A 57,671-nucleotide genomic window follows, 5' to 3' on the forward strand; every position below is an offset into this window, starting at 1 on the left:
ATTCTGGTTAGAAATAAACGGACTAACAGCTGGTCAAAACTACAGCTATCAATATTGGGTAGTTGATGAAACACCAATAGCAAACTCTCCGTCGTTAGTAAAAACGGCAGATCCGTATTCAACATTAGTATTATCTCCTTTTGATGATCCTTTTATTCCTGCTTCAACTTATCCAAATCTTCCAACATATCCTGCGGGACAAGAACGTGAAGTAACGGTATTACAAACAGGACAAACACCATACAATTGGCAAGTAACCAATTTTGCAAAACCTAAAAAGGAAGACTTAATTGTGTATGAAGTATTAATTCGTGATTTTGATGCAGATAAAAACTATCAAAACTTAATTGATCGTATTGATTACTTTAAAAACTTAAATGTAAACGCAATTCAGTTAATGCCAATCATGGAATTTGAAGGAAACGAAAGTTGGGGATACAACACATCTTTCCACTTAGCATTAGACAAATATTACGGAACTCCAGAAAAATTCAAAGAATTTGTTGATGTATGTCATCAAAATGGAATTGCAGTTATTTTAGATGTCGCTCTAAACCATGCATTTGGAAGAAACCCAATGGTACGTATGTGGATGAATGATGCAGACAATGATGGTTGGGGAGAACCAAGTTCTGAAAACCCTTATTTTAACCAAGTAGCAACACACAGTTACAGTGTAGGTTCTGATTTTAATCATCAACAAGCAAGAACACAATACTATACACAACGTGTTGTAAAACATTGGATTGAAGAATACAATATTGATGGTTTCCGTTGGGATTTAACAAAAGGATTCACGCAAGAATGTACTGCAAGTGATGAAGGATGTACCAACGGATACAGAAATGACCGTGTGGCAGTCTTAAAACAATATGCAGATTATTCATGGAGTATTGACGATGATCATTATGTAATTTTTGAACACTTAGGTCAAGACAATGAGGAAAAAGAATGGGCAGATTACCGCTTAGGTGAAGGAAAAGGAATTATGATGTGGGGAAAAATGACAGATCAATACAACCAACTAACGATGGGATTTGCATCTAATGCAGATATTTCCAGAATGGGACACACTAGTAGAGGGTTTAATGGACCACGTTTAATGGGATATGCAGAAAGTCATGATGAAGAACGATTAATGTATAGAAACCTACAATTTGGAAATACTGCTTTATCATCTCACAATGTACAAGATTTAAATACTGCATTATCAAGAATGTCTGCTTTAGGAGCCGCTTCATTGACGATTCCAGGGCCAAAAATGATTTGGCATTTTGGAGCATTAGGAATGGAAAATTCCATCTTTACATGTAACAACGGTACGGTAAACTTACCAAGTGATCCAACACCTGGCGATTGTAAATTAGATACAAAACCACAACCACAATGGACAAACAATTGGTTAGCCGATGCAAACAGAGCGAAAATTTACAACGATTGGGCACGAATTATCAACTTAAAAGTTAATGAACCTGTTTTTGAAGGAAACTACTCAATCAGTCCGTATATCAATGATATCAGACAACGTATTTACATTTGGGATGATACAATGCCGTCAACATCGTTAAAAAATGTAGTTGTTTTGTGTAATTTTTCTGTAGCAGATTTAACAATTGTTCCCGATTTTCCATACACAGGAACTTGGTACGATTTAATGGACGAAACAGGAACGACAACTCTAAACGTAACAAACACGGCAGATCCAATATCGATTCCTGCGGGACAATTTAGAATTTTCGGGAATCAACAAACAACGTTGAGCACACCAGATTTTTTAAATACAACGAATGAAATTTCACTATATCCAAATCCTGCTTCGGACAGTTTTAAACTAAACAAAAATGTAGAAGAAGTTTTAATTTACGATATCACAGGAAAACAAATTAAATCATTTGAAGGTGGATTTACTGCTGGAAAAACATTTGACGTTTCAGAATTATCAAGAGCGTTATACATGGTAAAAATCATTTCTAACGAAGGAACAGCAACCAAACGCTTACTTATACAATAACATGTTATTTTTCTCTAATAAAGAATCGGCTATATTATTATTTGACTAAACTTGTTCGTAGCTAGTGTTATCATATTTAAAATTTGAAGAAAAATAACTTAAAAAAGTCGCTATGTATGTAGCGACTTTTTGTTTTATGTTTGTGTCCCGTTCTGAAATATCAAATACAGATACATGAAGTTAATTGCGATGAATTAAACACGTTATCGGCAGTAAAATTTATTTTCTTTGATAGTTTGATTTCTTAAGCGTTCCATCAGGATTTTCAAATTCAAACGTATAATTTCCAGTAGTATCCCAGCCGTAATATATTTTATGAATTTCAGAATTCACCTTATAAGTCAAACTGTATTTTTGTGGTGCTGTATTTTCAAAATCAATAATTTCTGCTCCGCGTAATGGTCTCAAATCTGGTCTTACGCCTCTTGTTTTTGCTTGTGGCATTATTTCGTTTTCTGGAGCTTTTGTTCTTGGATTTATCTTAACTTTTCCTTTCATTGCCGCAATTAAGTAAGGATATTTTTTTACGATGTGATATTGATAAGTACTATCCGAAGTAAATCGTCCTAAATTCTCATCGAGTTTCTCGGTGGTTTCACCATACACAGGAAAACCATCCAAAGCATACGCAATTGGCTTGCTTTCTCCAACTTTAGATTGTAAATGTGTAGGCGCTAAATGGTAATGATAATCATCGGCTCGACCGCAATGTCCGCCCCATTTGTCCAATTCTCCAATAGCATTGGCATCTTCACCACGATTGTTTAACGGATTAAAAATAGGAATTCCGTTTGCGGCAATAGCAATGGCACCTTTCATAAAATTTTCTTTTGTAGACAGTGGATTTTCAGCCAATGCAGGTTGCAAAGGAATTGCCCATGCATTATTTCCTGAATAGTCATGGTCAATAGGAACTTGTTGTTGCCAATTGGTGATTCCTACCATCATTTTGTGTGACGGAATACCATTTGATTCTATATAAAAATAACTATCATCGTGATGTGTTTGTACCTCGTCAAAAACACCAAAAACGGATTCTAAAAAAGGAATGTCATTGGCAACCATTTTTGGAGCTTTGAAAGATGTTGTACGTGCACATCCAATAACTATTAATGAAATACCGAACAAGCTATATGCGAATGCAGATTTCTGTTTGAACCTTTTTTTTAAACTGTAAAGAGAAAAAAGAAATACAAGTATTCCTAGACATAATAATAAATTTGAAAAATTGAATATTTTGTACTTCTCACTTTTATTTAATGTATTTAGATCATAAATAAAGTTTGCTTTTTCTGAAATATACTGTTGCTCTTGTGCTTTAAAATCAGAATAATTAAAAGTTAAAACTTCATGATTTTCATTCATTAAATACACTTTTTCTCCATCTTTTTTTATAAAATCGGCTTTTATAGTTTCAGTACTATTGATAAAATTCCAAACTTTTGAAGAAGCACTGTGCCCGTGTTTATGTGCAAACATTTGATTTACGGACATGCACAAGAATAGCAAGAAGATAATTTTTTTCATGATAATTATTTTACAGTGTATCTTACTAAAACTTCATTATCCAACACCACATTTGTTGACCAAATGAACTTCGCATCATTTGCTGCATTGTCAAAAATAGAAGTAAAATTTGTATAAGCGGGTTTATTGTCTACGCCAATAGTTCGGTTCGTATATGTGGTTGCATTTGGCCAGTTTGAATCATCAAAATTGACTTGCATCCAATTTTCAGGTAATGTCCAATGCACTGCATAAAATGCAGTTCCGTCTTGTCCGCCTTCAGTATTACAGTTTTTAGAATATCTATAATTTCCTTCTTCCGAGACACAGCTTAAATTTTCAATTGGAGCCATATAATATGTTTGTGCTTTCCACTGCTCATCTGTTGTAGCAATGATATTATTTTGCGCATCTTTAATTACGGCTACCATACCACCATCTCCAGCATGAAAAGATTTTCCTCTGTTTGGTTCGCAACCTACTCCAAGGTGTTCTTCCCAATCGACCAATTTCATAGCAATGGTAAATGGTTTTTTAACTTTAAATTTTAGTACGCTAGCGTTAAACTCCGTAAACGGAACTTTGTCTTTTCCCACAGGACTGCCATTTACATACATTTCAAAGTAGTTATCAGCAAAAATATAGGTTGTATAAAGGGAACCGTTTTCATCAATTGTTATGATGTCAGAATCGTCATAATTAGATAAAGCTTCTTCTACTGATGCATAGTTGTTACCTTCACAGGAATTAAATAAATCTGGCGCAAACGGAAACTCGTTATTGGTGTAGTTGGTTTCCGCAGGAACTGTCCATTTTTTGCCATCAGTAGATATAATTTCTCCAACATCCGTTTTCCTTCCACGTTTACAAGAATAAATATTTTCAGCTATTGTAGTGGCAATTCCTTGTGTTACGCTTCCAGTTCCTTTATAAGCTGTAACTTCGGAAGTTGTTGCCAAATCATTTGTTGTCTTTTTTGACTTCTCGTCTTTACATCCTGCTGTATATATAATTACCACAAGTAGAAGAAAATAATGCTTCATTCTTTAAGTTTTAATGATTTATAACACCTGTTTTTTAACTATTTTATTGAAATAGCATTAGGCTTTCACGGGACAACCAATGGCTTTGGTAAAGTTTGGATCTGGTTTTGAATCATTTTCTAATGCTTCAATAGCTTTTTCTACATATTTAACCTTAACATCATTTGCTGATTTTGCATTGTCATCAATCGTACCTATGTATTGCACTTTGCGTTCACTGTCTAATAAAAACACATGTGGTGTTCTTACGGCGCCATATTTTGGAAAAACTTCGTGTGTTTCATCAGCTAAATATGGAAAAGGAAAGTTTTTTTCTTTTGCTCTTTCTTGCATTGCAGTAAAGCTTTCCGTTTCATTGTTATTACTTACGTTAGGATTGATGGCAATTACCGGATATCCTTTTGAAGCATATGTATTTTGTAAAGCTATCAAGCGATCTTCATACATTTTTGAGAACGGACATCCGTTACAAGTAAATACGATAATATATCCTTTTGCATTTTCATAATCGGATAATGAAACGAAAGTGTTATCTACATTTTTAAGTTTAAAATCAGTAGCAACTTCTCCAATTTTATAACCGCCGATTTCTTCTAGGGTTTTTGTTTGTTCTGGACTGTGTCCGCCACGAGGTGGACCTTTTCTTTCACCGTCATGTTTCGGAGGATGTTTGTGTTTTTCTTTATTTTGAGTAATAGCTGTTGCTGCTTCTGGTTTGTCTTTACTGTCTTTACAAGATGTGAATGCTCCGAAAACGAACATAACAAGGACTAAAAGTGTACTGATTTTTTTCATTATTGAATTGTGTATAACGTTTTTTAAACAAGTTTATAAAGTGAATAATTTTTATTGATAAAAATAATTGTGAAAGAACAAAGAACATATTGTTCTGGATGAAGTTCTCCTATTTTTTTAGAAAGACTACAATGCCGTTTTATCCTTATAATTGTCAATTTCTCACTAAACCTTTTGACTTCGTTTTATGTAGAAGGTTTAATGAATAATTTTTTTAATACCAAATAACTCTGGATGAAAGCAATACTTTTTTACTTGACAGCTAATAAAGAATCAACTATATTATTATTTGACTAAGCTTGTTCGTGTAGCTAATGTTATAAATAATATTACAAGAAAGATATTAAAAAAAAGGCCATTCACATGTAACGACTTTTTTGTTTATAAAATTTTTATAGTCTAAAAAAAGTAAATTATACTAAAATGACTTTTAAAATCAAGCTCAATTAACTTTGACATTCAATACATTCACATACATTAAAAATATTAATACCATTTAATAACTAAAAATTAATTATGAAAAAACTTTTACAATTGAGTATTCTTTTAAGCTGTTTGAACGTATTTTCACAAGCAGGATCATTAGATACCTCTTTCGGAAACGGTGGTATTGCTACTTTTGATTTACAAATAGGAAGTGATGATAGAGCATTTTCAATTGATATACAATTAGACGGAAAACTTGTTTTAGCAGGATTTTCAGATGACGGAAGTGACAGAGACGGTGCCGTAATACTTTAAGACACTATCTTCATAGCGGCTTTTTTATGTAAAATAGAATCTAAAAAAAATAGTTTTAAAATCTTATGCATCAAACAAACGGAAATCTTCATCAATTTGTACATTAGGAATTCCTTCGTACTTTCCTTCTAAATAATCCTTTTCAAAAGAAGCATCTTTACGTACTTTTTTATCATACAAAGATTCCATTTTGGTAACTCCGTACACATCTTTTTCAGTAATCATAATTTGATCTCTTCTAAAAAGTTTTCTTTTCGGATTGATTAACGATGGATTGTGTGAAGCAAAAATTAATTGTGCGCCATTAGGATTGTTTTCCTTCGAATTGAATAACTCAATAATAGCTTTGCTCAAATGTGGATGCAATTGTGCATCAAACTCATCAATAATTAGTGTTTTTCCGTGTAATAACGTATCAATAATTGGTCCTGAAAGTGCTACATATTTGCATGTTCCTAACGATTCATTTGCAAAAAGGTTGAAATAAATATTATCTACTTCTTCGTTATCTTCATCGTAAACAGTATGTTTTGTGCTTACTACTACATTTTCTTCATCCGACTCAAGAATCATTTTCCGAATCTCCTTCGGAACGTTTCCTTTTTCCAGAATTTCCTCCGTAAGTTTAAAACGTTCTACTTTCGTTTCTGTAAAACCTAAATTAGCACCTGCAATAAAATTATCAATAAATTTTTTCTTTGCAGGATCGTCCATCATATCAATAGTAAAATTTATCGTATACCGATCTTGCATACCCGAAATGTATTGCACATTGCTCATGGCTTTCAAAATGGCAATTCCTGTTGGAATATTAAATTGCGCACAAACAGAAAGAAACAATGCATTTTTACGTGTAATAGATGTCAAATTTGCGCTAGCCGTATCAAACTTTTTAGTTGTTTTGATTTCTTGAAACTCTCTTTCAAATAATAACTGTTCCTTATTTTTAGTAGTAACGTACAACCATTCTTTATGAACTTGTTCGTCATCCACTAAAAAGCCATATCTATATTTAGCGGTATCATGAATAAAAACGAGCTCAAACAAACTTGGTTCTTCAATCGATTCTGTAGACAAACAAAAGGGCTGTACTTCAATAGCTTCGTCTGCTTGTGAATCTTTTGACGAGTTCAAAATAAACTTTCGGGCAAAGCTAATTGCTTTAAACAAATTACTCTTTCCATTTGCGTTAGCACCATAAATAACCATGCTTTTCAACAGCGTTAAGTTTTTTAACGGCGTATCAAAAAGATTGCTACTTCGCAGTTCAGTCAAAGAAGTTGCTGTCAAATCAATAGTGGTTCTATTTTTGAAAGACAAATAATTTTCTACTGTGAAATTTACGAGCATTTAGGCTATTTTTTGTTGTTTAACATGACAAATATATAAATTTGTACGATATTTTCGTGTAAAAAGGTAAATTTATTTTGGTTGTAAAAAATAAAAATATATATTTGTACGTGTTTTTCTCATAAAGGATACATTTTTTAATGATAAAACATAAATAATTGAAGATAATTCGGAAATATCGTGTAAAGTAGATAAAATAATGATTGATTGTTGAAAAACAGCATCTTACTACTTCATCAAACGAATTAACAGTAGAAAAAAATTACGAAAACGAATAAGTTACACTAGAAAAAAAGTTAATGGTAAAAAGAGAATTTCCTTTTTATAGACAGTTAGATCAAATGGATTGTGGACCAACATGCTTGCGCATGGTGGCAAAACACTTTGGTCGCGCATACACAATTGATTTTCTAAGGAAGAAAGCAAACATTACCAGAGAAGGTGTTTCTTTAGGTGGAATTGCCGAAGCGGCGGAAGAAATAGGGTTGCATACATTGGCAGTTAGTGTCGATTTTAAAACCTTAGTAGACGAAGTTCCATATCCTTGTATTGCGCATTGGAGACAACGCCATTTTGTGGTTGTATACAAAATAAGAAGAAACACTGTATATGTTGCAGATCCTGCACACGGTTTGGTAAAGTATTCAAAAGAAGACTTCATTAAAGGTTGGATGGGAAGCAAAGTTGACCAAGAAACAGCTGAAGGATATTTACTGTTACTTGAGCCAACGCCAGAGTTTTATGAACTAGAAAAGGAAGAAAAGAAAGAATACGGATTCAAATTCTTATTCTGGTATTTCAAACCATATAAAAAATATATAGCTCAGTTAATCCTAGGACTGCTGGTCGGGAGTTTACTGCAATTGATATTTCCGTTCTTGACACAATCCGTGGTCGATTACGGTATTAATTATCAGAATAAAAACTTTGTATTCCTGATATTAATTGCGCAGTTAACGCTATTTATATCACAAACGACGGTAGAATTAATTCGAGGTTGGATATTACTCCACATGACAAGCCGGATTAACATCAACCTGATTTCCGATTTCTTAATCAAGTTGATGCGATTGCCAATTGCCTTTTTCGATTCAAAAAATACGGGAGATATTATTCAGCGTATTTACGATCACAACAGAATTCAAAGTTTCTTGTCATCAACAACATTAAACACACTGTTTTCTGCTTTTAACATGATTATTTTTGGAGCCGTATTAGCCTATTACAACATGCAAATATTTGCGGTATTCTTTATCGGTTCAGCTTTATATATTGGTTGGACGTTACTTTTCATGAAAAAGAGAGCCGAACTCGATTATAAACGATTTGACCAATCTTCGGACAACCAAAGTAGTTTATACCAATTAATTTCTGGAATGCAAGAAATTAAATTAAACGGTTCAGAACGTAGAAGACGTTGGGAATGGGAAGCAATTCAAGTTCGATTATTCAAAATATCGATTAAAGGATTGACACTTTCGCAAACACAAAATACAGGTGGTCGATTTATTAACGAATTAAAAAACATCCTAATTACGTTTATTGCGGCAACTGCAGTAATTGACGATCCGTTATTTACCTTAGGTATGATGCTTTCGGTTCAGTATATCATTGGACAATTAAACTTACCAATCAACAACTTTATTACGTTTATTCAATCTGGACAAGATGCAAAAATAAGTTTAGAGCGTTTGTCTGAAATTCATAATAAAGATGATGAAGAAGACAGATTTGAGGAAAACATCAAAGAACTTCCTGAAGACAAAACAATCATATTAAAAGACGCGAGTTTCCGTTATGGAGGAAAAAGTTCACCGTTAATTCTTGACAATTTAAATGTTGATATTCCAGAAGGAAAAGTAACAGCAATTGTTGGAGCCAGTGGAAGTGGAAAAACGACGTTGATTAAATTATTATTGAAATTCTATGAATTTAACGAAGGTTCTTTAAACATTGGACCGCACAAAATAGGAGATATAAGTACCAAAGTTTGGCGTAAATCCTGCGGGTCAGTAATGCAAGATGGTTTCTTATTTGGAGATACAATTGCACGAAATATTACAGAATCTGATTCAGAAGGAATTATAGACAAACAACGACTGATTCATGCTGTAAAAGTGGCAAACATTGAAGAATTTATTGAAGAATTGCCATCAGGATACAACACAAAAATTGGGTCAAGTGGTGTAAATGTTTCTGGAGGACAAAAGCAACGTATTTTAATTGCACGTTCTGTATACAAAGATCCAAAGTATATTTTCTTTGACGAGGCAACAAGTGCTTTAGATGCAAACAACGAGAAGGTAATTATGGAAAATCTACAAGAATTCTACAAAGGAAAAACGGTAGTCGTAGTTGCCCATCGTTTAAGTACGGTAAAAAATGCAGATCAAATTATTGTATTAGACAAAGGAAAGATCATTGAACTCGGAAATCATGAAGAGTTAACCGCAAAACGCGGAGCATATTATACATTAGTAAAAAATCAATTAGAGCTAGGAAACTAATATGGCTAAGAAGAAAGAAGACAAGAAAGAGGAAGAGAAGAAACAGGAAAGACGCAAAAAAATCAATGACCTGGATGAAAGATCAGATCAGGTCAAGGAAATATTGGGTCAGGCACCAAACTGGGTAATCCAATGGGGAATTTCGGTAGTATTCATTATTATAGTGATGTTTTTAGTAGGATCGGCATTATTGAGCTATAACGATATTATTGGAGCGCGTGTGACCATTACTTCGGAAAATCCACCAGCGCATTTAACGGCAAAAGCTTCAGGAAAACTGACAAGTATTTTTGTGGAAGCTGGTCAAAAAGTAGAAGCAGATCAAGTATTAGCGGTTATTGAAAACACAGCTAATTATGATGATGTATTGTTTATCAAAAACAAAATTGAAAACTTTGTGCCTGATTTAACAGACTTTGATTCGTTGAAGTATACATTTCCTTCTAAATTGAAACTTGGGCAAATACAGATGGCTTACAATTCGTTTAGAAGAGAGTATTTGTCGTATTTAAATTATAATATTCAAACACCAGAGAAAAGTCAGGTAATTAACTTGCGTTCACAAATTATTACGGCACAAAACCGATTAAATAATAGAAAAACCGAGCTTTTTATTTATGAAACGGAATTAGAAAATGCAAAAATTGATTTCGAATCGCAAAAACGATTATACGAGAAAGATGTAATTACACGACAAAGATATCAGCAAGAAGAAAATAAATATGCTTCTGCAAAGCGAAGTTATGAAGGTTTACAATCGTCTATAAAAAGCGAAGAAAGTTCCTTATTAGCATTGCGAAACAATTTAAGACAAGCAAGTATTGGCGATAAAACTTCGTTTTTATCAACGGATCAAAACCTAGAACAAGCCAAACAAGATTTAGAAAATCAAATAATTCAATGGGAACAACAGTTTGTATTAAAATCGCCCATAAAAGGAGAAGTTACCGTATTTGATATTTGGTCAAAATACCAAAACGTAACTATTGGACAAGATTTATTCACGGTGATTCCTAATAACATTGACGGAATTATTGGAAGAGTTACGATTCCGGTGCAAAATTCTGGTAAAATAAAAATAGGACAAAGTGTGCTTATCAAGTTAGACAGTTATCCATATCAAGAATGGGGAAGTTTATCAGGGGAAATTATCAATATTTCAGGTGTTCCTCAATTAAGTACACAAGGTGGTCCAGCAATGTATATTGCCTATTTAAAAGTAGAGACACTTAGTAGTTCTTTTGAAAAGCCAATTGATTTTAAACAAGAAATGGAAGGAACCGCAGAAATTGTAGTTGAAGAATTAACAGTAATGCAACGAATTTTCTATCAGTTACGAGAAGTATTTAGCAGAAAATAAATTCATGATTATAAATAAGTTTAGTTAACACTAAGAAGCCTCAAACAGTTTAATGTTTGAGGCTTTTTTATTATTTAGCATGCAAATAAGCATGATAAAATAGCTTGTGTATTACATGTAGGATTTTGTGTGCCACAGTTGAAGCCACTTCCGCCGCCGCCAGTACCTGGACAGTTATTAGCAGTAACATCACATCCATCAATAATTCCTGTAAAAATACATTGAGGATTTGTAGATTCCACTCCACCTTTAGTGTTTAACGAGTTTAATTCTGCAATTCTTGATTTTGTTAAGCTTAATTTGTTTAATCCTAATTTTTGTTTTTTCATGATTTAAATATTTTTTGGTTTATAAAAAATACAATCTGAAAGACTTTTGGGGAAGACTATCATTTTTTAACAATCTTCAAAGCACGAAATAAGTTCAACTCGTGTTTGGCAATTGTTAGTGCCACAATTATTGGTTCCGCATCCGTTAGTGCCACCACCACAATGGTTTGCTGTATTACAATTTTCGGTTACATTACAACCATCATCATAATATCCTGTTGCAAGACAAAATGGATTTGTAGAAGCGGTATTCCAACCACCTTTAGCATTTTGCGTATTCAATTCTGCAATTCTTGATTTTGTTAAGCTTAACTTGTTCAGCTCTAATTTCTGTTTTTTCATGATCTATAATTTTAGTTATTAAAAATACAGTTGAATAAATTTAGGGAAAACTATACTAGATTAGCACGCTTCGTAGCATGAAATAATTTGTCTTGTTTGTGTTGTACCGCAATTACTTGTATCACAATTGTTCGTCCCGCAACCATTTGTCCCACAGTTGTTCGTCCCACAATTGTTTGTTCCGCAATTATCTGTTCCACAGTTATTTGTTGCAACACAACCTGGGTCATAAGGTCCTGTAATGATACAATGTGTGTTTGCAGATTCATTACCTCCAATTACATTTGTAGTATTCAATTCTGCAATTCTTGACTTTGTTAAGCTTAATTTGTTTAATCCTAATTTTTGTTTTTTCATGACTTATAAATTTTTCAGTTAATAAAAAATACAATCTTTAGGCAATTTGAGGAACACAACTTCATAAAGATAACGAACAAACTAAAAAAATCATATGAAACAAATGTTAAATAATATAAAAGCCTTCACGGTGCGTGTGAAGGCTTTTAAAAATATTATATATGTTAAGTTAGTTTAGTTTCCGACTATATCATTACCCTTTATGGCAATTCCTGTTCTACCTGTTCTACCTCCATTTGTACCTGTTTGACATGTGTCATCCAAAAGTGTATCTAACGTATATGTAATAGGAAATGTAACCGGAAGTGTTTGAATATTTGCTCCTTGAGCAGGTAATGCTCCAGCTATGATAGTATGAAGATTTCCTATTTTGGAAATTTTTACTTTCTTAAGTTTTAATGACCGTTTCATAAAATATATGTTTAGTTAACACTATAAATATCAGAAAATTTTAGCGAAATACCGCAATGTTGTAGTGATATTTTATAAAACGTCACTTATGTATCTTTCTGATTTTGAAGGCTTTTTATGTAGTATGATGGGTACATGCCTGTTTGTGCTTTGAAGGCTCTGGAAAAGGTTTCCGAACGTTTAAAGCCAAATTCCTCAGCAATAGCTTTGATGGTATACGAGCGTAATTTATCATTATTTTTTAGCTTTACTAAAGCAGTATTAATTCGCAGCTCAGAAAGGTAGGATTTAAACGATTTTTCTTTATAAGTATTAATTACGTTTGATAAATACGAGGTATTTGTTTTTACTTTTTTGGCAACGTAGCCCAACGTACAATCTTGTCGTAAATACAATTCTTTTTCTTCAAATGTTTCTAAGGCTGTTAAAATTTGAATTGCATTTTCGTCTGTAACAGGATTGTTACTTTCCTTTACAACAGTTTCAGGAACAACTTTTTCTTTGGGTTGTTCCAGTTTTTCAATAGTTAATAATAATTGTTGAAAACGAATTTTATTTTGTTTTTGTTTGCGTTTATACCAAATAAAGAATCCCAGAAGCGAAAGCAATAATATAATAGAAGCACTATATAAATAGTTTGTATACTTTCCTAAAGAATCGATTTCTTCTTGCAATGGAACAATATCATATTTTTCATGAATTTTATTATTGAGTTGCATGTTAATGCTATCATTTGCTCTATCTAATTTTGCATAATTATTAAAGTTTTCTTTTGCTTTTTCTGAATTGCCAATTTCTGTATACGAAAGATGTAGCAATTCATGAGCTTCTTTTTGATCCGAAAAAACAATATTGTTATTTACAGCAACTTGAATTGCATCTTCTAAATATTTGATAGCTTTAGGATAGTTTTCTTGTCCATAATAACTTTTACCTAAATAAAAATAGGGAGTTAATAATTGGTCATCGCTATTTACACTCAAATAATAACGCTCCACTTTTTTCGAAATTTCGATAGCTTTTTCATACTGTTTTTGCTGATATTTAATAATTGCATCATTCATAAGAAGCAAATGATAAAACAGTGTAGATTCCTTTTCGCTAGATATTTCTAATGCCATATCATTATATATGGCAGCCTCTTTAGGATTTTTGATTCGCAAGTAACAATCGGCAAGATTGAATAAAACTTGTTTTCTATACGTTTCTTTTTTTGGATCGGAAGTTTTAATAGTACCTAAAAGAGCTAAGCTTTCTTTGAACATAGAAATAGCTTCATTATGGTCTTGATGTGTTTTTTTTAGGTAAGCTATGTTAATATCAACTACAATTGTATTTAGTGGGTTGTCAGTTAAATTAGCATACTTTTTAGCAATTAAGTATTCATCAAGTGCAGAAAAATCTTTTTCGGTTTCAGATAGAATATTGCCTCTTAAATTGTGGTTTTTGAAAAGCAGTAAGTTGTTTTTTAATTTTTTGGCAATACGAAGTGATTCTTCAATTCCATTTAATGCTTTGTCAAATTCTGCTATATAATTATTGGAATACGCAATATGGTAAATTGACCATGCTATTCGTTCTTGATTGTTTTCCTTTTTAGCAATGTAATTAGCTTCCAACGCGTAGATTTTTGCGTCATTAGCGTTTCTGAATAATGCATTTTCATACAACTTTGTTAACTCGTCATACGATTTTCCTTGAAGCGAATCGTTCTGTGCATGAAGCGAAAAAGAGCACAAAAAAACAGCAATACTAAATACAAGGGAAAATAATGTGAAAAATGATTTTTTAAGTTGCATAGGTTAGGTTTCAGTGGCAGTAAACTAACACAAGTATAACGGTTTTATATGTAGAAAAAAAATAAGTAGGATAAAACACGAATCTTCTAGGATGAACTATTTACCATAAAAAGTAGCTGTCTTAAAAGCTAAATAAATCGTCAAACCGAATTTGATTCAGTTTCTCATCACAATTGAAAATTAGTTTGATGAGATTCTGGATTGAGTCCAGAATGACGTTCCTAAGAAACTTTTAAGACAGCTATTTTTAAAATATTAGCAAAGAATTTACTTCTTCTGCTTGTTTTTATTTTTATTCATGTGCTTTTTACGCGCTATCATTGATTTGTAGTAACGATATAAGAAATCGTAACACACCATTTCATGAATACGGTTTTTAGATTTGAATAATCTGTTCATTAACATGTGCAAATAACTTCCCATAAGGTCGTTAAGTGGCATCATGAGCGTATCGTCTTCTTTGTGTTTTAAAATAGCGGCGGCAATATCTTTGATGCCTTCTTCTTTTTCTTTTAACACATCTAAGATTGGTTCGTAATCTGGGTTTTCTTCTGCGGTAAACACCATAAATTCCTCGATTTTTTTACGTTCGGCACGGAATTTATCATCTAACTGCTTTTTTAACGGTCGTCCCATACCAAATTCGTTTCCAAATCCAGTTTTTAAACGATCCATTACTTCTAGCTTTTCATCATCGTTGTAGCCATAGCTTGTTAAGTGTGAATCCATTGCTCGGATAGAGAATAGCCAACGCAATTCTTCCCCTTCATCACCTTCAATCATGTCTATAAAATCGACCATCATTTTACTATCGTGGTAAAATAATTCTTCTCCTAACACCATGGTATTCATTCCATAGCGTTCTATTTCTCGCTGATACGTATCAATTTGAATTTTATAAATTAAATCTTGATCTATAAATTCTTTAAACTTTGGATACAATCCGTTAATGATCATTCCAACATGTTCAGGTTTTGTATAGTGAAAACGAACTCTTACATGATGTTTTGGATCTGCATATCGTATAAAAAACCATTTATCGATAATATTATGTTCAATTAGCTGTTCTGCTATTGGCTTTATAATCTCCGTTAGCACAGCATCTGAAGTTTTTGGTCCTGTATATATTTTATAATACAGCCAACTATCTCCTAAAATAAAATTTCTTTGTATTTCGTTATTCATTGGGCTGATTGCTTTGAGTTAATTTTTGTTCGTTATAAAATGAAACTACTACTTGATTTGTGTAGTATTCTTTACCTTCTTTTACGACTCCGCTTTCGCTGAATAGGAATTCGGTTAGTTTAAATGCGCCTCGTTTGCTAACGGTATCTAGTAACATGCGTACAGAAGTAAGATTGCCAAAGTTTACAAGCAATTCATTATCTCCATCAGCCAACATTACATATTGAGGAATTTTTAGACTATCTCTCAATGTTTTTATTTCGGCAGTTAATTTATCATTGTCGTTTTTACTTTTTAGTAAAGGTTCAATGTGACTCTTTTTTAAGTTCCAAGTAGCATCACTTAAGATAAGATTGTTAAACTCTACACGTGGTACAAATGCAAAATCACCTGAAAATGGTCCTAATCCGAAACCAACTCCACCTCTTATTCCTTGTGTTTGCATATCTGCCAAGAAGTGATAAATTGGCAATGAATTTGCAGAGTAATTGTGGGCGTTTGTTAAGTGCGGAACAACTTCTTTGTTGTACTTTTTAGAACGTAGTAATACTTTACTATGATTTTTTACAGAAACCATTAAATCATCAATAGGAAGTTGATCTTCTTCATCCTTGATGGATTTTGCCAAGTATGGAATTTCATATTTACGTAAATCTGGACGCATTAAAATGTTTCCAACGCGCGATTCTGGTAAATGCACAATTTCTGCTAAGATTTTATCTTTGTTCATCTCAGCTTCCATGTCTGCCATTTCTTGCGTATAATCAAATAGTTCTTGATCTCCATGACAAAAACGACCTAGTAAGTTTGCCGCACTAGATCCGCCACCACCGCTAAATTTGATTTTGTGTTGACCATCTTCGCCATCTAAAATTTCAATCATACATGACATCGTATCTGGAAGATCGTCCCAATTTAGATCATAGTCTTTAAAATCATCAGCGTTTAGTGTAATTACATAATCATCATTTTTAAATGCATCAATTAATTTTTGTTGCATAAAACCATTAATTGAAGACCAACGCACTTCCATCATTGGATTTTTTGCTTGTCTTCCAGGAATCATGATGTTATCTACCAACGGATTTACGTCTCCTGCACCTTGATCTTGTTTGTAACCAATTCCAATTTCAACATCTAACGCTGTAGAAAGTGGTACTTCACGTTCTTCAAATCGTTCGTGAAAAGCATCTCTAAACTTTGTAAGCGTTGTCGTACTTTGTGGAAAAGTAAGTCTGTTTAGCAATGCATATCCTTTTTGAATATCATCAACTACAGACTGACTTAGTGTATTTTTTGTGTTTTGTAAAACCATGTCCGTTTGGAACATGAACTTTAATTCAAAATCAGTGTCTAATTGTTGTAAAAATTCACTTAATTCTAAGTAAACGCTAGGATTATTTCCTATAGATTGATCAATTTTTGTGATTTTTTTATCAGCTTCTTTTAATGCTTTTAAAATATCTTCAACACCTTGCAAGCGTTCTAATACATTACAAATTTGATCTAAGAATTCTGGTCCAGAAACCGAAGGCTCTAATTCGCTAATTAGCAACTGACTTGATACCAATTCTTCAATGAATTCCGTAGCTTCTTCTATCGAAATTTCATCGTCAACTAATAGAGAAGCAAGTTGCGAGAGTGAAGCTCCATGTGATGCTTTTTCTAACACAACAGCCAAGTATTCAGTATCATCAACCGCTACAATGTGGTGATGTCTTCTACTGTTGAAATATTTGTATTCTATATAGCGTAATTGTGGTCCGGCTTTATAAATACTTGAGTTTGGAAAGAATAAAAGTTGTTCTCTAATTTTTTTATTCGTGACCAAATCTTGCGAAAGCGCTACCAAATAGTTCATATCCAATCGGGTATGACGTTTGTTTTGCGCTGAACCTTTGAGCTCTATAGCTGTTTCTTCACCAAATTCTCCTACGGAACATCCTGCAAATAGTCCAAAAGGCGTACATCTTGACGACATTCTGGAAATATATTTTAGGATTGAATAGCGTAGTTTTTGTCCTTTCTTTGGATCTTCTTTTTCACCTTCAAGCCATCTGTTCATTTCTTCAAATAACGATGGTGAAGCTAAGAATAAGGCTTCTCTAACTACAGGGTTTTCACAAACTGTTTTAAAGTCTTCATCTGAAATCTCAGTCTTGGCAGTCAATTCTTGATAAGAAGAGAATGAGAAAAGCGGTGTTCTTAATATATATTTTGAAAAATTCTTGTATGGATTTTTACTCATCTGTTTTTTAGCTTATCATTAAACATTCATCCCAATTTGTATCGTAGTCTGCTAAGTAATCAAGGATTGAAAGTCCAATTCCTGCAATTCCTTCTAATAAGGAAGTTTCTGCTTCCCAACTTTTGTCAACACCTTTCCATTGTTTGTATCCGGCATATCCGTCTTCATGAACGCCTCTGTCAATTCCGTCTTGAATCCAGAATTCGAAAGCATCTTTAAATACTTGGTCGCCAGTTTCTTTGTACATTCTTAAAAACATTTGTGCATTTCCATACGAACCATGACAGAGGCCAGCGTCTCTTACCATGCTATCCTCTTGTGCAGTACGTGCCGCAGAATGTTTTAAAACTTCTAACGCAGTTTCACCAAGTTCTTTATCGTTTAACGTTTTTGAAGCATACCAAAAACGCATGGCAACACCTAAGTCGCCATAACACCAAGCCAATCGGCTTTGTCCATTTTTGTCTTCTTCTTTGCCAGTTACCCAACTTGGATATACAGAAAATGGATTTTCTTCTTCCGTTTTGTGGCTTTTAATGTAATTGATGGCACCTTTTAACATTGGTTCTGATTTCGCTTTGAAATCGTCATATACATGTAGTTTCGTTAAGATTCCAACAATACTTGACATTCCGTGCGATAAACTTAAGTTGTATCCTCTTTCTTTCGTTTCTATACTCAATTCAGATTCCCACTTTAGCATATCATCACCTTCTTTTTCAGACAATTCATCTAACAAGTCCATGAATTCATTTAAGAAGTTCTTGTACTTATCTTTTAATTCATCAGATTTTGTATTTCGGTAACGATTTAAGAAGTAAAAAGCATATCCAATGGCACCATGAAGGAAATCATAATTTCCGTTTTTCATGTCAGTTACCATGAATGTGTGTATGTATTGGTCTAATTCTGGAAGCAAATCGTCATTGTCAGCATCCATAAATTCTTCTTGTTCTAAATGATCTAAAACCCAGCCTGCGCCAGCAATACCGGTACAGAATGTAGGATAACTGTAACCTTCGTTTATTTTATCAATGCAACTAGTGAGCATTTCCACACCTATATCGGCATGATCGTCTATATCAAGATATTTTGAATAGTAAAACTGAAATAAAGAGATGCCGCCAAGTCCAGCAAGCACTCCTATTTGTGTTTCTTCAGCATATTTTGATTTGATAATTTGGTCAATTTCTTTTAACTTTTTTTCTAATAGCTCTTTATTCATAATTTTTAAGTAATTCGAGTTTTGGTCTACCTCAAATTAAAGGCTTTTTTTGCTGTATTACAAGTGTATGAGGGACTATAAACGCCAAAAACGCAAATAAGTCCTCGAAATTTATAAAAATGAGGTTGATTTTAGATTTATTTTAACTTTTTCAGCAATTTTTGTGCCTTGTCAAAATTGTAATTAGCAGGATTTTGAACTAAAATTTCAAGTGTTTGTTTTGCTTTTTCAGCATCGTTTTGTTTTAAATATACAAGTGTCAAATACCAATACGCTTTATGATTGTCAATAGCATCACTATTTTTTAGTTGATGAAACGTTTGTATCGCTTCGGAATACTGTTGAAGCTCTAATTGTGAAACACCAATGTACAACACCGCTTTAGGATTGTAAACTTGGTTATTGGTAGTTGAAGAGAAAAGTGCTAGTGCTTCTTTATAGTTTTCTTGGGTAAATAACGTTTCTGCTTTTATTAAATTAGCTTTGGTCGTGTTAGCAATTCCTTTGTCTTTAAAAGATGGTAAAGTACTCCAATTATGATATTGCTCAAAGGCGTCATTCGGTGAAAGCGATTGCATAAAAGAGAAGTAAAACAATGTACATATGGCGGCAACTGCAATTGCTGACGATATGTAGTAAAAATAAGTTTTCTTTTTAGGCGATTTTTGCACACGATTTTCCTGTTGAATTGCACGTATTTTTGTAGATACATCCACAACATCAGCCGCTCTAAACTGTTGCGCAAGCTCTTTTATTTCTTCTACAGAAGCTGTTGTGGTGACTGTCCATTTAGCTTCATTATAAACACCTTCGAGTGTTTTATAAGTTTCTAAAAAAGACGCAAGTTCAGCATCACTTTGAAGCAATGTTTCAAAGGCTTTTTTTGCTGTTTCATCCATTTGATTGTTCAAATATGACGCAATCTGGGCATAAGTTTGATCGTCAAAACTCATAATTTCTTTATTTTGGAAAACTTAGCGTCTTCCTTAATTAGCTTGGTTAATTTTGCTTTGCATTTAAACACACGTTGTCGGGCAACTACTTTTGATGCATATGAAAATGTTTCTACAATTTCGTCATACGGAGTTCCATTAAACAACAGTGTTAGCACCTTTCTACAATTTTCGGAAAGCAATTGAAATTTTTCAATATACAGTTCCCATTTTTCTTGTTCGAGTAATGCAAACGCATTTTCTGTTTCTTCATTCTTTAGTTCAGCAACTTTGTTTTTTGTTACCCGTTTTTTATTTAATTCTCTTCTCCAAAGATTTTTGCAGGTAGTAAAAAGATAGGCTTCAAAGGAAGATTTGATAACTAACTTTCTGTTTTTCAGACGTACAAACAATTGAATTAATGCATTGTGAAAAACATCTTCAGCATCGGTAGCGTTGCCTTTATTTTGGAACACAAAGGTTTTGACTTTTGAAAAAAACTGGTTATAAATTTCTTTTAATATTGTTTCGTCTCCAGAACGAAGTCCTTCAATAAAATAAGTATCATTTGACATAAAAAACAGGGTTCACTATAAGCTGTTCTAAAATTAGTGAAATAAATCGGGTAACAAAATTTCTTACGCCGAACTATCTCATAAGTCGACTTATTTACTAGGTGACATCCGAAAAGCCTAGCACCAGAATAGAGTAGGAAATAACCAAAACCAACATACAAATCATGAAAAAAGTTATTTTGAGTATGTTTTGTTTGCTCTTGATGAGTTCTTTTCTATCTGTTAGAGCTCAAGCACAAGTTGATCAGTCAGTACGACAGCAACAAATGCTTCAAGAAGAACAAAAAGTAAATACATACATTAAAAAAAATATAGATAAGGCACTTCCAATAAGTGTGAAACAAGAATTTATTGAAGGATTCAACAATTCTGAACATGACATAAAGTTTAACCAACTTTCTAGTGACGAACAAAAAAAAGAATTACAATCTTTTAAACAAGGATATTTACGATACAAGTATTTTAGCGAAAAACCTGAAGCTTGGATTCCATACCAAGCAGAAGCAGAACCAACTTGTATAAACGGAAGCTTTGAAGATGGTAACTTTAATAACTATCAAGGAAATACAGCTTTTGGAAATCCTGGAGGTTATGTAGGAAACCCAGGAGGAGAATGCAATGCTATTCCAACCACCGGATTTGGTAACTACGCATGGACTCCAAATAATTTATTTACTACGAGTACAGACAATTTTGATATTGTAGGCGCAGGAAATGATCCTATTGTAGCGGCTGGAGGACAAACACTAAGTATGATAAATCCTAACAGTCCAACAACAGGGAATCAATTTGCCGCTAGAATTAATGGACCAAGACCTTTAGTGAATCCTACGAATGCTCAGTTTGGTCAATGTTGGGCAGACAGAGGAATTAATAGATTAACAAAACCAATTACACTTACAGAAAGTGGTATACAAACAGTTCGTTTTTACTACGCATTGGTTGCGGAGTTTCCTAATCATACCAATGCGAATCCAATTTTTGTTGCGAGAGCTTTAGATGGAAATAATGCTGAATTGGATAGGTTTTGTGTTGTTTCAAATCCAGCAGGAAATCCATTTTTTAATCAAATTAATAATATAAATAATGGTTGTCCTTTAGCGCCTGTATTATGGCAAAATTGGACGTGTGCCGAATTGAAAATATCTGGAGAAGTAGGAGATGTCATAAATTTAGAATTTATTGTTGCAGACTGTGGAGCTGGAAGACATTTTGGTTATGCATATGTAGATGATATTTGTGCAGATGAATGCTTGCCAGGTTCAGACTTTCAAGGAAGTATTCGTTTAAATGAGTTTGATCCTTGTGAAGTTGATTTTCCGTTTGATGTATGTGCAGATTTTACCTTACCAGAATTAAACGGAGAAACAGGAACACTTTCTGCAAATAATACCTCATTAGATATTTTACAAAACGGACAAGTTGTAAACACCTTAACAAACGGAGTAATTACAGGAAATACAGTATGTTTTTCGGTAAATCCAAATGATTTTCCTGGTCAAGCAGGAGGTTATGATTTTCAGGTAAACGCTACGTTTGGCATTGCTGGAGAAACACAAAGTTCAGACGATGTACACACAATTCCAGGTCAAAATAATGATTACATTTTTAACAATCCTGACTGTTGTGATATTGATGCAGTAGTATCAAACATTATTTGTGACGATCAAGGAACCACGGATCCTAGTGATGATACTTGGTCATTTGTACTTACTGTAACAAACTCTTCAGGTACTTTTTGGAGAGCAACAACACCAGATAACGATGCCGGAAGTTACAATGATCCAAAAACCATTTACATGGGATTAATCTCAGATTATACTGCTGGAATAGCAACTTTTACGGTTTTTGATGATGCCGACAATCAATGTTCTACAGATGTGTCTATCAATGTTCCTGAAGCATGTTCTCCACCTTGTAAACTTGAAGTTGAGGTTGAAGTAGGTGCATGTGATGACAATGGAACTCCATCTGATTATTCGGACGATTTCTACAACGTTACAATTACAGTAACTGGAACAAACGGATTACCTTGGATGGCAAAACAAAAACTGGAAAGTAACGGATCGGAAACAGTGATTTACAATGGTAACAATGATGTTGTAAACTTACAATTAGGACCTTTTGATGTAAGTGATGGCGATTGGACCTTATGGATTGGTCTTACAGATTATTTCGATTGTTTAATAGATACATTCATTGCAGTACCAAACTGTTGTAATGACGAACCAGTAATTGTTCCTTATTGGCAACATCCAGATTGCCCAGAAGTAGTATGTACTGCTGATCAATGGCCAATACACGTGTTAAGTAGTGATGGTTCAACAATCACAAATGGATTTGGAATTACAGTTGTTTGGGATAACTTAGATACACAGGCAAATGAAAATCAGATTCAAGACTTTATCTATGCTTCGGCAGAAGAAAACTGGCAAGCAACAATTACATATCCAAATGGATGTGTTTACATTGTTACCTATTATGAAGATTGTTGTGATGAGGATATTTACATAAGAGTATTAGAATGTCCTACGGATGACCAATTACAAGCGCATCAAACTGCATTAGAAAAAGCAATGGAAGTTGCTTCAGCTAGTCAATCTGTTGCAAAAAACACCAATGATCAAAGTGCAGCACAAGCACAACAAGCGCAGATTCAAGATGAGTTAAATACGCTAAAAGCATACATGGAAGCTCGTGCCAATAGTAATGGAGAAGATTGTGAACCTTGCGAATTAGGATATGTATTCATTCAATTAGTAGATGCTAATGGAGACGAAATAGATATCAATGACTATGACTCATTTAGTTGGGATCATAACGGTTCACAAGCAACGAATGCAATATTCGATTTACCAATGGAAGATGGACCAGTGTGTTTTACTGCTACAAAAATAGAATATGGTAAAGAATGTGTGTATCAAGATTGTTTCTTCTATGAATGTGAAGAAGAATGTTTATGTGACGAGCTAACTCTTGGAGACTTAAATGTATTTGCAGTAAATGATTGTTTATACTCAATATCAGCTAGTTCAATTGTAAATTGTTCTTCTGATCAAATTGCGAATGAAGAATATAGTTTCACCATAAACAATGGAGCACCAATAACTTCAAGTGGAAATGGAATCTATCATACATTCACAGCAAATGGAGAATATGATATTACAATGACATGGACAGTTACGGACATTGAAGGATGTGAAACAACGGTATCTATCTCTGAAACCGTAAAAATAGATTGTATTGATGATCCAGATCCATGTGATGTTGCTACCGATTTACGATTCGATTGTAGAAGAGCTGGCATGAGTTGGACAGGCGATCCTTCACAAACATATATTGTTCAAGTTAGTTGGGACGCATGTTGTAAGCCTTTAAATCCTCCAACAGCAATACAATGGGAAGTTACTGGTACATCTACACAATTACCTTTCATTAAAGAATCTAACTGTTTCAGTTGGAAAGTTGGAATCAAATGTAAAGATGAAATACTATGGTCAAAAGAAGATTGTGTAACTTGTTATGGTCCAAGAAAACCAAATGACGATGCCGCAGTAGCTGTGAAAACTTCTGCGAAAATTTCGCCAAACCCGAATGACGGTAATATGAATATCGAAATTTCAGGACAAGACAAAACAGACTTTACAATGAAAGTATATCGTTTTGATGGAATCTTGATCAAGGCTTTCGATACAAATCGTATTGAAAATAAAAATACAACCATATCTTGGAATGGAAAATCAGTATTAGCACCAGGAATGTATTTCTTTGTGATTACTACCGATTCAGAAACCATTACGAAGAAAGTTATTATAAAATAAAAAGTAAAAATAATGCAAGAGAATTCCAGTCAATTTCGGTTGGCTGGAATTTTTATCATACCTAAACCATTATTATACACTTAGTATTAATTTAAACGTAAAAAAATTATGAAAAAAGTATTAGTATGCTGTATTGCCCTATTATGTATCATTTTGTATGCTTGCCAAACAGAAACACTACAAATTGATGAAACAGCAAAAACAACAAAAACAACCGAAGATTTACTAACAGCACAAAAAGGAGGTTTTTCAAACTCACCAAGTAATGAACTAGTTATCTTATACCCAGAAGGAACAACCGAAGCTGAAAAGCAATTAAAAAGAGATGAATATAGTATAGAAGAATTTAAAAAATGTGAATGCGCCGATCCAAACTTAGAACTTTGGATTTTTGGAAAAGAAGAAGCTGCCAATGGCGGCTTAGAAGGTAAAAAAGTGCTTTCAGAATCTGATGAAGACTTAGAAGGTGCAGAATACAATCCAAATATAAAAATACAAGAAGAGATTTTTATTGATTATGCAGGTATAGCAAGTAGTGCTGACGGAATGGTGAAACGTGTTGCTGCCAATCAAGGAGTTACAGTTGCGGTCTTAGATACAGGAATTATGTATGATTATCCAGGGTTTACACAACCTTTTCTCTATAATAGTGATCAAGATGCTTGCTACAACAATGGGCAAACCGAGTTATTTGGTTGGAACTTTGTTGAGGATAATAACAACCCTTATGACAATCATTACGGACGACATGGTACAATTGTAACCAATTTAATCATGTCTAAAATGGATGCCGCTAATGTAAACTACCAAATACTACCAGTAAAGGTAGCCAACCGAAGTGGAAACATTCGTTATTTTGATGCTTTATGCGGATTTCAATATGCCGCTAACAAACAAGATGTAAAAATCATTAATACGAGCTTTGGATGGTATTATCATGAGCGTGAATTATTGCAAAAATTTATTGATGATGTAGAAGATAGAATTCTTGTGATAAGTTCTGCTGGAAATCATGGAATTAATAACGATGAAATTCCACACTATCCATCGTCATACGATACTGAAAACATAATTGCTGTTGCTGGATTAGGAAGTACTCCTGGATCTAACAATAACAATAACTACCATGCATCTGTAGTGGATGTAGCAAATCTACCAAACGGAAACACCAATTCCTTCCTAGCAAGTTTTTCCAATAGAGGCGTAACATCTGTAGATATTGCAGCACCTGGCGAACAAATTCCTTTTATGTATAATAACGAGACAATATATATAGACGGAACATCTTTCTCAGCAGCTCTAACTTCAGGATACGTAGGTTCATTGTATACAAACGGAATGTCTGCAACAATGATGAAATCGACATTATTGTCAAATTGTGTTTATAATCCAAACTTATACGAGATAAAATATGCCAAGCATATTCCTCAATAGTATATAGTTTAAATTAGGTTTAGGTAATCTTGCATTTAGACTATTCAAAAGAGGAGTGTAACAACTCCTCTTTTACCTTAATGAAACTCAATATTGAGAAGTCTGTAAGACGTACACACTATTGTTAGTTGAATTAATCCCGTTGCATACGCGATCTTGTGTAAAATAATTAAATTATTGCTTTTTATTCTAAACCATCATCTAGCTTAGTAGTAACTTTTTTAACATCATCACTGATTTTGGTAGAAATCTTAATTAATACTTTAAATTGTTTTAATTTAAAATGTATTGTAAATTTTTCATAAGTTTAAATGTTTAAAAATTAAGATGATAAATGTTTTTTTAGCTTTATAAAGTCTCTAAAATAATAACTCACGAAGTCTATGTTTATTTCATATAAAAAAATCAAGCTACTATTTCTTGTAATTGCTCTTTTTCATTCCTTGGGAATACTAAATGCACAAGAGTTGGAAGTGACAAACTATTATAATGAACGACTGGAGCAAGTAGATTTGAAACTACATGAAAGAGAGGCGTTATTAGATAGTTTATTACATATTGAAAATGTTAATATTGATCAAATAGGTTTGGCAAATATTTACTACGAGTTAGCAAAAACAGTTTCTCAAATCGACTACAAAAAAGCAATTTTTTATTCAGAAAAAGCACAAGAAATAGCGTTAAAAATTAATAATCTTCAAGAAGAAGTATTTGTAAAAAACCATAATAATAAAGTGCTTTTTTATTACAGAGATAATCAATTTAATAAAGCGTTAAAAGAAGCTGAAAAATATTTAGATACTTATACTAATACAGATGTTAGACTAGGTAAATTGTATAGATTGATAGGTAAAATATATATAGACTTAGGAGATTTTCAACAATCTATAGATAATTATGATAAATCAATCTTTATTTTAAAATCATTTGATGATTACAAAGAGCTTTCTAGGACATACATCAGTAAATTAAGACTTCTTATCAGTTTTTTTGACGACTCATATTCAAAAGATATTTTAGAAATAAAAAAAGAATTGGAATCATTACAAGAAAAATTTGTAATGAAATATAAAAATAGAGCTGCAATAAATCTAAATCTTGCGGTTTATTACGATTATACAAATCAATACGAAAAAGCTATAGGAGAATATGAAAATGTGTATAATTTGTCATTAAAAAATGAAGACACAATAGGAATGGCTAAAAGCTTTATAAATCTGGGTAGTATTTATGAAGAAAATAATCAATTAGAAAAAAGCAAACAATATCTAAACCAAGCAAAAGAATTTACACAAGATGATTTTTTTCTAAATTCATCTATCTCCAACAATCTAGCAGATATTTATCAAAAAGAAAACAACCACCAAAAAGCATTAATTCATTACCAAAAAGCAATTACACAAGCATTACAAATTAGTGATATAGCGTATCAAAAATTGCCAGCATTTCAAGACATTGAATTTTCGTCAAACAAAATAGATGTTTTAGGATATTTGATCGACAAAGCAAACGGTTGGATTGCTTACTATGATGCCGAACAAAATCCCGAACATCTCGAAAATGCACTAAAAACATTTACACTTGCCGATAAGTTAATTGATATTATTTACGTAGAAAGTCGAGAAGATTTATCAAAGCTTTTTTGGCGAAAAAAAGGTGCTACTTTCTATCCAAAAGCAGTAGAAGTTTGCTTCCGTTTGCAACAACCTGAAAAAGCATTCTTCTTCATGGAAAAAAACAAAGCAATATTGTTACTGGAAAATATGACAAATGCCAATGCAAAACGCTTATCTAAACTTCCTGAAAATATCTTAGAACGTGAGCAATATCTTATCAAAGAAATAAAAACATTAGAATCTGAAATTCAAGAATATACAAGCAAAAAAGGCACATTTGTTGATTCATTAAAAAACAATGTATTCAAATACAAAAAAGAATACGCCACTTTTATAGATTCGTTAGAAACAGAATTTCCAAAATACTACAACTACAAAAAAAACATCAATATTGTTACGCTTGAAGATGTACAAAAACAACTTAAAAAAGATGAACTAATACTGCAATACATTGTTGGACAAGAAAAAGGATTTGTTACGTTGTTATCTTCATCAACTATTCAATTAAAAGAGTTGCCAAACACTAACAAACTCACCAAAATAGTTACTACATATAAAGAGGCTATTTCGAAACCTTTTATCAACAAAAACGATAAAAACACCTATACAGAAACGGCTAAAAAGTTGTACAAACAATTGATTCCATTTGACAATTCAGAAACGCGTTTAGCACAAAAAAGAATCACCATTATTGCAGACGGAATTTTACAATACATACCGTTTGAAGCATTGCTAAATTCCAAAGATGAATACCTAATCAAAACTGCCGAAATTCACTATAACTATTCACTTTCTTCAGCGGCACAATCGCGACAAAACAACACAAAAATTCCTAAAAACTTTATAGCAATTGCACCAACAAAATTTAAAAACGATCAATTTGGCGCGTTGGAAACAAGTACGGCAGAATTAAAACGCTTAACAAACATCTTTGGTGCCAATCATTTTCAATATGAAAAAGCTACAAAAAAACGGTTCACGGAAGCATACGGAAACTACAAAATAGTGCATTTATCCACACATGGCGGCATCAATAACACAATTCCTTGGATGGCTTTTTATGACGAAAAAATGACGCTTGATGAACTCTACTTTACCAAAAATCAATCAGAATTAGTCGTGCTAAGTGCTTGTAAAACTTCGGATGGCGAACTCAAAAAAGGTGAAGGCGTAATGAGTTTGGCAAGAGGATTTTTCAATGCAGGCGCAAAAAGTGTGGTTTCTTCCTTATGGGATATCAATGAAAAAGCCAGCAATGACATCATTCAAGAATTCTACAAAAATCTTGTAAATGGCGATACAAAATCGGAAGCATTGCAAAAAGCCAAATTAACGTACATTCAACAAAACAAAAACACAAGTGAAGCGTCTCCATATTACTGGAGCGGATTAACCATTACAGGTGATGTGCGCCCAATAAACATGCAACACAACAACTTCATATACTATAGTTTTGCTGGTATATTTTTAATACTAATTGGTGTGTTTATTCGAAAAAGACGTCAAAAAAAGAAAGCAGTATAAGGAAGAAATAATAAATTTAAAATGCTAAATGTAAAAGTTGCAGTTTTCCACAACTCACAACTCACAACTCACAACTCATAACCCAACATCCAATTATTTCAAATTCGTAATCATTTCAGAAACAATAGCTTTTGTGTCAAAACTAGCTGTCCAATTCCAGTCTGTGGAAGCAGTAGTATCATCAATACTTTCTGGCCAACTATCGGCAATTGCTTGTCTAAAATCGGGTTGGTAATTAATGGTGAAATCTGGCAACAACTCTTGAATTTCTTTCGTTAACTCTTTAGGTGTAAAACTAGTTGCCGCAATATTATAAGACGATCGTATTTTTACTTCCGTAGATTTGGCATTCATAATATCAATTGTAGCACGTACGGCATCATCCATAAACATCATTGGAAGCATGGTATCTTCTTTTAAAAAGCAGGTATAAGAACCATTTTTAATAGCTTCATGAAAAATTTCTACGGCATAATCTGTAGTTCCGCCACCAGGTTGTGTTTTCCAACTAATAATACCAGGATAGCGAATACTTCGAACATCTACACCATATTTTTGATGATAATATTCACACCAACGTTCGCCCGAAAGCTTACTAATTCCATACACAGTAGACGGATCCATAATAGTATGTTGAGGTGTATCTTTTTTAGGAGAATTTTTACCAAAAACAGCAATGGAGCTTGGCCAAAAAACCTTCTTAATAAGTTTGTCTTTTGCTAAATTGAGTACGTGCAACAGTGAATTCATATTCAAATCCCATGCAAGTTCAGGATTTTTTTCCGCTTTTGCAGAAAGTAATGCAGCCATCAAATACACATCGGTAATTTGGTGTTTTTCAACACACGCTTTAATACTTTCTTTATTCGTAGCATCAAGAATTTCAAAAGGACTATTTGCAAACACTTCCAGATCACTTTCTCGGATATCCGAAGCAATCACATTTGCCGCGCCATAGGTAGTTTGTAAAGCGGCAGTTAGCTCTGTACCTATCTGTCCGCAGGCACCAATAATTAAAACTTTTGTAATCATCAAAAAATAATCAACTACGTCAGGACAAGTCCACAAGACATTTATAAAGAATCTATACTCGTATAATGAGGCAAGCCTCACAGCATTTTAAATCTCGATTGTCGAGTAAAAAATGATTACAAATATAGATAAATCTATTTCTCATTAATGTGAAAAATGAAATTAAATCGCCAATCTTTTGATAAATTCATAAAATACAACACCTTAGGTTGGTAAACTTTGTTAAAAACACACTCAAACTTAAAAAACTAATTATATTTGTTTTTGATTCGTTAACAGATCAGATTGTAAAAAATTAATGAAAAAAGTTATTACATACATACTCGTCATTTGTACTTTTTTTGCCTGTACAGAAGAACAACAAAAAACACGTGAAGAAGCTACACAAAACAAAGAAGAATTTATAGCAAGAAATAAATTGAACATTCCCAAAAAAGGAAAGCTCAACGATTTAAATGCAACACAAGCGAAATTAGTACGCGATTGGGTAGAATTTAAAACCATTAATGAAAACATGAAGCTTGTAAATACAAGTTCGCGTTTTTCCATTGTTGAAGATTTAGGACAATTAGCCGCAAACATAGATGCTATTAAGGACAAGCAATTTCCAGACGATTTAGACATCATGCAAATTCGTAGCCGATTCTTGGTTTTAAAAACTAAAGCACTCAAACTTCAAGATGATGCTGGTGATGAAGGTGTAACAAATGATGCTATTGCAAAAGAAATTGTAGAAATGAATCATGTATTTCATGCCATATGTTATCAAATACAACAAGCCTCTGAAGCTAACATAGATCCCAGAGAAATCCTTGGAAACTCACTAAACAATGACTCTACGAAAGTTGAAAAACCAGAAAAAGAAGTCTTTAAATCTACCATTAGTGAAAAGCCAAAACCGAAAGTAAAACCAAAAAAAGTAGTACAACAACAAATACAATCCGAAGAAAACTAATCTGTGAAATAAGCATAACAATCTATATGATTATTAGCGAATTCCATCTGACACAAACCCACTAAAACCAAACAGATGAAAAAATTACTAGTAGTACTCACTATTCTAACTATTACAATTTCTTGTAATACTGAAAAAGCCAGAAAACAGGTAGAAGGTTTTCGTGCAGAAAAAAGCAAAAAAGTAATCAATGAAGTTTTAAATGCTTGGCACAAAGCTGCGGCAGATGCAAACTTTGAAGCGTATTTTTCTAAAATGACTGATGATGCTATTTTCATTGGAACTGACGCCACCGAAAACTGGGAAAACAAAGCATTCAAAGAATTTTCAAAACCATATTTTGATAAAGGAAAAGCGTGGAGTTTTTCAGCGTTGGAAAGAAACGTATTCATCTCAGAATATGGAGATATTGCTTGGTTTGACGAGCTTTTAGACACACAAATGGAATTATGTAGAGGATCTGGAGTGCTCAAAAAAGTAGGCGATACTTGGAAAATTTCACATTATGTACTATCAATTGCAATTCCAAATGATAACGTTCCCGAAGTTATAAAACTTAAAAAAGAGAACGATTCTATCTTAAAATCAGCCTATTAAAATATCTTAAATAAATGTTAATGTGCTATATAATGGTAACATAACACATACTTTTTAGTCTAAATTGCGTAGAACTAACTTAAATACAATCAAAAAATGAAGAAAAATAATTTAAAGTGGGCACTGTGTCTATCCGCAGGTGCTTTTCTTTTCTCTTGTGAAGGAGAAAAAAAAGAAACAAAGACAGCCGAAGCTGCAAAAATTCCCGGAATCAACTTAGAATATATGGACACATCTGTAAGTCCAAAAGATGATTTCTATACCTATGTAAATGGAAAATGGATGGAGACTACGGAAATTCCAGCAGACCGAACTTCTTGGGGAGGATTTGGAGTTTTACGTAAAAAAACAGATGATGATGTATTAGCAATTCTTGATGAAGCTGGAAAAAGCGGAAAATATGCATCAGATACAGATCAAGCGAAAGCGTTAATGATCTACAATACAATGTTGGATACTGTAGCAAGAGACAAAGCAGGAATTACACCATTACAGCCAGCACTTGATGCCATTGCAGGAATCAAAAACATGAACGACTTGCAAACGGTATTTGCAACAATGCCAATAGAAGTTGCGACTCCTTTTCTTGGAATATCTGTATTTCCAAACTTATCAGATAGTAGCATGAATGCTCCGTATCTTACCGCTGGTGGATTAGGATTGCCTGAAAGAGATTATTACTTAGAGCAAGATGACAAAGCGAAAGAAATAAGAGCAAAATATGTAGCGCACATTTCACGTATGTTACAATTCTTAGGTGACGATGCTGCAAAAGCACAAAAAGATGCAGAAACAATCTTAGCATTAGAAACAAAACTAGCTTCACCAAGATTGGATAAAGTGCAAAGCAGAGACATGCGTAACATGAACAATCCAAAATCAATTGCTGAATTGAGTGAAATGATGCCAATAATTAATTGGGATAAAATGTTTACAGACTTAGGAACAAAAAAGTTTGAAACAATCATCATTACACAACCAAAATACATTGCAGCCTTACAAGAAATTTTTGCAAACACTAACATTGAAGACATTAAAACGTTAATGCGTTGGTCTACACTTAATAGTTCTGCAGGGCAATTAACAACTGCAATTGACAAAGCAAACTGGGAATTTTATGCAAAAGAATTAAACGGAGCTGTAAAGCAACGTGACGCAAAAGAAAGAGCATTAGCAACCGTAAACGGAACAGTTGGAGAAGCAATAGGTCAATTATATGTAGATGCAAAATTTCCGCCAGAAGCAAAAACGAAAGCTGAAAAAATGATTGCTAACGTAATTGAAGCTTACAAAGGACGCATCCAAAACTTAGATTGGATGAGTGCTGATACAAAACTAAAAGCAATTGAAAAATTAGACAAATTTACCGTGAAAATTGGATATCCTGACAAATGGGAAGACTATTCAACAATGGCAGTAAAAGAAGGAAACTCTTATTACGAAAACATGGTTGCTGTTGGAAATTGGAATTTAAAAAAGAACTTTGCTGACATTAACGAGCCAGTTGATAAATCTGAATGGGGAATGTCGCCGCAAACAGTAAATGCATATTTCAATCCATTAAACAATGAAATCGTTTTTCCAGCGGCTATCTTACAACCACCTTTCTACAATTATCAAGCAGATGATGCTGTAAACTACGGTGGAATTGGAGCTGTAATTGGACATGAAATTTCTCATGCTTTTGATGATTCTGGAGCACGTTTTGATTCAGATGGAAATCTTAAAAATTGGTGGTCAGATGCCGATTTAGAGCAATTTACAAAAAGAGGAGATGCATTAGCGGCACAATATAGCGCTATTGAAGTATTAGACAGTTTATATATCAATGGTAAATTTACGTTAGGTGAAAACATTGGAGACTTAGGTGGAGTTTTAGGTGCTTATGATGGATTACAACGTCATATCAAAGAAAACGGAAGACCTGATAAAATTGATGGTTTCACAGCAGAACAACGTTTCTTCCTTTCTTGGGCAACCGTTTGGAGAACAAAAATGAGAGAAGAAGCATTGCGTACACGTATCAAAACAGATACGCACTCACCAGGACAATACAGAGCATATGTTCCATTACAAAATATCGACGCTTTCTACGAAGCATTTGGTATTAAAGAAGGAGACAAAATGTACTTAGCTCCTGAAGATAGAGTTCGTATTTGGTAAACACCAAATCATTATAAAAAACGAAAGCCTGAATGTATGTTCAGGCTTTTTTTATTTCTCCATTTTTTGAGAAATCTATAAATTATTAATAAGATGTTTTAACTCTTTATTCTAAAACCGAATCGTTTTCTTCACCAAAACAGCATCATTAAGTACAAACGGACGCGGCATCATATTGTTAGCTCGCGCTGGAATTGAAAACAAAGGATTCGTCATCAAATCAAAAGAAGCTTCATAAATAATAAACTCAGGATGTGCATTTGGAGCTGTCGTAAACGATAATTCCAACGGTTCATTATCCGAAACATAATAACTCACCAAACGTCTTCGCGTGTTATATTCTTCGTCAGTTGTAAGTCCGTTAATCGTTAAAGAAGTTAATAGTGATTTACCTCCAAAAACTTCAATTCTATTTACAGTTCGTTGTGGAATAATCTTTACATTAACATGTCTGAGATTGTTATAAATAGTATCTTTTGTCGTTTCTATAATTGGTATTGGAATCTGTTTTGTTGGTGCCGTTTGTGTAAACGTATATCCAGATTGATACTTACTATCCATTACATCTTTTGCTGTTGCCACATTCGATTCATCTTTGATATAATTTTTTGTCCAATCGTCTAATTTAAGATCATAAGTATTCCAAGTTGCCGTATTTTTATCAGCATCAAGCTCGTATACCAAACTATTTGGTTTTTGCTGTGTTTCTGTAAATCCAGATTGTGCATGTGCTACAAAAAATGTAATTATAGTCACAAAAAAGAATACGTATGCTGTCAGTTTTTTACGTTTATACAATCCGAAAACGGGCATTAATAAACCAAGAATCAACGTAATAAGTAACGCAACTACAACAATAATTTCCAAGCCCAATCCGACAGGAAATAATTTGATAAAAGGAACTAATATCAATATGGCAGGAATTCCTAAAATCGTAAGAATAATTGTAAACGGTCGTTGTTTTTCTTTGGCAATTAAACATAATAAAGATATCAAACTTAACAGTATAGGAATGCTTATAAAACTTGCGCCATCTAAATACAAAGCGGAAAGTACAGCAATGAAAATCCAAAAGAATAAAGGTGCAATTGTTAAGTTGGCGGCCGTGATATTTTTTCCTAATTTATGGTAACTATAAAAAGCAATTCCTAATGATAGAAATGCAAACATATAAATATAGGTATACCCATTATAGGTAAATCCATGTTGAATTTCTGCATAATGCGGATACAACCAATTGATAAACATCCAACCTATAATAGTGGCTGTACAACTGATGGCAAGTGTTGCTAAAAACGGTAAAAAACCTAACATGATTCCTTTTAACGTCAAGGTTTTTTTAATGATACCATAGGTAATTAAACCAATAAAAATGATTACAATTAGAATTAGCATCGGGAAAATCCAAGAAAATGGATAGGTATGAAATCCGAAAGGTGTATTAAAATAAATCAAATCTTCGGAAGTGGTCATTTGTGTCAAATCTTGCTTTGAAAAATAATCAAGCAACGGCATTAAATAACTTCCTTGATGTGACAATGTGTTGAAATCTAAATTCTCAACAGTATCGTTTTGAGTGTGATAATCATAATGATCGTCAATAAACGCAAAGTTAAATCCTTGAATGTTTCCATCTTCTCTAAAAACAGTTAAATCTGTATCATTTGGAAGCATTTTGTAGATACTATACGCAAGCGAATTTCCAACAGGATATTGCGGATTAGCATCTTTAAATGCTTTGATAAGTTTGGCATTGCCGTCATTAGTTTCCAATAACATAATACTTGGTCCGCCACTTCCGCGTGCTTCAAAATTTAAAACCAAACCAACATCTTTTGCCCATGGATGTTCATTTACAAACAATTCGGCACCATTCAAACCAAGTTCTTCACCATCGGAAAGTAATAAAATAATATCGTTTTCGGGTTGTTCATTTTTGGCTAAAAACGCTCTAATTCCTTCCAGAATTGTCGCAACTCCACTTGCGGCATCACTTGCACCAACTGCTGAATGTGGATCACTATCGTAATGTGACAATAATAAAAGTGCTTTGGAGTTGTTTTTTCCTTTAATTCGAGCTAAGACATTTTTAGGTTTGGAAATATTCCCCCAATTGTCAAGTGTAAAACCTTTTTGAATTTCTGGCTGTAGCCCTAATTTTTTAAGTTCAGTTACAATATAATTTCGAACTGTTGTATGTGCTTTTGAACCTACGTAGTGCGGCTCTTTGGCTAATTCATTGACATGTGCAAAGGCACGTACCGTAGAAAATTCAGTTTTTGGCACTTTTCCTTCCGAAGTTTCTTGTGGCATTGACATCTTGAAACTCAAGTAGGCAGTCAACGCAATTAATAAGAAAGAAAGGAACGTATAACGAGGTTTTAATGTGTTCATATGGTAACTGGTTAAGTTGTCTAAAATTAAGAAAAACTAAACAGTAAATTGTAAGGAATTGTGATTTTAGGTTAACTAATTAAAAATGAGTAACTTTAGTAATCAACAAATCATGTAAATTATGGGAATTAAGAGTTTTCAAGGAGCTAGAAAAGAGCAAGTTAAAAATACAAACAAAGGAGAAGCATTCAAAGTGAGTGATTATATGACAAGAAATTTAATCACATTTAAACCACAACAGACTGTAGAAGAAGTGATTCAGAAATTAATTCAGCATAAAATATCTGGTGGACCAGTTGTAAATGAAAAAAATGAGTTGATCGGAATTATTTCAGAAGGCGATTGTATCAAGCAAATTTCAGACAGTCGCTATTACAATATGCCTTTTGAGCATAACACAATTGAAGCACATATGGCAAAAGATGTGGAAACGATTGATGGTAATTTGGACATTTTTGATGCGGCAAATAAATTTATTCAATCTAAAAGAAGACGTTTTCCTATTGTTGAAAATGGAAAACTTATTGGACAAATAAGTCAAAAAGATATTTTAAAAGCGGCAATGAAGCTAAAAGGACAAAACTGGAAATAAGTTATAATTTCCTTTTCACACGTTTCATAGCTTTGGGTACATCTGTAACCAATAGTTTTTGTTTTTTTGAACCATTCAACGTTAACACTCTAGAATCTGAATAGCCATCAATTGGTGTGTCAATTGTTTGCCATTTTCCAATTCCCATTACGGCAATTTCTTCATCGAGTTCAATGATACTTTCTTTATAGCGAAGCGATTTATTCATTCCTAAAAACCCGGTGCTTTTATTGCCATTTTCTTTTAAATACTGCTCAATTTCAGGATCTATATTTTTAAAAACTCCTGAGTTCAAAGAATGATCAGTTACTAAATATATACGTTTAGTTGCGGGCAATTGCCTTTTTAAATTTATAATAGCATTTTCAGTTCCTGTATTGATAAAGAAATCTTGAAACTTTACATCATCGATTATAATTTTCCAATGTTTTCCTCTTTTTTCTTCTACTTTTACATCATAATAAACACATTCTCGCTTGCTCAAAGGAGCTATTAATGGTTCGCCAGCATGTTTTGCTTTTCCAACAATTTTTACATATTCGTTTTCACGCACACTCTGAATTTGTTTTCTACGTACTTTTTTCAATTCTCGTAAAATGCGGTTTTTAGTACTAAAAAAAATACCAACAATAATAAGAGTGCCAATACCACCAACGAAAAGTATAGGAATGATAAATTCTGAAATGTCCATATGAAAAATGTATTTTTCTTTAAATTATGAATCTCTTTTTACTAATAAACAATAATCGTTTTCTAATAACAAATATCCTTGATCGTACACATAAAAGTATGTTGAGCCGGCTTTTGTTGTGTAGATTGAAGTAAAGTACGTGAAATCAAATCCTTTTTCCAAAAGTTTTGCTTTAATCGTTTTTGTTTTTTGATGCACATTTAGGTTTTCTAAAATGCGCCAATTTTTTCGGAGCCGATTATTTATGTTTCGAATTAAATTTTTCCCGTCTTTATTCAGTCTATTATTATATGCATTTCTACAATAATCATTACAGAATTTTTTATCAATTCTACCTTTAACAGCATCGTTACATTCCAAACATTTTTGTTCCATAACTATTCAGGTTTTGAGATGGAATACCATCGTAACATCAGATTTTCAGGTTCATAATAGAAATCTTCTAAATATACCAAACCAATTTTCAATAATACTTTATGTGAACCTTCATTTCCCATTTCTGTAATACCGTATACTTTGTCAAGTTTTAGTACATTCCAGGCATACTTTAAACATGCTTTTGAAGCTTCTGTAGCATATCCTTTTCCCCAAAATTTTGGACGCAATCGATAGCCAATATCATAAAAATTTGTATGATCATTGAAAGTATAATCTGTATACAAACGCAATCCAACCCAACCAATAAACTCGCCAGTTTCTTTGAGTTCAACTGCCCAACGACCAATGCCACGTTCAGCATATTGTTTACGAACATCTTTAATATATTTTAAGGCTTCGTCTGTATGTGTAATAGGTTTATTGCCTAAATATTTATGCACTTCCGGATCGGAATCGAGCGCAAACATACCATCGAGATCATTTTCTGTTAATGCACGAATGCGAAGTCTGTCGGTTTCTATATGTATCTCCATGAGTTTTTAAAATTCAGTTGATTTTGACTACAAAATATTAAATAAGAATGATTTAACGAAAAAAAATGTATAAGTGTAGCAAAATAACAACAAGCGTTGATTTATTCGTTTACAAACGCTTATAAATACTTGTAAACGAAAGCAAATGTTTCTAAACCGAATAAAATTTGTGAGTCGATTCATATTTGCACTGTCGAACATCAAAAACGATTCGATTACAAATCAACACTAATAATTTAAATATATAGTTATGAATACACTTAGAAACAAAGTACAACTAATTGGAAATTTAGGAAACGATCCAGAAATCATCACATTAGAAGATGGAAAAAAACTTGCGAAATTTTCGATTGCTACAAATGAAACCTATAAAAATGCACAAGGAGAAAAAGTTGAAAACGTATTTTGGCACAACTGCGTTGACCATTTGTACCCTCGAATTAACTGCCAAAGCGCCGCCTAAAAAAGGCTACCCACTGATTCCTTTGACTTACGGAGACTATTTAAAGCAAGCACGAATGGATATAGGCTATACGATGGTAGAGCTTGCAATGGAACTTGTGGTATATAAATCTACGATAGATAAATGGGAGCGGGGACTTACACAGCCAAATTATATAAACAAACAAAAAATCATAGAATTCTTTGGGTTTGACCCAAGAACAGAAACAATAACAATTTAAAAAATAGACATTATGAACAGTTTAAAAAACAGAGTACAGTTAATCGGAAACTTAGGAAATGATCCAGAAATTATCAATTTAGAAGACGGAAAAAAAATTGCAAAATTCTCTATTGCAACGAACGAAAGCTACAAAAATGCACAGGGAAATAAGATTGAAAACACCTACTGGCATTCACTAATTGCCTGGAACAAAACGGCCGAAATTGTAGAGAAGTATTTACTAAAAGGAAAAGAGATTGCGATTGAAGGAAAGCTAACAAATCGATCTTATGAAACTGAAGATGGAGAGAAAAAATATGTAACGGAAATTTTAGTGAATGAGATTTTGATGTTAAGAAACTAAAAAAATAGTAGTTTAATATATAAACCACGTGTGCTATTAATTGTAAGGTTTTTAGTTGAATTTATGACTTTTTAAATGTAAATTCGATTGAAAATCTTACATGTATGAAAAGAGTAAATTTATTATCATTAATTGATAGCTTTCAACATCTTGAAGAAAATATTCGTAATCAATATTTTAATTTTTTAGGTTTAAATTTTGATAATTTGGAATATTCTTGTTTGCAAACTTTAGTTAGTAAGATTGAGCAAGAATGTCTTGATATTGAGATTTTTGATAATTATTTTATAGGTTATACAATACCCCAAATTGGTAAAGAATTCGATCTATTAAGATTCGGACAAAATACTCTTGTTAATATCGAACTTAAAAGTGAAAGCTCTGATGAAAAAGTCCATGAACAACTTTTAAAGAATAAATACTATTTAAGTTTTATAAATAAGAACGCTTACTTTTTTTCTTACGTATTAGATAGTGATAGCCTATTTTGTTTAGATGAAGCTGATAACTTAATTGAAGTAGATTTCAAAAAACTTGCTGATTTTTTGATTAAGCAAGATTTATTGGATATAAATAGCATTAATGATTTTTTTAATCCTACAGACTATTTGGTTTCTCCTTTTAATTCTACAGGAAAGTTTATTTCAAATGAATATTTTCTAACAAATAGACAAAATCAGATTAAGCGAGAAGTAATTACTAAGGTTGACAATAATGAAGTCTCACTTATTTCAATATCTGGAAAACCAGGTACAGGTAAATCTTTATTAGTTTATGATATCGCAAAAGAGTGTACAAAAAATGGGAAATCAGTCTTAATAATTCACTGTGGAATATTAAACGAAGGACATTTTGAATTAAACCATTCGATCAATTGGTCAATTGTAGCAATAAAGGTTGTTTCAAATATAGACATTAATCAATACGATCTTGTTGTGATCGATGAAGCACAAAGAATAAGAGGATCAAGTTTTGATTATATTTTAGATAAGTTAAGAGGATCAGCAAATAAAAGTTATATCTTTTCGTATGATGGAGAACAGTGTCTACATCGGGATGAGATTAATAGAAATATTCCACAAAAAATAGAAGGAATATCAGATGTAAGTCATTACAAATTTCAACTAAAATCAAAAATACGCACTAATAAAGAAGTTGCTCAATTCATAAGAGTACTATTTGATATTAATAAAAAGTTTGAAAAACTAAGTACTGATAATATCATTATCAAGTATTTTAAAAACCTTGATACTTCCAAAGTTTACATGGAGTTCTTATCAAGAAATGGATGGAAGATCATTAACTATACACCATCGTTATATAATCGCGATCATCATGATGACAATCAAATACAAAATGAAGACAAGACACACGAAGTTATAGGGCAGGAGTTTGATAATGTAGTAGCTCTTATTGATTCATCTTTTTATTATAATACAGATGGGTTTCTAACAACTAGAGGTATAAGTACATATTATCACTCATCAAAAATGCTGTATCAAATTTTAAGTAGAGCTAGAAAACGACTTAATATTATAATTGTAAACAACCCAATGATGATGAATCGCTGCATTTCAATTTTGGGAACGTCTATGAGAACAGAGTGAAAAAAATAAGCCGTAACCAATGATTCTGTATTACTTTAGAATAATATTTATGATTCCATTTCTTTTTTCTCTTTTTTCTTGATTCTTTTAGATTCTAAATTTATATCGACTTGAAATATTTTAACAATCCTTTTTAGAATAATAAAAAGTGTTATAAAAACTTGGAAAGATAAAAAGTATAATGTCGTAGATAGGATAAATTGTACTGTTGAATTTATATCTACATTTGTTGTGAATAAGTGATATTTGAAAACTAGCGGATTATCAATCATACAAATATTTAGTAAGATTAAATTTATTAATCCTAATATGCATAGCACAATTGAAAAAGCGATGTTGAAAAATGTTTCTTCAATTAGTTCAACTCTTCTTTTTTGGTTTTCTATGCTAAGCCCTTTGGTTGATAAATTTGATATTATTAATATAAGTAAATTTAATAGTAGACCTATTAATATGGATAGACAAATACTTAGAATATTTTGAATATTATCATTTAGAATATTATTATAGGCAGTGAAAAGAGATAAAATGATGGGTAAATATATAAATGCAATTTTCTCACTAATGAGCATTTTGTTATCATTACCCAAAAATGTTTTTTTGTGCTGCTTGAATATATTTTTTATGTCCAGTTTAGAATACAAAGCTTATATAATTCCTAAATTAAAAGATTTTAGCAAGGTTATGGTTTCTTTATTTATTGACTTATAATCGGAAAATCCTTTAGCGTCAATTTTTACATCTATTAAATAGTAAGGTCTAGTTTTTAAAGTATCTTCAAGATCTATAGTTCTTTTATTTCCATTATAGGTTGTGACTACTTTAATGTTTGCATTCTCATCAAAACCTAGGTTTTTTAAATCTTCATCCTCAAAAAAACCGTCATAATGTTCAAGATGTCTTACAATCTTTTTCTTTGTAAGGATTGGAATTACTGTTTTTGCTTGAGGAATAATGTTTAATTGAATTTGATATGCTCCTCCATCATGATAGGTTCCTAAGTAGCGTTCACTCTTATCAGCAGGAAGATACTTTCTACTTAAAATAATCCTTTCATAATCACCATTTGTTAAAAATTCTTTGATTAGTTCACTTTCAACAAAACCATTAATTTTCACATCTAATTCAGAAAACTTATCATTTATAAATTTTCTAAAAATTTTAGAAAAATCTCCTTTCATCGCATGTCTTCCTTCTCGTTCTAAAACAATAAAGCCTTTGTTTGACTTTTCAGGAAGAGAAATAAAGAAGAAAAATGGTCTCTCAACTGATTGCCCTTTTTCAATAGTGAACAATCGATCTTTATTTTTGTCTGCTGTAACTACGTCTTGTTCTTTATTTTGGTCTTCACCTATTTTAATTTTACCTGATACATATCGAAGACTAGACTTGGTCTTAAATAGACTTTTTTTACTTTCATTATTTACTTCAATTTTAGTTGTCTTACCATTTACTTGTGAAGGAGCTAATCCGTCTACGAAAGGCAAAAAGTCAGTTTTGAAAACATCAAATAAATCTCGTCCATAAACATCTGAATAGTCTATTATTTGTGAAGGTTTGCGATTTTCATGTAAATAAAACGTGTGAATTTCTAACTTTCTTTTTTCCATAATCAAATAAATTTGTTCTTAAATATTAGGACTAATTTAGATAAGTAATTTTTAGATTACAATTAAAAACAAAAAATCTTATAACTTAACAGAAATTTACTTAAGCCAAATATAGTCTTTAAGATGGGATAATTATTTTTTTTGTAAACTAAATACTGCAATGACAGGTATCATATTAGCCATGTTAACTTTCAATCAAAGTAAATTAATATAAATCAGTTCTAATTGAGGTTTTCCGTAACTCTAGATAAAAAAAATTGCATATCCGTTTAATGTCCATTAGCTGTAATGCTAGCAATAACAAGTCTATCGAATATCTTTTCTCCAAAATACCTTCTGTTAAGCTTGTACACAAACTCATTTAAGTATAATTGTAAATATTTCTTCTTGATTTTATGATAAGTGCCCGCAAAGTTTCTTTTAGCATTACTGATCGCAATGTGAACCCATTTAAGTGTTTCTTTAGTTGTTTGCTCGTTCGATTTTTCTGTTACATGAATCTCTACATAATCAGCAATATTTACATACGAAGTACTCTTGTCGGTAAATACAATACTCCGTTCGCCATCAATAGCTTCAATAAGGCTTTGGTCTGTGCCTTGCGCTTTATGATCTTCCAAAACTTTAGCTTTAAAATAGCGACATTGTCTTTCTTGTTTTCCTGTTTCCAAGTCTTCAAGAACAGTACTTTCTGCCATAATCATAACATTAGATTTGGTTTTACTTCCTCGTCCTGCTTTTTGTGTTTTATGAGCTTGTTCTGATGCTTGTACAGTAAAATAGCCTTCATCCATTTCTAACATACCTTCTAAAGTATATCTATCATCGCGATCTCCCATAGCCTTACGTAATTTATGCACCATAGCCCAAACTGGCTCATAACGTTTTAGTCCTAATTGTCGTTGTATTTCTTTACTTGAAAACCCTGTTTTTGTGGTACTTAGCAGAAAGATAGTCTTATACCAAACCAGAAAAGATAATTTAGAACTTTCCATAATAGTTCCGCTACGTAAAGAGGTTCTTGAATTACAGGATTTACATTGGTAGCTCCATTTGTTGATTAACCAGTAATGGTTTGCACATCCACAACGCTTGCAAATAACACCTTGTTTATCCCTTTGCTCTTTAAAATGTAAGCGACAACTCTTCTCATCTGTAAAGTGAACGCTAAAAGAAAATATATTCATTTATAATCTGTTTAAAATCAATTAAATATACGAAAATTATATGGTTTTAGGGCTGTTTACGGACATGCAAATAAAAAAATATTAATTCGTAACAAATACCCTTTTATAACTACTTATTTAACATGTAGTAGTTGAAATTTCCTATCGACTAAAGTTTCTTTCTTCAGGTGTCAAATACTTAATAATTTAGTCTTAAATGATTTATTAACCATTAAAACTAAAGTTATGAGTTTAAATGAAAAACATAAGTATACCGAAGAAGGATTAAGAAACCGTTCAATACAATTAAACCCAAATAATGAAACTTTTTGGAAATGTAGAGGAAGAAAAAAACGACCAAAAGATTGGAAGCGTACTGCTAAAAGTGTTTAAAAAGGAAAAGCCATTATGAATGAAGTAGCAAATATTTTTAGTCCACATTACAATAGAAAGCACGATGTTCATCTTGCTTTTATTTTACGTTTAATTTTTTGGTCAAGATTTAAAACACCAGAGAGAAGAGCTATTTATTTTTTGTTTGGTGTTGGAAAAATAAACCTAAGAATAAACAATAGTAACTCTTTTACTAAAGACTCGTTGTTACACCACATTTTTGATTTAACACAAAATCGAAAGATAGTGAAGAAAGCTGAAATTCGTGGAATTACAGGGCTTTCAAAGGACACATTCAATAAATATTTTAGAAACTACCTACAAGATAAAGATTTAACAAGACGTAAGATATTTACCTTTTCAGAAGTCTATTCAATATTAGAATATTGGCAAGGCGATGAAAAATGGGGAAGAATGAAAGCCTTTACAAAGAATGAACTTTCTAAACTTTTTACTGATGGTAGTTATGAAGAATTAGAGATTAATATGACCAATGAAGTTATGTCACACCATAAATATAAGTCTCAAAATAAGATTGCTCCAAAAAATGTAAAACAAATTGCAAGGCACTTTTTCAGCGGTGCTGAAGAAAAGATTGATTCATTTTACAATGAACATTTCAATAATGATTATTTAACATTTTTTCTTGGTTTGCTTATTTGGTATTTCATAAAGGATATTTTACAACAAAACATGATATCTTAGTTTTGAAAAAACACCAAAAGGTGTCTTTTTTACTACTCCAAATAATGATGCGTCAACATCAAAGCAAAAGCATCAAACACACCCATTTGATAATGTTCTGCTTTGGTATTCTTCCGTGGGTCAGGCATACGATGTTTTAGTTCGGGATACCAAGACACAATCGTCTTTGAAATCCCATATTTTGAGCTATCACCAAACTGCTTAAAGGTTTCCTTAATTTGACTACGTGAATAGCTATATACAGGAATATCAAGTTCGGTTGCTTCTTTCTTGAAGGCATCAATAGTTGCAATAATTCGCTTGCTAATCTTGTTATCCGTATCATCGTAATCACGTAGAATGATCAGCGTTGGTCGATACTGCTTAATAAAGGAATACAATCGTTTGATGTATTTATCTTTCGTTAACGGACGAATACGTGCCACGCCATAATTGATGAGTTCCTTTGGTGTTTCGCAAATAACATATCCCATACCAAAGGCATTGGGATAGAGTGTTACGATAAGCTGACTATTTGCCATAGTTGGTATCTAGCTCAATAAGTCGGCCAATAATCGTATCAAGGAGTTCTAATCTGTGATCTATGTTAGAGGTTTTCATATTCTCCATCAGCTTTTCTCGAAGTGATAATCCACTTCGTAAACATTCTTTGGTAATACTAGGGAAGTGATTCTTATAGAGTTTCTTAATCGGTATGTTGAGGATAATATGGTATGAGAGAACTACAGTCATACTTGCCTGTAACTTTCCATGTTCAACTTTAGAGAGATTGCCAACGTCCATACCAATCATCGTTGCCATATCTTGAAGTGAAACGCCTGCGCGTTCTCGATAGCTTTTTAATAAATGAAGTGCGTTTGTCATATAAAATAAAAAGCGTTGGGATTACTAAGTGTCCAACGCTAGTACTATTTTAAAAGTTATGAGCTTTCAAAATAGATAGGCATAGTTGTAATATCTACAAAAAAATTCGCGGTCTCACCATATTTTGTGGAAAGAACCTGCATATCTGCTTTTTCATTATTTCGGGAATCGTATCCGCTTCATACCTTGTGAACTTCCTTCACAGTACATCTTTGTATGTTTAATTATTGTAGTGTGAAGTTTCTTCACTGGTTTTGTGCCCTTAACTTCACAGCTTTGAGTTTCGAGCGTGCACGAGAAGTAGAGTTTCGCTTCTCGTTGACGTTCAGATGCCCTATACAACACTTTGTTATGTTCATTTTTAACTAGGATCAATTGCTTTTCAATCAGCTTGGCTATGGCACTAGAAACAGCACGTTGTGAAAGCCCTGTTTTTTTAACAAAAAACTGCTGAGAGATCCAATCCCAACGTTTGTAACTATTTGTTCTGGTATCTTTCCAACCATAGGTTTGGCGAATCACGACCAACAGTACTTTTAGTTCTGCATAGCCTAAATCTTTGAGATAGGTATCAAAGACAGTATTAGGAACGTTCGTACGATATATATAACTCATATATGTATCATACGAAGGAATAGGTGTGGGGTATAGATATGCTTATTTGTAGATGCTAAGTATTATTTCTATTCTTTTGAGAAATTAGTATGTCGAGAAAATCGGTATCAAGTTTTGGTTCGTTCCAATGGTACGGATACATGATACTCATTAACCCTAAGAATCTATCCTTATCATCTCGATACTTTGGATTCAGTAGGTATTCAAGAAATGTGTAGAGTTTATTTATCACTTCAATATTGAATATTTCCATTTCTTTATCATTTATACGGGAAAGTTCATTCCAAGGAATATCACCATACGGAGTGACTACTTTAACATCGGAATAGTCTCCTGCTTTTGAAGATGGTATTGTTCCTGCATGGTAATGTTCAATTACAGTATTACGCACACAATTTACTGCCATGAGTAATGCTTCATGTTTGATAGCCTTGGTAAATGCTTTATCGCCTATCTTTTCTTTCATGAATTTAGTATATCACTCAAACATGAGTTGTGCTTGAGATATTTACAAAATGGCTTATCTATATCTAAGATTTCTTTTCCCTTATGATAACATTATGAATGATCTACCGACACCACCAATACAGCTATCAGAAAAGGCACTATCTGAACTTAAAATTGTTTTGGAACAAGATATTGGAAAGGAAGCACTAGCGAAGTTAAGTGAAGCAGAAATAAATCATATTGGGTGTTTTTTACTAACACTAACTGCTACGCAACTTGATATTCGTATTCGGGAACATAAGAATGCAATGGACAGCTTATAAACTTTACTTTACACTTATAAAGCCAAACGTTAGGAACAATATATCTTGTATAAATACTGAATTTGTACATAAAAAAAGGGTGGTAAGAGTTCTCCTAACGTTTGGCGATATTAGGAACTTTTTATCGCCCTTTTTTTGCATTTAATTATATGGATACTATTAACCCTAAAAATTTCACCTATGGAGGATATGTAAGAAAATCATCAGAATCAGAAGATAGACAAGTGCAGTCTATTGAACGTCAAAAAGATGATTTGATTTCAGTTATAGAAAAAGAATCTCTGCTACTGTGCGGAGACATTATTGAAGAGACAAAATCAGCCTTTGTCATTGGTCGGCAGGGATTTGGCGGATTGATAAAGCTAACGCAAAAAGGAAAAGTAAATGCATGGATGTGTTGGCACGCAAATAGGTTATCTCGTAATGCAATGGATAGTGGAATGATTATTCATCTTATGGATATAGGTAAGTTACACCACATACGAACACCAAGTCGTATTTATCACAATACTCCCGTTGATAAAATGATGCTTCAAATTGAATTTGCAATGAGTAAGAAAGATAGTGACGACAAAAGTGAATTTGTAAAAAGTGGACTCAATAAGCGTTATCAAAAAGGATTTACCAGTAGTAAGGCTCCGATAGGTTTTGTAAATGATAAGGCGAAAGAACAAGGGACTAGAGATTGGTTGATAGATACTGAACGATTAGATAAATTGAAATTACTCTTTGCAAGATTTCTCAAGGGAAATGATTCTTTAAATTCAATCACTGACTACGCTAGAAATAAGCTATGCCTAGATACGATAAAAAGAAAGCGTTTTGGAGGAAAATTAGTAGGACGTTCGACTGTAGAACTGATCTTAAAAAATCCTATCTACGCAGGATTTTTCTATTCAAAAGATAGAAAAGGAAATAATCGAACTTTCAGAACGCTACACGAGGATTTACCACGAATCATTAGTGAAGACGAGCATATTAAGATATTAAATATCTTTGGAACTAGATGTCATAAAATGAAACAACGCCACCTGACGCCTTACACAGGGCATATTGTAGGCAGTGATGGTAACAAGTTAGTAGCCGATGTAAAACTCCAAGTAATATGTGACTGCGGAAAGAAGTTCGCACACCGAAGTAAAGATACCTGCCCGCATTGTCATATTAGAATAACAAATATGAAACATCCAAAATATCTTTCCTATACCTATTACTTTAATCATACAAGAAGAAAAACTAAAGGACTTTCTGCTAAAGCCATTGAACAAAAAAAGATAGATGAGTTACTTATTGATTTTTATCAAAAAGAAATGCAGATATCAGAATCTTTGTACACATGGACAAAAGAACATCTTAAAGAATTACAGATTAAGGAACTAGAGGAAGACAAAAAAATGAGTCGAATTTATAAAAAGGAACTTAAAAATCTTGAAACAAAAAAAGAGCGGTTACGCACTTTGTTTGTAGAAGAAGCTATTTCTTTCGATGAATTTAAGTCTGATGTTGAAAAATTAGAAGTACAGATTGAATCTAAGAGTCAGCAAAGCCAGTTAGCTGATAATTGGTATGACATAGCAAATGAACTACTAGATGATATTTATACTTTTAAAGACATTGTCAAAAATGGTGACTATGCCAAGAAAAATGAACTCCTAAGACTCTTTAGTTCGAACCTAGTATGGAACGAGGAAAAACTCTATATTTTAAAGGCTGATTGGCTAACAACCTTTGTACAAGGAAGAAAAGCCGTATTAAACAAATATACCGAGTTCGAACCTAGAAATAACGTTGAAATAAAAGGCTTAAATAGTGTTTTGGACATTGACTGTCCAGTATGGTGGGCATGGCTGGACAATATGCGAAACATAGCCAAAAAATATAACCTATTTTGCAGGTGTTACTATTCTGCCTACCATAGTCATTTTAATGCGGTGCCCCTTCTTGTATGGTTCTAATATATCTCAATAATAAAGTTATTCTGAGAAAATTATCACCATCTTTAATTTATAATACTTGCAACTATTTATATGGTATTATTTGTTTAAGATTTTTATAGCCGTCAATATTATGCTCCAAAGTAAACTGACGCAAGGCTCCATGTTCTTCAAAAGAGAATTCTTTTTCTCCCCATAGACCCCAAATAAATTTGTATTTATTTTCTTCAAGATACTTGTCGAACAAATCTTTTCTGAGATATACAAAATGCTGATTCGTATTATAATCTTTGCGATATCTAAGATTGATTGAAGCTAATTTTCCATTTTTTTCAAAGAGATTAAATGTTTGGGGAGCATCTATTAAATTTAAATGAGAAGATACTTCTTTTGAAACAGTGTATTGATGTCCTGCTTGATTCAGAGAACTATGATGACTTTCCCAGTTGTATTGAGCTACTGGCATTAAAATATCAAAATCTTTTGTTTGAATCTCATCTATTACCATTTCATCAGGCTTATCAGCTAAGGCATCCTCTTTATTGAAAACAAATCTTGGAAAATATCCAGGTTCTCCTTTTTTGACGATTCTCTTTTTTCTTCCTGTTTCAAACTCTGCAGTTCTAAAATTATCATAAGTAGCTTCATCCAACATATTCATCTCACCTGCGAAGGTATAATAGTTTTCAGAAACACTAGGTATTCTATTATGACTGAAATCTTTAACCTTTATCAGATTTAAAAATTCATTATAATCATCTTCTTTAACTATCATTCCACGAATGAAAACAAAAACTTCTCGATTAGATTGTTTATCCTCTTGAGAAATAAAGCCATCCAAACAAACCCAGTCATTACTTTCTTCATTTAGATTATTAATCACTAAATGATCATTTAAATAAGGAATTGCGTTGTCATTGTACCAGTCAAGCAAAGACATTCCTCTATCACCTAATATATCATCTTTGATGAAGGGCTTATTTTCTGGTAACACAGGAAAGCTTGGGTCAATGTCTGATTCTGAAACTCTAAAATCCGACCATTTTTCTTGTATAAAATCATTGTCTTCACGATAACCATATATTTCATAATATGCTATCCATGAATATTTTTTTCCATATCTCTCAATTTTAGGTTTTTCAGTTCTTGAGTTATAATTTGTTTCATTTCCAATACCCTTTTCTGCATTAGCAAACTTTTCAGATTCCCATCCTAAATCATAAATTCTCCAGTAAATTTGTCGTCTAACTTGTTGCTTCTCTGGAGGGTCTGAGTATGAATGACCATTAGGAACGATATGACCGATAGTATAATTACTAAAGTCCATTCTCATAGGCCCATCATATCCATAATCATGATCTCCATAGTCGTATTCTCCCCAATTTCTTATACCTCCAAATTTATATGGAGGAATTGTATTGTTTATTTCTTTTTCAATCAATATTTCAGGGTGATGTTTCAAACATATTTGAATCGTCCTTCTTACATAATCTCTAGCAATGATATTTGTAGTTCCGTGTGGAGCGTCTTTTGAGAATACTAATTTATAAAGTCGTTTAGCAATGATTGGCATAAATTCATCTTTAAATTCAGGTGATTTCCAATCATTATGTTTTGCTAAAACAACACCATAAAGGCTAGCTAGGGTTCGTTGCCATACATAAGGATCATTTATCTTTAAAGAATATTGAACTAATTCAAAAAATAATTTGGGATAACGTCTTCCATAATGATATAAGGCTTTTGTAGACTTATCTCTCATTTCAAGATTTGAAGAAGTTAAAAACCACATTATTTTTTTTGCGGCTAAATGAACTCGGTCAGATAAATCTTCCCGTTCAATACATGCTTCTTCAAAGTCTTCAATGAAGTTTTTTATTCTCCCTGAAGAATAGTGTCCATATTCTTTACGTATATACTCTGTCCAAGATACATCCCTATCTGACATTGTCATTTCAAATAAAAGTGTTGAAAGCAATTCAAAATTTAAGGGATGGTTATGGTCTAGTTCTGTATTTTTAAATAGCTTGTATATAGTGTCTTTATTCGTCGTGCTACTAAAGACTTCACGAATGATACTGAGAACAATATCTTTATTAACAATTATAGTATTTGTATTAACTTCAAAAATTGACCTAAGCAAATACTCTTTTAATGTTTTGTGTAACTTATCATTATAAAAAGATAAGCCAAATTTTTTAATTGCTAATACAGAAAAACAGCGAAGAATATCATTGTAAAGTGGATGTAATGTTTTTCTTTCTAACAGTTCTTTTTTAAGCTTTTCACTATTAAAAAAAGTTTGTAACTCTTCAATGCTAGTAATCTTTTTAATAATTATCTTAGCAATTAGGTAACCACTTAAAAGGTCATAAGTAAATGTTACTATTTCTTCTTGCCCCCAATCTCTAAATATTAGTAAATCTTCTCCTTCAAACACAATAAGTTGCTCTTCATTAACAATAGAAGGCATCAAATCTTTTAAGTCAATGTCGCGACGACTATTCACCCAAAAATAGTTTGATATTTTTTCAAGAATTTCTTTAGAAAAAGTCTTATTGTATCTCGGCTCTAAACCAAGATTCTCAACAATTCGATTATTGGACTTTGTTAAATACTCATCAAAAACATCAAATAAATCTTCGCTTTGGAATGATACTTTTTGACCATGTTTGGCTTCACAAAATATTTTTAAATATAATGGCTCTGAAAAATGGTTCATAGCACTAGAACTATTAACTATTTCTATATCATAATGACCAAAATATTTATCGATAGCTTCATTTATATTTTGACTATTAAAGCCTTCTACAATTGCCTCTTTCATCCATCCATTGGTTGAATAGTGGAAATAATCTTTTGGAAACAACTGCTTTTCATAGGATTTTCGGTAGGTAGTAATAATGAGAATATTCGAATATTTTTGATTTATTTCTGTTATTAGTGTTTCTAAGCTTGTACCCCAGATTTGTTTCCAATAAATAGACTCATTAAGTCCATCTATTAATAATATTGCCTTGGTCTTATTAACCCTTCCAGAAATATTTAAAGCTCCTAGAAAATCAGAAATACTCCAGTCAGTTGGTAAATCTAATAAGGACTTTAATTGTTCTCTTAATGGTAAATTACTTTTGAAATCTTTTCCAAAAAGAAAAATTGCTGGTTTGTTTTGGTTTATTTGGTGTTCAACAATATTTGTAGCTAAATGTGTCTTTCCTTTTGAAGCATGTCCAGAAATATGAAGTTCATTTAAATCCCTATATTCAAAACATTGAAATATGTTTCGATAAGCATCAATAAAATTCCTTAATGTAAAATAAGGCCCAAGTATAGTCTCTCGGCACGATTTCATTTTTCTTTTTTGACTATCTTCTTTTACTTCTTCTTCAGTGTCCCAGTGAACTGAAGGAATATTTTCAACAGTTTTTAGGTTTGAATATTCAATATAAAAATCATCTAATTTTTTTTTATAAGTAACCATTTTATCTATCAAAAGAGTGAAAGATTTTAAATCTTCATTCCGAAGAAACTCTTGCGACTTACCTAAAAGGTCATTACCAATTTGGATAATATTTGGGTAATCATTGCTTAATATAAATTTTTTTATTTTATAATAATCATTTGTAAAGTCATAAATATTCTCCTCTTTTCTAATGTCGTCAACTCTTTCCTGATACTCGTCAAGAAATCTATCTACATCTAGAATCTCCTTACTCTTATCGATTAAATCTGCTAACCTTTTATCACATAAGACTTGAATGACTTTTTCATCAGCTTCGCCAGATACATGCAATCCATTTAAATATTTACTCTTTATAACCCTTGAATTAGACACCAATTCAAATTTTGTCTTAAACCAATCATTCTCTAATATTTTTTCAATAAAAAAATAATTATGAATATCTTGATATTTTCTAAGTAAGTTAAGAATTTTACTGTCTCCCCAATGTTCTAATTCAACTGTATGTTTTAGAGGTAAAACTGTTCTTCTGTTACGAGTACTTCCTGCTAAAGATGTTTCAAACCATGTCTTCTCAGTCGGAGTTAATGAAAGTTGACTTGATAGCACCCACTTTTTCAATCTACTTCCGTGTTTATCATAAGCTCTTTGTAAGGAACTTTTAATTTGTTCTTTCCTACCACCTTCATCAAATCTACCGAAGAATTTACATTGCCAACCCCAAATATCTCCATTAGGAAATTCTAGGTAAAACTCCACACCATCTCCACCACCACTGTCATCAATAGATGTTAATTTTCCTTTAGAGGAATATTCTTCAAAAGCCAATTGATAGCACAGTTCTTCAAAACTTTTATTTTGATTCGTTGTGTATGTTTTAAGTTCACTCCAGTTTATTAGTTTGCTCATATTCAAATTTTAACATAAAGGTAAGATTGAAATCATTTAAATGTAATTTAGTATTAGATAGATAATGATCTAGATTTTATAACCCCTTATTAATAAGTAACTTAATTTCAAGATTTAAGCCATAAATATAAACATGTCATAATGACATTTTTTCTGTCATTTTTGAAAGTATGAGTTTACTTTTTTTTCTTTTACAACAAAGGATATCTATATTCCAACACTTCATACGTCATACTGTGACCTAATGCTCCCAAATCTCAATCCCAAAATAAGTTACTTCGCTCGTGTTGATTATCGCAACAAACATGACCGCTTTGGCATCTTTCAACATGATCGCCTTATGGGAATCTATATCTTAGGAAAGACAGGAAGTGGAAAAACCAACCTCATGAAAACGCTTCTGTACCAAGATGTAATTCATGGCAGAGGATTTTGTTTGTTCGATATCAATGGAGATTTACTCAAAGAAATGTTAGCCATCATTCCTCATCATAGAAAACAAGATGTGGTACTTCTCGATGCCACCAATCCAAATATTAATCTAGGATACAATCCACTCAAAAGAGTACGTTATGAAAAACGAGCGTTAATCGCTTCAAGTATCTTGGAAACCTTTCAGAAAATGTGGGGACAACAGTCGTGGGGATTAAAGCTTGAATACATTTTACGGAATGTATTATTAACACTCTTAGACCAAGCCAAAGCAAGCTTTGATGATATTCCAAAATTACTGTTAGATACGCAGTTCCAACAGCATTGTATACAACATATTGTCAGTTCTCATGTGAAGCGATTTTGGCAAGTGGAATTCCCCAAATATTCCAAAGGAGATATTCTTCCTGTCCTTAACAAAGTAGGAAGCTTTTTATCAATTCCGATGGTTCATAAAATATTGGTTACGAATCAAGAACAGATTTCTTTACGTCAGATCATGGATAACAAAAAAATTTTCTTAATAAATCTCTCAAAAGGAAGTTTAGGAACCGATGGTGCACACCTTTTAGGCTCACTCCTCCTTACCTCACTATCATCCGCAGGATTCAGTCGAATCAACATTAATGAACAAGAGCGTATTCCGTTCTTTATCTACCTTGATGAATTTCAAAATTATACTACTGCATCGCTTACCAATATGTTTTCTGAACTCCGTAAGTTCAAAATTGGTTTTGTATTGGCGCACCAATACTTACATCAATTAGATATTAATATTCGCAATGCAGTATTAGGAAATATCGGAACCATTATCTGCTTTAAACTAGGACAAACCGATGCCAAATATATGGCACAAGAATTTTATCCAATCTTTCAAACGTCAGACTTTACTAATCTTGAACACTTTCACATCTACGTAAAGCTTCTCATCAATGGAAGGTCAGCACAGCCATTCTCAGCAAAGACCATTACACTCAACGATCTTCATTACAAAAAAGGCTATCTATATCGATAATGTGATTTCGCTCATACTCGTATCAGACGAACCTTAAATTCAATACGACATGAACAGAACATTACCGAGTACGTGGCTCAATCACACCCACGAAATTGAACTTGACTATGTACGACCGCTATTTAACAAGATGTTTTACATCCGAAGTTCAAAGAGTGCTGACTCGTTTTTAAAACGATTTGTGCATCTCAAACAACTAGACTTAAAAGAACGCTTTTGGGCGTTGTATCTCAACAATGCAAATGGCGTAGTTGGTGTATCAGAAATAGCCAAAGGAACTACGACATCGGTATGTGTAAATTCCAAACACATCTTTCAGTTAGCGCTTTTAACCAATGCTGTTGCCATTATCGTGGCACACAATCATCCTTCAGGGACACTCAAAGTTTCAAGTGCAGACAAAGCCATTACCAAGAAGCTCTGTAGCGCAGGAGATCTCATGAACGTCAAAATCCTCGATCACCTCATTATCACCTCTGAAAGCTATGTTTCGTTAGCTGATGAAAACTTGATGTAACACTTCTTTATCAGTCCTCATTACCATTTTTTAATTACATGAAAACCCCCATAACCTACTACGGAGGCAAGATCACTTTGCTTTCAAAAATACTTCCGCTCATACCAGAACACCGAATATATACCGAAAGTTTTTTTGGAGGTGGAGCTGTCTTCTTTGCAAAAGAACCATCTGAATCAGAAATCATTAACGATACCAATAACATGGTGATCAACTTCTACGAAGTGTGTAAAACTGATTTTGAGAATCTAAAAGTAAAGGTTGAAGCAACGCTGTTTTCAAGGGCAACATATACAGTAGCACTTACGATGTATAGAATGCCACACTTGTTTAGCAAACTACAACAGGCCTGGGCATTCTACATCGCTACGAATATGGGATTTGCGTGCAAGATTGGAAGTTGGGGATTTGATAAGTATGGAAAGCGATTAAAAACTGTGCAGAACAAGAAGATTCGATTTGATGGAGAGATTCCAAAACGACTTTTGAATACACAAATTGAGAATAACGATGCATGTAAAGTCATTGAAACCTATGACACAGAAGATGCCTTTCATTATGTTGATCCGCCATACTTCAACGCCAACATGGGACACTATGATGGATATACCCAAGCTGATTACATCAAGTTATTAGAAACGCTATCAAACATCAAAGGTAAGTTTCTATTGAGTTCATATCCTTCTGAAATCCTTAATGAATTTACCAAGAAAAATGGTTGGTATACCAAAATAGTTGACAAGCCATTGGTGGCAAGTAACGGAGCAAACGTCACCAAACGCAAACGGAAGATTGAGGTCTTAACCGCCAATTATACTATCTGAAAAATAACAAATACAAACCTTTAAAATTTAATACTTATGAACATTACCACACAAACAGTCGTGAGGCATTTTCTCATGCGATTAAGCGAAGGACATCAATCCCATACGGGAATAGATCCTTTCTTTGACAACTTCTTTACCAAGCAAGAGCTCATTGACATCATTACCCACATTTTCAGCGAACACGAAGTAAGAGAAGTTGATTTGAAGCTACTGACTCATGATGAGTTATTAGACATCATTGATGATGATATGAGCATTTTACGCTTTTATTTACATCAATGGGAACAGCAACTCATATCACATGAATCGCACAGTACCCAAGAGGTACATGATACGCTTGAACAACTGTCTCATCACACCCATTATTTGCGTAACAAAATGCCAGAGGATTGGGATAAATATGATCGCAGTAATTTCCGTTCACTTCAATTAAAGGCTGGTAAGCTACGTAAGGTATATGGCATCTATGATATCAATGTGAGTCAAGACCAAGCAACGGATGTTGATACGCCACCCAAACGTTTTTACCAAACCCAAGAACAAGCTACAGAAGTGATGGATACCATGATTTCAAAGAATGATTCTGAGGATGGGTATTTACATGTCCTGTATATCTATAAAGCTATTTAAGTTATGAAACTCATTACTGAAAAACTCAAACAACGCTTTAAAGAAGTTGGCAGACAAGATGAAAACCCTCTTGTTATTGCTAAATTCTTTGATCCTGCGGGATCAGGTACTTGGTATGCTACTGAATATGATTCAGAAACCAATATTTGTTTCGGATATGTTACAGGACTTGCATATGATGAATGGGGAAGCTTCTCAATTACCGAACTAGAAGATATCAAACGTCCTTTTGGATTAACCATTGAACGTGGTATCCATTTTGAAGAAATACGATTCAATAAATTAATTAATACTAATTCTTAAAATTACATACACATGAACGACAACATTATTGACAGACTAATACAGAACATTATTAACGATCAACAATTGCTAAAAGCATCAGAAGAAAAAATTGATCAAGCAAAAAACGAAAAGAGGGAAATACAAGATCGTATTAAAGGCTATCACAAAGATGCAACCGCAATGATTAAGTATGCATGTGAAGAACAGATTGCTCAGATTGAAGCTTTGGATTTAGACTTATCAGAATCTAAGCAAGGACTCAATTCAGTTGCAACGACAGCATTAGATATCATGATGAACACCAAGAAGAAATCAATGACAAATGAAGAGTTGTATCAAGCGTATGTTGATAGCTTGGATAGTAGTGGAAAGGCAGTGAGTTATACTACTTTCAATGTAAAGTGTCGTCCTCTTTATAACAATCAACGATTGATACGAACCAAAGGAAGTGACCCGAA

The 57,671-nt window shown here is 32.7% G+C and carries 51 protein-coding genes and 1 pseudogene (2 of these 52 only partly in view); 25 read left to right on the forward strand and 27 right to left on the reverse strand.

The features are described 5' to 3' along the window. Nucleotides 1-2,011: the 3' portion of an alpha-amylase family glycosyl hydrolase gene (locus ACQ654_RS15635; RefSeq protein WP_430411280.1), read on the forward strand. The gene continues 866 nt to the left of window position 1, outside the view; 2,011 of the gene's 2,877 nt are visible here — the last part of the coding sequence; its start codon lies off the left edge, out of view; the stop codon is at nt 2,009-2,011. Nucleotides 2,012-2,230: 219 nt separating this feature from the next. Here the strand turns inward: ACQ654_RS15635 and ACQ654_RS15640 are convergent, their stop codons facing one another. From ACQ654_RS15640 to ACQ654_RS15650, 3 genes are read right to left on the reverse strand one after another with little or no spacing between them, the layout of a single operon-like run. Then, nucleotides 2,231-3,538, reverse strand: a complete 1,308-nt coding sequence (locus ACQ654_RS15640; protein WP_430411281.1) for a YHYH protein — start codon at nt 3,536-3,538, stop codon at nt 2,231-2,233. Between the two features lie 5 nt (nt 3,539-3,543). Next, a complete protein-coding gene (locus ACQ654_RS15645; protein WP_430411282.1) occupies nt 3,544-4,560 on the reverse strand; it encodes a hypothetical protein in 1,017 nt (338 codons plus the stop codon). A gap of 57 nt (nt 4,561-4,617) precedes the next feature. Then, complete coding sequence (locus ACQ654_RS15650) at nt 4,618-5,355, reverse strand: thioredoxin family protein (protein ID WP_430411283.1); 738 nt, start codon at nt 5,353-5,355, stop codon at nt 4,618-4,620. A 516-nt stretch (nt 5,356-5,871) separates the two neighbouring features. Here ACQ654_RS15650 and ACQ654_RS15655 point away from each other — a divergent pair. Further along, the gene (locus ACQ654_RS15655; RefSeq protein WP_430411284.1) at nt 5,872-6,096 is read left to right on the forward strand and encodes a hypothetical protein; all 225 of its coding nucleotides are present in this window, start codon (nt 5,872-5,874) and stop codon (nt 6,094-6,096) included. 63 nt (nt 6,097-6,159) lie between these two features. Here ACQ654_RS15655 and ACQ654_RS15660 read toward each other — a convergent pair whose 3' ends face one another. Then, nucleotides 6,160-7,446, reverse strand: coding sequence for an AAA family ATPase (locus tag ACQ654_RS15660; protein WP_430411285.1), 1,287 nt, complete (start codon nt 7,444-7,446; stop codon nt 6,160-6,162). A gap of 299 nt (nt 7,447-7,745) precedes the next feature. On the opposite strand from ACQ654_RS15660, the gene ACQ654_RS15665 reads away from it, so the two are divergent. Together ACQ654_RS15665 and ACQ654_RS15670 are read left to right on the forward strand one after the other, a co-directional pair. Further along, nucleotides 7,746-9,953: a peptidase domain-containing ABC transporter gene (locus tag ACQ654_RS15665; protein ID WP_430411286.1), complete on the forward strand. Its 2,208-nt coding sequence runs from the start codon at nt 7,746-7,748 to the stop codon at nt 9,951-9,953. Nucleotide 9,954: 1 nt separating this feature from the next. Then, nucleotides 9,955-11,313, forward strand: a complete 1,359-nt coding sequence (locus ACQ654_RS15670; RefSeq protein WP_430411287.1) for an HlyD family secretion protein — start codon at nt 9,955-9,957, stop codon at nt 11,311-11,313. Between the two features lie 74 nt (nt 11,314-11,387). On the opposite strand, the gene ACQ654_RS15675 is transcribed toward ACQ654_RS15670, so the two are convergent. From ACQ654_RS15675 to ACQ654_RS15720, 10 genes are all read right to left on the reverse strand, one after another. Next, the gene (locus tag ACQ654_RS15675) at nt 11,388-11,642 is read right to left on the reverse strand and encodes a hypothetical protein (protein ID WP_430411288.1); all 255 of its coding nucleotides are present in this window, start codon (nt 11,640-11,642) and stop codon (nt 11,388-11,390) included. 66 nt (nt 11,643-11,708) lie between these two features. Further along, the gene (locus ACQ654_RS15680; RefSeq protein WP_430411289.1) at nt 11,709-11,984 is read right to left on the reverse strand and encodes a class I lanthipeptide; all 276 of its coding nucleotides are present in this window, start codon (nt 11,982-11,984) and stop codon (nt 11,709-11,711) included. A 60-nt stretch (nt 11,985-12,044) separates the two neighbouring features. After that, complete coding sequence (locus ACQ654_RS15685) at nt 12,045-12,341, reverse strand: class I lanthipeptide (protein ID WP_430411290.1); 297 nt, start codon at nt 12,339-12,341, stop codon at nt 12,045-12,047. Between the two features lie 174 nt (nt 12,342-12,515). Then, entirely contained in the window at nt 12,516-12,752 is a 237-nt protein-coding gene (locus tag ACQ654_RS15690) for a hypothetical protein (RefSeq protein WP_430411291.1), read from the reverse strand. An 86-nt stretch (nt 12,753-12,838) separates the two neighbouring features. Then, nucleotides 12,839-14,551, reverse strand: a complete 1,713-nt coding sequence (locus ACQ654_RS15695; protein ID WP_430411292.1) for a tetratricopeptide repeat protein — start codon at nt 14,549-14,551, stop codon at nt 12,839-12,841. Between the two features lie 267 nt (nt 14,552-14,818). Then, on the reverse strand, nt 14,819-15,736 hold the full coding sequence (locus ACQ654_RS15700) for a thiopeptide-type bacteriocin biosynthesis protein (protein ID WP_430411293.1): 918 nt from the start codon (nt 15,734-15,736) through the stop codon (nt 14,819-14,821). Beyond that, the gene (locus tag ACQ654_RS15705) at nt 15,729-17,984 is read right to left on the reverse strand and encodes a lantibiotic dehydratase family protein (RefSeq protein ID WP_430411294.1); all 2,256 of its coding nucleotides are present in this window, start codon (nt 17,982-17,984) and stop codon (nt 15,729-15,731) included. The genes ACQ654_RS15700 and ACQ654_RS15705 overlap by 8 nt, the downstream gene beginning before the upstream one ends. 7 nt (nt 17,985-17,991) lie before the next feature. Further along, complete coding sequence (locus ACQ654_RS15710; RefSeq protein WP_430411295.1) at nt 17,992-19,209, reverse strand: lanthionine synthetase LanC family protein; 1,218 nt, start codon at nt 19,207-19,209, stop codon at nt 17,992-17,994. Nucleotides 19,210-19,346: 137 nt separating this feature from the next. Next, a complete protein-coding gene (locus ACQ654_RS15715) occupies nt 19,347-20,162 on the reverse strand; it encodes a tetratricopeptide repeat protein (protein ID WP_430411296.1) in 816 nt (271 codons plus the stop codon). Next, complete coding sequence (locus tag ACQ654_RS15720) at nt 20,159-20,716, reverse strand: RNA polymerase sigma factor (protein WP_430411297.1); 558 nt, start codon at nt 20,714-20,716, stop codon at nt 20,159-20,161. Before ACQ654_RS15720 ends, ACQ654_RS15715 begins: the two co-directional genes overlap by 4 nt. A 164-nt stretch (nt 20,717-20,880) precedes the next feature. Here ACQ654_RS15720 and ACQ654_RS15725 point away from each other — a divergent pair, with 164 nt between their 5' ends. The 3 genes from ACQ654_RS15725 (at nt 20,881) to ACQ654_RS15735 (ending at nt 29,111) form a co-directional block, all read left to right on the forward strand. Further along, the gene (locus ACQ654_RS15725) at nt 20,881-24,537 is read left to right on the forward strand and encodes a T9SS type A sorting domain-containing protein (protein ID WP_430411298.1); all 3,657 of its coding nucleotides are present in this window, start codon (nt 20,881-20,883) and stop codon (nt 24,535-24,537) included. 108 nt (nt 24,538-24,645) lie between these two features. Next, nucleotides 24,646-25,971, forward strand: a complete 1,326-nt coding sequence (locus ACQ654_RS15730) for a S8 family serine peptidase (RefSeq protein WP_430411299.1) — start codon at nt 24,646-24,648, stop codon at nt 25,969-25,971. Between the two features lie 443 nt (nt 25,972-26,414). Next, nucleotides 26,415-29,111 carry a CHAT domain-containing protein gene (locus ACQ654_RS15735; RefSeq protein WP_430411300.1) on the forward strand — a complete coding sequence of 899 codons (2,697 nt, stop codon included), beginning with the start codon at nt 26,415-26,417 and terminating at the stop codon, nt 29,109-29,111. Nucleotides 29,112-29,204: 93 nt separating this feature from the next. On the opposite strand, the gene ACQ654_RS15740 is transcribed toward ACQ654_RS15735, so the two are convergent. Beyond that, nucleotides 29,205-30,143 (reverse strand): NAD-dependent epimerase/dehydratase family protein, encoded by a 939-nt coding sequence (locus ACQ654_RS15740; RefSeq protein ID WP_430411301.1) that lies wholly within the window; start codon nt 30,141-30,143, stop codon nt 29,205-29,207. A 298-nt stretch (nt 30,144-30,441) separates the two neighbouring features. On the opposite strand from ACQ654_RS15740, the gene ACQ654_RS15745 reads away from it, so the two are divergent. The 3 genes from ACQ654_RS15745 to ACQ654_RS15755 all read left to right on the forward strand — a co-directional run bounded on the left by ACQ654_RS15745 (nt 30,442) and on the right by ACQ654_RS15755 (nt 33,858). Next, on the forward strand, nt 30,442-31,098 hold the full coding sequence (locus ACQ654_RS15745) for a hypothetical protein (RefSeq protein ID WP_430411302.1): 657 nt from the start codon (nt 30,442-30,444) through the stop codon (nt 31,096-31,098). 75 nt (nt 31,099-31,173) lie between these two features. Then, nucleotides 31,174-31,695 carry a nuclear transport factor 2 family protein gene (locus ACQ654_RS15750; RefSeq protein ID WP_430411303.1) on the forward strand — a complete coding sequence of 174 codons (522 nt, stop codon included), beginning with the start codon at nt 31,174-31,176 and terminating at the stop codon, nt 31,693-31,695. 96 nt (nt 31,696-31,791) lie between these two features. Then, entirely contained in the window at nt 31,792-33,858 is a 2,067-nt protein-coding gene (locus ACQ654_RS15755; protein WP_430411304.1) for a M13 family metallopeptidase, read from the forward strand. Nucleotides 33,859-33,969: 111 nt separating this feature from the next. Here ACQ654_RS15755 and ACQ654_RS15760 read toward each other — a convergent pair whose 3' ends face one another. Next, on the reverse strand, nt 33,970-36,252 hold the full coding sequence (locus ACQ654_RS15760; protein WP_430411305.1) for a M28 family peptidase: 2,283 nt from the start codon (nt 36,250-36,252) through the stop codon (nt 33,970-33,972). Nucleotides 36,253-36,373: 121 nt separating this feature from the next. Here ACQ654_RS15760 and ACQ654_RS15765 point away from each other — a divergent pair, with 121 nt between their 5' ends. Then, complete coding sequence (locus tag ACQ654_RS15765) at nt 36,374-36,844, forward strand: CBS domain-containing protein (protein WP_430411306.1); 471 nt, start codon at nt 36,374-36,376, stop codon at nt 36,842-36,844. Between the two features lies 1 nt (nt 36,845). On the opposite strand, the gene ACQ654_RS15770 is transcribed toward ACQ654_RS15765, so the two are convergent. Genes ACQ654_RS15770 through ACQ654_RS15780 form a run of 3 tightly spaced genes read right to left on the reverse strand, consistent with a single transcriptional unit; the run spans nt 36,846 to nt 38,446 of the window. Continuing rightward, nucleotides 36,846-37,535 (reverse strand): hypothetical protein, encoded by a 690-nt coding sequence (locus ACQ654_RS15770; RefSeq protein WP_430411307.1) that lies wholly within the window; start codon nt 37,533-37,535, stop codon nt 36,846-36,848. A gap of 24 nt (nt 37,536-37,559) precedes the next feature. Further along, nucleotides 37,560-37,910 carry a hypothetical protein gene (locus ACQ654_RS15775; protein ID WP_430411308.1) on the reverse strand — a complete coding sequence of 117 codons (351 nt, stop codon included), beginning with the start codon at nt 37,908-37,910 and terminating at the stop codon, nt 37,560-37,562. A 2-nt stretch (nt 37,911-37,912) separates the two neighbouring features. Next, the gene (locus ACQ654_RS15780; RefSeq protein ID WP_430411309.1) at nt 37,913-38,446 is read right to left on the reverse strand and encodes a GNAT family N-acetyltransferase; all 534 of its coding nucleotides are present in this window, start codon (nt 38,444-38,446) and stop codon (nt 37,913-37,915) included. Nucleotides 38,447-38,696: 250 nt separating this feature from the next. On the opposite strand from ACQ654_RS15780, the pseudogene ACQ654_RS15785 reads away from it, so the two are divergent. From ACQ654_RS15785 to ACQ654_RS15800, 4 genes and pseudogenes are all read left to right on the forward strand, one after another. Continuing rightward, nucleotides 38,697-38,867 (forward strand): annotated as a pseudogene (locus ACQ654_RS15785) (single-stranded DNA-binding protein); the annotation flags it as partial. Nucleotides 38,868-38,931: 64 nt separating this feature from the next. Further along, nucleotides 38,932-39,129, forward strand: coding sequence for a helix-turn-helix domain-containing protein (locus ACQ654_RS15790; RefSeq protein ID WP_430411310.1), 198 nt, complete (start codon nt 38,932-38,934; stop codon nt 39,127-39,129). Nucleotides 39,130-39,141: 12 nt separating this feature from the next. After that, the gene (locus ACQ654_RS15795; protein WP_430411311.1) at nt 39,142-39,474 is read left to right on the forward strand and encodes a single-stranded DNA-binding protein; all 333 of its coding nucleotides are present in this window, start codon (nt 39,142-39,144) and stop codon (nt 39,472-39,474) included. Between the two features lie 104 nt (nt 39,475-39,578). Next, a complete protein-coding gene (locus ACQ654_RS15800) occupies nt 39,579-41,081 on the forward strand; it encodes a DNA/RNA helicase domain-containing protein (RefSeq protein ID WP_430411312.1) in 1,503 nt (500 codons plus the stop codon). A 47-nt stretch (nt 41,082-41,128) separates the two neighbouring features. Here the strand turns inward: ACQ654_RS15800 and ACQ654_RS15805 are convergent, their stop codons facing one another. The 3 genes from ACQ654_RS15805 to ACQ654_RS15815 form a co-directional block, all read right to left on the reverse strand. After that, nucleotides 41,129-41,671 (reverse strand): hypothetical protein, encoded by a 543-nt coding sequence (locus tag ACQ654_RS15805; RefSeq protein ID WP_430411313.1) that lies wholly within the window; start codon nt 41,669-41,671, stop codon nt 41,129-41,131. 57 nt (nt 41,672-41,728) lie between these two features. Beyond that, on the reverse strand, nt 41,729-42,691 hold the full coding sequence (locus tag ACQ654_RS15810; protein ID WP_430411314.1) for a hypothetical protein: 963 nt from the start codon (nt 42,689-42,691) through the stop codon (nt 41,729-41,731). Nucleotides 42,692-42,960: 269 nt separating this feature from the next. Continuing rightward, nucleotides 42,961-43,878 carry an IS1595 family transposase gene (locus ACQ654_RS15815; protein ID WP_430409663.1) on the reverse strand — a complete coding sequence of 306 codons (918 nt, stop codon included), beginning with the start codon at nt 43,876-43,878 and terminating at the stop codon, nt 42,961-42,963. Between the two features lie 225 nt (nt 43,879-44,103). On the opposite strand from ACQ654_RS15815, the gene ACQ654_RS15820 reads away from it, so the two are divergent. Both ACQ654_RS15820 and ACQ654_RS15825 read left to right on the forward strand, forming a co-directional pair. Then, on the forward strand, nt 44,104-44,250 hold the full coding sequence (locus ACQ654_RS15820; RefSeq protein WP_430411315.1) for a hypothetical protein: 147 nt from the start codon (nt 44,104-44,106) through the stop codon (nt 44,248-44,250). Nucleotides 44,251-44,265: 15 nt separating this feature from the next. Continuing rightward, complete coding sequence (locus ACQ654_RS15825) at nt 44,266-44,955, forward strand: hypothetical protein (protein WP_430411316.1); 690 nt, start codon at nt 44,266-44,268, stop codon at nt 44,953-44,955. Nucleotides 44,956-44,987: 32 nt separating this feature from the next. Here the strand turns inward: ACQ654_RS15825 and ACQ654_RS15830 are convergent, their stop codons facing one another. The 4 genes from ACQ654_RS15830 to ACQ654_RS15845 form a co-directional block, all read right to left on the reverse strand. Next, nucleotides 44,988-45,476, reverse strand: a complete 489-nt coding sequence (locus tag ACQ654_RS15830) for a hypothetical protein (protein WP_430411317.1) — start codon at nt 45,474-45,476, stop codon at nt 44,988-44,990. After that, on the reverse strand, nt 45,466-45,819 hold the full coding sequence (locus tag ACQ654_RS15835) for a helix-turn-helix domain-containing protein (protein WP_430411318.1): 354 nt from the start codon (nt 45,817-45,819) through the stop codon (nt 45,466-45,468). Before ACQ654_RS15835 ends, ACQ654_RS15830 begins: the two co-directional genes overlap by 11 nt. Nucleotides 45,820-45,975: 156 nt before the next feature. Then, nucleotides 45,976-46,434: a replication protein gene (locus ACQ654_RS15840; protein ID WP_430411319.1), complete on the reverse strand. Its 459-nt coding sequence runs from the start codon at nt 46,432-46,434 to the stop codon at nt 45,976-45,978. A gap of 55 nt (nt 46,435-46,489) precedes the next feature. After that, complete coding sequence (locus ACQ654_RS15845) at nt 46,490-46,900, reverse strand: hypothetical protein (protein ID WP_430411320.1); 411 nt, start codon at nt 46,898-46,900, stop codon at nt 46,490-46,492. Between the two features lie 94 nt (nt 46,901-46,994). On the opposite strand from ACQ654_RS15845, the gene ACQ654_RS15850 reads away from it, so the two are divergent. Next, entirely contained in the window at nt 46,995-47,204 is a 210-nt protein-coding gene (locus tag ACQ654_RS15850; RefSeq protein ID WP_430411321.1) for a hypothetical protein, read from the forward strand. Nucleotides 47,205-47,305: 101 nt separating this feature from the next. Further along, nucleotides 47,306-49,159: a recombinase family protein gene (locus ACQ654_RS15855; RefSeq protein ID WP_430411322.1), complete on the forward strand. Its 1,854-nt coding sequence runs from the start codon at nt 47,306-47,308 to the stop codon at nt 49,157-49,159. Between the two features lie 64 nt (nt 49,160-49,223). Here the strand turns inward: ACQ654_RS15855 and ACQ654_RS15860 are convergent, their stop codons facing one another. After that, nucleotides 49,224-53,507: a hypothetical protein gene (locus ACQ654_RS15860; RefSeq protein ID WP_430411323.1), complete on the reverse strand. Its 4,284-nt coding sequence runs from the start codon at nt 53,505-53,507 to the stop codon at nt 49,224-49,226. 340 nt (nt 53,508-53,847) lie between these two features. Here ACQ654_RS15860 and ACQ654_RS15865 point away from each other — a divergent pair, with 340 nt between their 5' ends. The 6 genes in view from ACQ654_RS15865 to ACQ654_RS15890 are tightly spaced (at most 49 nt apart) and all read left to right on the forward strand, a layout consistent with a single transcriptional unit that may run on beyond the window. Continuing rightward, nucleotides 53,848-54,954, forward strand: a complete 1,107-nt coding sequence (locus ACQ654_RS15865; RefSeq protein WP_430411324.1) for a type IV secretory system conjugative DNA transfer family protein — start codon at nt 53,848-53,850, stop codon at nt 54,952-54,954. 49 nt (nt 54,955-55,003) lie between these two features. Then, nucleotides 55,004-55,471 (forward strand): JAB domain-containing protein, encoded by a 468-nt coding sequence (locus tag ACQ654_RS15870; RefSeq protein ID WP_430411325.1) that lies wholly within the window; start codon nt 55,004-55,006, stop codon nt 55,469-55,471. Nucleotides 55,472-55,509: 38 nt separating this feature from the next. Further along, nucleotides 55,510-56,295 carry a DNA adenine methylase gene (locus tag ACQ654_RS15875; RefSeq protein ID WP_430411326.1) on the forward strand — a complete coding sequence of 262 codons (786 nt, stop codon included), beginning with the start codon at nt 55,510-55,512 and terminating at the stop codon, nt 56,293-56,295. Nucleotides 56,296-56,331: 36 nt separating this feature from the next. After that, nucleotides 56,332-56,928, forward strand: coding sequence for a hypothetical protein (locus tag ACQ654_RS15880; protein ID WP_430411327.1), 597 nt, complete (start codon nt 56,332-56,334; stop codon nt 56,926-56,928). A 3-nt stretch (nt 56,929-56,931) separates the two neighbouring features. After that, a complete protein-coding gene (locus ACQ654_RS15885) occupies nt 56,932-57,231 on the forward strand; it encodes a DUF2958 domain-containing protein (protein WP_430411328.1) in 300 nt (99 codons plus the stop codon). 12 nt (nt 57,232-57,243) lie between these two features. Next, on the forward strand, nt 57,244-57,671 hold the 5' portion of the coding sequence (locus tag ACQ654_RS15890) for a hypothetical protein (RefSeq protein WP_430411329.1). It continues 64 nt past the right edge of the window; 428 of the gene's 492 nt are visible here — the first part of the coding sequence; its start codon is at nt 57,244-57,246; its stop codon lies off the right edge, out of view.

The sequence above is a fragment of the Kordia sp. genome, from assembly GCF_965283645.1.
Taxonomy (GTDB): Bacteria; Bacteroidota; Bacteroidia; order Flavobacteriales; family Flavobacteriaceae; genus Kordia.

What these genes read in the sequence shown, in the direction of transcription:
- ACQ654_RS15740 (WP_430411301.1), bottom strand. Translation starts at nt 30,143, where the DNA reads ATGATTACAAAAGTTTTAATTATTGGTGCCTGCGGACAGATAGGTACA.
- ACQ654_RS15675 (WP_430411288.1), bottom strand. Translation starts at nt 11,642, where the DNA reads ATGAAAAAACAAAAATTAGGATTAAACAAATTAAGCTTAACAAAATCA.
- ACQ654_RS15670 (WP_430411287.1), top strand. Translation starts at nt 9,955, where the DNA reads ATGGCTAAGAAGAAAGAAGACAAGAAAGAGGAAGAGAAGAAACAGGAA.
- ACQ654_RS15810 (WP_430411314.1), bottom strand. Translation starts at nt 42,691, where the DNA reads ATGGAAAAAAGAAAGTTAGAAATTCACACGTTTTATTTACATGAAAAT.
- ACQ654_RS15845 (WP_430411320.1), bottom strand. Translation starts at nt 46,900, where the DNA reads ATGAAAGAAAAGATAGGCGATAAAGCATTTACCAAGGCTATCAAACAT.
- ACQ654_RS15880 (WP_430411327.1), top strand. Translation starts at nt 56,332, where the DNA reads ATGAACATTACCACACAAACAGTCGTGAGGCATTTTCTCATGCGATTA.
- ACQ654_RS15835 (WP_430411318.1), bottom strand. Translation starts at nt 45,819, where the DNA reads ATGACAAACGCACTTCATTTATTAAAAAGCTATCGAGAACGCGCAGGC.
- ACQ654_RS15870 (WP_430411325.1), top strand. Translation starts at nt 55,004, where the DNA reads ATGAACAGAACATTACCGAGTACGTGGCTCAATCACACCCACGAAATT.
- ACQ654_RS15865 (WP_430411324.1), top strand. Translation starts at nt 53,848, where the DNA reads ATGGGAATCTATATCTTAGGAAAGACAGGAAGTGGAAAAACCAACCTC.
- ACQ654_RS15840 (WP_430411319.1), bottom strand. Translation starts at nt 46,434, where the DNA reads ATGAGTTATATATATCGTACGAACGTTCCTAATACTGTCTTTGATACC.
- ACQ654_RS15885 (WP_430411328.1), top strand. Translation starts at nt 56,932, where the DNA reads ATGAAACTCATTACTGAAAAACTCAAACAACGCTTTAAAGAAGTTGGC.
- ACQ654_RS15770 (WP_430411307.1), bottom strand. Translation starts at nt 37,535, where the DNA reads ATGGACATTTCAGAATTTATCATTCCTATACTTTTCGTTGGTGGTATT.
- ACQ654_RS15725 (WP_430411298.1), top strand. Translation starts at nt 20,881, where the DNA reads ATGAAAAAAGTTATTTTGAGTATGTTTTGTTTGCTCTTGATGAGTTCT.
- ACQ654_RS15760 (WP_430411305.1), bottom strand. Translation starts at nt 36,252, where the DNA reads ATGAACACATTAAAACCTCGTTATACGTTCCTTTCTTTCTTATTAATT.
- ACQ654_RS15755 (WP_430411304.1), top strand. Translation starts at nt 31,792, where the DNA reads ATGAAGAAAAATAATTTAAAGTGGGCACTGTGTCTATCCGCAGGTGCT.
- ACQ654_RS15705 (WP_430411294.1), bottom strand. Translation starts at nt 17,984, where the DNA reads ATGAGTAAAAATCCATACAAGAATTTTTCAAAATATATATTAAGAACA.
- ACQ654_RS15860 (WP_430411323.1), bottom strand. Translation starts at nt 53,507, where the DNA reads ATGAGCAAACTAATAAACTGGAGTGAACTTAAAACATACACAACGAAT.
- ACQ654_RS15850 (WP_430411321.1), top strand. Translation starts at nt 46,995, where the DNA reads ATGAATGATCTACCGACACCACCAATACAGCTATCAGAAAAGGCACTA.
- ACQ654_RS15700 (WP_430411293.1), bottom strand. Translation starts at nt 15,736, where the DNA reads ATGAATAACGAAATACAAAGAAATTTTATTTTAGGAGATAGTTGGCTG.
- ACQ654_RS15710 (WP_430411295.1), bottom strand. Translation starts at nt 19,209, where the DNA reads ATGAATAAAGAGCTATTAGAAAAAAAGTTAAAAGAAATTGACCAAATT.
- ACQ654_RS15695 (WP_430411292.1), bottom strand. Translation starts at nt 14,551, where the DNA reads ATGCAACTTAAAAAATCATTTTTCACATTATTTTCCCTTGTATTTAGT.
- ACQ654_RS15830 (WP_430411317.1), bottom strand. Translation starts at nt 45,476, where the DNA reads ATGGCAAATAGTCAGCTTATCGTAACACTCTATCCCAATGCCTTTGGT.
- ACQ654_RS15720 (WP_430411297.1), bottom strand. Translation starts at nt 20,716, where the DNA reads ATGTCAAATGATACTTATTTTATTGAAGGACTTCGTTCTGGAGACGAA.
- ACQ654_RS15685 (WP_430411290.1), bottom strand. Translation starts at nt 12,341, where the DNA reads ATGAAAAAACAAAAATTAGGATTAAACAAATTAAGCTTAACAAAGTCA.
- ACQ654_RS15680 (WP_430411289.1), bottom strand. Translation starts at nt 11,984, where the DNA reads ATGAAAAAACAGAAATTAGAGCTGAACAAGTTAAGCTTAACAAAATCA.
- ACQ654_RS15715 (WP_430411296.1), bottom strand. Translation starts at nt 20,162, where the DNA reads ATGAGTTTTGACGATCAAACTTATGCCCAGATTGCGTCATATTTGAAC.
- ACQ654_RS15875 (WP_430411326.1), top strand. Translation starts at nt 55,510, where the DNA reads ATGAAAACCCCCATAACCTACTACGGAGGCAAGATCACTTTGCTTTCA.
- ACQ654_RS15795 (WP_430411311.1), top strand. Translation starts at nt 39,142, where the DNA reads ATGAACAGTTTAAAAAACAGAGTACAGTTAATCGGAAACTTAGGAAAT.
- ACQ654_RS15765 (WP_430411306.1), top strand. Translation starts at nt 36,374, where the DNA reads ATGGGAATTAAGAGTTTTCAAGGAGCTAGAAAAGAGCAAGTTAAAAAT.
- ACQ654_RS15640 (WP_430411281.1), bottom strand. Translation starts at nt 3,538, where the DNA reads ATGAAAAAAATTATCTTCTTGCTATTCTTGTGCATGTCCGTAAATCAA.
- ACQ654_RS15660 (WP_430411285.1), bottom strand. Translation starts at nt 7,446, where the DNA reads ATGCTCGTAAATTTCACAGTAGAAAATTATTTGTCTTTCAAAAATAGA.
- ACQ654_RS15780 (WP_430411309.1), bottom strand. Translation starts at nt 38,446, where the DNA reads ATGGAGATACATATAGAAACCGACAGACTTCGCATTCGTGCATTAACA.
- ACQ654_RS15775 (WP_430411308.1), bottom strand. Translation starts at nt 37,910, where the DNA reads ATGGAACAAAAATGTTTGGAATGTAACGATGCTGTTAAAGGTAGAATT.
- ACQ654_RS15665 (WP_430411286.1), top strand. Translation starts at nt 7,746, where the DNA reads ATGGTAAAAAGAGAATTTCCTTTTTATAGACAGTTAGATCAAATGGAT.
- ACQ654_RS15825 (WP_430411316.1), top strand. Translation starts at nt 44,266, where the DNA reads ATGAATGAAGTAGCAAATATTTTTAGTCCACATTACAATAGAAAGCAC.
- ACQ654_RS15815 (WP_430409663.1), bottom strand. Translation starts at nt 43,878, where the DNA reads ATGAATATATTTTCTTTTAGCGTTCACTTTACAGATGAGAAGAGTTGT.
- ACQ654_RS15650 (WP_430411283.1), bottom strand. Translation starts at nt 5,355, where the DNA reads ATGAAAAAAATCAGTACACTTTTAGTCCTTGTTATGTTCGTTTTCGGA.
- ACQ654_RS15820 (WP_430411315.1), top strand. Translation starts at nt 44,104, where the DNA reads ATGAGTTTAAATGAAAAACATAAGTATACCGAAGAAGGATTAAGAAAC.
- ACQ654_RS15645 (WP_430411282.1), bottom strand. Translation starts at nt 4,560, where the DNA reads ATGAAGCATTATTTTCTTCTACTTGTGGTAATTATATATACAGCAGGA.
- ACQ654_RS15745 (WP_430411302.1), top strand. Translation starts at nt 30,442, where the DNA reads ATGAAAAAAGTTATTACATACATACTCGTCATTTGTACTTTTTTTGCC.
- ACQ654_RS15690 (WP_430411291.1), bottom strand. Translation starts at nt 12,752, where the DNA reads ATGAAACGGTCATTAAAACTTAAGAAAGTAAAAATTTCCAAAATAGGA.
- ACQ654_RS15800 (WP_430411312.1), top strand. Translation starts at nt 39,579, where the DNA reads ATGAAAAGAGTAAATTTATTATCATTAATTGATAGCTTTCAACATCTT.
- ACQ654_RS15730 (WP_430411299.1), top strand. Translation starts at nt 24,646, where the DNA reads ATGAAAAAAGTATTAGTATGCTGTATTGCCCTATTATGTATCATTTTG.
- ACQ654_RS15750 (WP_430411303.1), top strand. Translation starts at nt 31,174, where the DNA reads ATGAAAAAATTACTAGTAGTACTCACTATTCTAACTATTACAATTTCT.
- ACQ654_RS15655 (WP_430411284.1), top strand. Translation starts at nt 5,872, where the DNA reads ATGAAAAAACTTTTACAATTGAGTATTCTTTTAAGCTGTTTGAACGTA.